Source organism: Cupriavidus neocaledonicus (assembly GCF_000372525.1).
GTDB lineage: Bacteria > Pseudomonadota > Gammaproteobacteria > Burkholderiales > Burkholderiaceae > Cupriavidus > Cupriavidus neocaledonicus.
This window is the reverse complement of sequence record NZ_AQUR01000064.1, coordinates 1-42,259: the sequence shown is the minus strand read 5'-3', so window position 1 is coordinate 42,259 and position 42,259 is coordinate 1. Positions and strand designations below refer to the sequence as shown.

The window sequence follows — 42,259 nt, the reverse complement described above, 5'->3', positions numbered from 1 at the left end:
CGGCNNNGGCATCGCNGCCGAAGCCGCCCAGGATCACGTTGAAGAACGAGCGGTTCATCGCCTTGCACATGATGTACGAGAGGATGGCACCGGACGAACCCACCAGCGAGCCCGCGATGATCAGCATCGGGTTGTTCAGCGAGAAGCCGATGCCGGCCGCAGCCCAGCCCGAGTACGAGTTCAGCATCGACACCACCACCGGCATGTCGGCGCCGCCGATCGGGATGATGATCAGCACGCCCAGCACGAAGGCGATCGCCAGCATCACCAGGAACGGCAGCCATTCCTGCGTCATGAAGAAGGCAATGCCGAAGCCAACCATGGCCACCGCCAGCGCCAGGTTCAGCATGTGCTGGCCGGCGAACACCACCGGTGCGCCCTGGAACAGGCGGAACTTGTAGCGCCCGGCCAGCTTGCCGAAGGCGATCACCGAGCCCGAGAACGTGATCGCGCCGACGAAGCAGCCGATAAAGAGCTCGATGCGGTTGCCCAGCGGGATCAGGTGCGAGCCGGCCGGACTGATGCCGAACGCCGCCGGCTCGGCCACCGCCGCCACCGCGATGAACACCGCCGCGAGACCGATCAGCGAGTGCATCGCCGCGACCAGTTCCGGCATCTTGGTCATCTGCACCTTGCGCGCGACGTAGGCACCGATGCCGCCGCCGACCACCAGCGCGGCGAAGATCAGCGCCAGGCCCGTGCCCACCGACGACTGGGCCGTGCCCGCCGCGAGGAATTCATTCTTCAGCTTGATGATCAGCACCAGCGTGGTGACCACCGCGATGGCCATGCCGATCATGCCGAAGGCATTGCCCTTGCGCGCCGAGGCCGGGTGCGACAGCCCCTTGAGCGCCTGGATNAAGCAGACCGAGGCCACCAGGTAGAGCAGGGTGACGAGGTTCATGCTGACAAGGCCCGCCATCACGCGCCCTCCTTGGCCAGTGCCGGCTTGCCCTCGGGCGCCTTGGCCTTCGGTTCNTTCTTCTTGAACATCTCCAGCATGCGCTGGGTCACCAGNAAGCCGCCGAACACNTTGACCGCGGCCAGTGCCACCGCCAGCGTGCCCATCACGCGCCCGACNCCGCCTTCGGTCAGGCCCGCGGCGAGCATGGCGCCGACGATGATGATGGCCGAGATCGCGTTGGTTACCGCCATCAGGGGCGTATGCAGGGCCGGCGTGACCGTCCAGACCACGTGGTAACCCACGTAGATCGCCAGCACGAAGATGATCAGGTTGATCACCGTGTGGTTCACCATTTCCATCATTGTTCTCCTGATCAGGCCACCGCCTGTTCGACCCGCCGCGTCATCAGGCAGGCGGCGACGATATCGTCTTCCTTGTTGATCACAAGCCTGCCTTCCTTGTCCAAAATTAGCTTGAGGAAGTCCAGCACGTTGCGGGCATAGAGCGCCGAGGCGTCGGCCGCCACCATGCTGGCCAGGTTGGTATGTCCGATCAGGACCACGCCGTTGTGGTTGACCACCTGGTCGGCCACCGTCAGCGGACAGTTGCCGCCCTGCGCGGCGGCCAGGTCGACCACCACCGAGCCGGGCTTCATCTGCGCCACGGTCGCTTCCTGCAGCAGCACCGGCGCCTTGCGCCCCGGAATCAGCGCGGTGGTGATGACGATGTCGGCCTGGATCGCGCGCTGGTGCACCAGCTCGGCCTGGCGCTTCATCCAGTCCGGCGGCATCGGGCGCGCGTAGCCGCCCACGCCCTGCGCGATTTCGCGCTCTTCGTCGGTCAGGAACGGCACGTCGAGGAACTTGGCGCCGAGCGATTCGATCTGCTCCTTGACCGCGGGGCGCACGTCGGAGGCTTCGATTACCGCGCCCAGGCGCTTGGCGGTGGCGATGGCCTGCAGGCCGGCCACGCCGGCGCCCAGGATCAGCACGCGCGCCGCCTTGACGGTGCCGGCGGCGGTCATCAGCATCGGCATGAAGCGCCGGTAGTGGTGCGCGGCCACCAGTACGGCCTTGTAGCCCGCGATATTGGCCTGCGACGACAGCACGTCCATGCTCTGCGCGCGCGTGGTGCGCGGCGCGGCTTCGAGCGCGAACGCGGTGATGTTCGCGGCCGCCATGCGCGCGTTGTTCTCGGCATCGAAGGGATTGAGCATGCCTACCAGTACCGCGCCGGGCTTCATCTGCGCCAGCTCGGCGGGCTCGGGTGCGCGCACCTTGAGCACCAGCTGCGCGCCGAGCGCGTCGGCGGCGCTGCCGATGGTGGCGCCGACCGCCTCATACGCGCTGTCGGGCTGGCTGGCGTTCAGGCCGGCACCGGCCTGCACCACCACCTTGTGGCCCTGGGCGACGTATTTCTTGACGGTCTCCGGGGTGGCGGCGACGCGAGTCTCGCCGCGGAGTGTTTCCCGTGGAATACCAATTTGCATATTCGATTCCCTTGTGTCAGGCCAGCGTCAGCCCGCCGTCGACAAGCAGCGTCTCACCAACCATGTAGGAGGCCAACGGCGAGGCCAGGAAAACGGCGACTCCGGCGATCTCGTGTGGCAAGCCCATGCGGCCCAGGGGCACGCGCGAAAGCGTTGCATCGAGCCGCGCCGGCGAAGCCGTGGTGACCTTGGTGAGCTTGGTATCGACCAGTCCCGGGGCAATGCCGTTGACGCGAATACCTTCGGCTGCCCAGGCTTCGCCCAGCGTGCGGGTCAGACCCACCACGCCTGACTTGGATGCGGCGTAGGCAGGGTTTCCGCGCACGGACCGGAAGCCCGCAATCGAGCTCAGCGTAACCAGGGAACCCTGGCTCTCGCGGAGCATTGGCCGGAACTTGACCGCGCACGCCATCACGCTGGACAGGTTAACGCTCAGGACCCGATCAAAGGCTTCCATTTCGAACTCGGCCCGCTTGTACAGGATGGTGCCCTGTGACAGCACCAGCGCATCCAGGCGCTGAAAGGCAGGCTGCACGGCGTGGATGGCGGCCTGGTCGGAGACATCTACCTGCGCATAATGCAGACCGGAGAGATCAGAGCCCTCGTCGGCGCTGTAGTCCGCCGCGCGGGCACGCGTGCCCCATGCGTGGACCTCTGCGCCGAGTTGCCGGAATGCCTGGGCAATGCCGTTGCCGATGCCGCTGGAGCCTCCCACCACCAGCACCGTCTTGCCGGTGAAGTCCAGGAATCCGGCAAGGCCGGGCTGCGCGATAGGGGTCGGTGTTGAATTCGCCATGATGCTGTGATGTTGGAAGAAGTGCCGGTCAGCGCGAATGCATTTGCAGATGCTTCCAGGCCATTGCCGCGACCGGCCTGGCCAGTTTCCCGGTTTCGAGCGCACGCGTGGAAGTCGCGGTGCCATCCGACGCCCGCTTCATGATGCCTTGCAGGATGCCCGCGGTGCGAAACATGCTGAAGGCGAGGTAGAAGTGCCAGTCCTGCGCAATCTTGTGTCCGGTACGTTGCTCATAGGCACGCCGATAGGCCGCCTCGTCCGGGATACCCAGGCTGGCGGCGTGAACGCCTGCCATGCCCCGGAGTGGGCCCGGTTCGATATGCCAGCTCATGCAGTGATAGCTGAAGTCCGCCATCGGATGGCCGAGGGTCGAGAGTTCCCAGTCGAGCAGCGCAAGGACACGAGGCTCGGTCGGATGGAAGATGAGGTTGTCGAGCCGGTAATCACCGTGAACGATGCAGACCTGCTCCTCCGCTTCGTGCGGAATGTGCTGGGGCAGGCATGACATCAGCGCATCCATCGCCGGAATGGATTCGGTCTGGGAAGACTTGTACTGCCTGCTCCACCGCTCGATCTGTCGCGAAAAATAGTTGCCAGGCTTGCCATAATCGCCCAGGCCAACAGCCTTGCAGTCGACGCTGTGCAGCGCCGCGATGACCCGATTCATCTCGTCGTAGATGGCCGCGCGCTCGTGCGGGGCCATGCCCGGCAGCGACGGGTCCCACAGCACGCGCCCTTCGACATGCTCCATGATGTAGAAGGCGCGGCCGATCACTGCCTCGTCCTCGCACATGGCATAGGTCCTCGCAACCGGCACGTCGGTACCGGCAAGCGCGGCCATCACGCGGAACTCGCGCTCGATGGCATGCGCCGATGGCAGCAGCCTTGCCCGCGGCCCGGGCTTGGCACGCATGACATAGGTCTGACCCGGCGTGACCAGCTTGAAGGTGGGATTGGACTGGCCGCCGTTGAACTGCTCGATGGCCAGCGGGCCGGCGAACCCCTCCACGTGCTGCGTCATCCAGTCGTGCAGTGCAGCGGGATCGAAGCCGATGGCTTCGGTCACCGGGCGCGTGCCGGCGAACGCGGAGAAGTCCGTGCCCATGGGAGTCGCCGGGTTCATCGGGCCGCCAGCATCGACGACAGCGATGCCTCGTTCTTCTCCGCGCGCTCCAGCGCACCATAGGCGTAATACATCACGACGCACATCAGCGACCACGCCAGGCACGCGAGCACATAGAAGAGGGCCTGCTCGTCATCGCCGGGGATCTTGTAAAAGTCGTAGATGGTGGCGATGGCCTGAGACGTCAGCAGGACTACGAGCACGCCGAGTGCAAGCAGACCTTCCCCGGCGCTCAGCAATCTCCAGGCAAAGTAGGCGAGGTACACCGAGAATGCGGACCACATCGCTACGTAGAAGTACGGCCGGGGCTGCGCCATGAAGTCGGCCGACACCAGGACCGCCGTTGCCGCGATAGCGGCGGCAAAGAACAGGACATCCGACAGGATGGACGGCTTGTAGCGATGCGTGACGGCCATCAGTCCGGCAGTGGCGATCACCGGAATACCGAAGCCCCGGGAGAACGCATCCAGGAAGTAAGAGATGCGATAGGAGAATTCCACACCGCCCAGGAAATAGAGCAGGAAGTTCGATGCCGAGAACGTCACGACCAGCCACTCGAACCCGAGCAGATAGTTGCGCTTGCCCAGAAACTTCAGGCCGAAGATCAAGGACGTTGCCACCAGAGTGGCGATCGAAAGGCAGAGAATGTAGAAGCTGAGTTCCATTACGACTCCAGGTATATGTTTTCGGGCAGCTTCGTCACTTCTGCGGGGCGAGGCTGGCGAGGTAGCTCGCCATCGCCTTGCGGTCCTGCGCTGAAGCCGCCATGGCAATGCGTTTCATCATTCCGGTCGGATCGCTGCGCGTGCCGTCGGCGAACGCGTCGAACTGCGCGAGCAGGTAGTCATAACCCTGGCCGGCAAGGCGCGGAAACTGGTCACGCCCCATCAACTGGCCGCCGTGGCAAGCGATGCAGTTGCCCGATGCCACCAGTTGCCTGCCCCGCTCCCGCAACACGGCATCCGGCGTGAAAGTCCGGTTGGCCACGGCCGGTTGCCTGGCAAAGTGATCGGCCAGATGGTTGATCTCGGTCTCGCTCATGGTCATCGCCAGCGGGCCCATGGTAGGGTTGTGCCGCTCGCCGCTCGCGAACTTGTGGAGCTGGTCCGCCACGTACGGGGCCGGCTGGCTTGCCAGGCTCGGATAACCCTGATGCATCGAATTGCCCCTGACGCCGTGGCACGCGATGCAAGCGTCCGTCACGTGAGGCCAGGGTCCGCTATTGGTCTCGTAGGCCGCCGCGGACGCAGAGATGTAGCGGTCAAGCCGATAGAGTCCGAGGAGGTCGGGCCCCAACCAGGCCAGCAATCCGCCAACGATGGCGCCGGCGGCGCCCAGCAAAATCCGTTTCTTCATCTCAGCCTCCTACGCCCGACGCAGCGCGTTGAGCGCCTGGAGCGCGGCGTGGTGACCCGATCGCACGGCGCCGTCCATGTAGCCGGCCCAGATCTCGGCCGTCTCGGTGCCGGACCAGATCAGCTTCCCGCACGGTGGGCGCAAGGCCTCGCCGTGGGTGCTCCAGAAGCCCGGCGGGATCGCGGAGACGCAGGTGATCGTCCATGGATCAGCGCGGCCCCAGTCGTGGTCGTGATATGACACCGGGGACAGCGCTTCGCGGCCAAAGGCACGGGCGTACAACGCCGTCAGGAATTGCTGCGCGGCCTTGGGTTCAGACGGGACCTGCGCGTTCGAGATAAAGGCGTTGATGACGCCGATCTCCCCCCCTGGCGGAGAGTTGTCGAAAGCCCACAGGATGGGCCCGTTCACCTGGAAGATATGTCCGTTCAAGCCCTTGTCGCGCCAGAACGGCCGGGAATAGACCATGGCCGTCTTCCGCGCCGGCGAGTGGGCGGGCCAGGCACGCTGCAGGGCGGCACGCTTTGCCGGCAGCGGGGGATCGAACTGGATCTGCTGGCACAAGGGTGGGCTCAGGGCCATGATGACCTGCCGGGCGCGCATCTCGCCATGGTCCGTGTGCAGCGTGACGACGTCGCGGTCCCATCCGGAGATTCGTCGCACCGGGCTCGACAGTCGCACCTTCCCGCCTAACGCCTGCGCCATCCGGTTGCTCAGTACCTGCGACCCGCCGACGAAACGCGTTTCCTGCGCGCTATGCTTGATGCTGTCGAGTTGCATATAGTCGCAGGCAGCCGAATTGATCATCGAGAGGAAATGCAGCAGCCCCATCTTGGCCGGCATCACGCCGCCGGTGAGCGCGAGGCTCGCATTCCAGCCGGTGCGGTCCTCCGGCTTGATGTTCTGTCGCGCCAGCCAGTCGCCGACCGAGAGCTTGTCCAGTTCGGCTGCCTTCGGTGACTTCCATGGCGCGCCGGCGGGAACTTCGCGCGAGAGCCCGCTGAGCTTGCTCCCGATCGCCTCGTCGCTGCCGAACGTGCCCCTGAGGTCTATCTCCAGGCGGCCGTCGCCGCCGAGAATGACGGTGTTGCCCTTGTAGAAGCTCGGGAACGTGCCGACGTCCAGTTCACGCGCAAGGTCGGCCACGGCGGTCTGGCCAGGGCCGATCCACTGGCCGCCGACCTCGGACACGTGCCCGGAACCCACGTCGTAGTTCAGCGTCCGCCCGCCGACGCGATCACGCGCTTCGAGCACGACCAATGACTCGCAGCCGGCATGGCTCAGGTCCCGTGCCGCCGTCAGGCCCGCCAGGCCCGCGCCGACAATGACGACGTCGAGGACGTCCGCTGGCTTGCCGGCATGCGCCGGCCCAGGGCTCAGGCTGCCCATACTGCCTACCGCAGTCGAGATGCCAGCCAGCTTGAGCAGCTGCCTGCGCTGCGTGTTGATTGAAGGCTTCACCATGTTGTTTCGCAATTTCATTGCCTCACTGCGGGTCGAGCGCGAACCTGCGCGCGCCCTTCCCGCTTCTCATGCTTCTGTGCCGGACAGCCCAGACCAGTCCGCGCAGCGCCTGCTGGTCAGCCTGTTGCACGGCGGCCGTACATTGCTCCAGGATCTCCGGTTCCGGGAACAACATCAGTTCTGCCGCGCTCCCGAGCACCAGCGCGATCTCGAACGGCGAGCCCGCCGCGAGCGCGTGGCGCAGGAGGGTCGACAAGAGGCGTTCGATGCCGGCACCGTTTGCCGCATCCACGCGAATGCGCGCCACCGAGGCGCGGATCCGGTGGAGCAGTTCGCTGGAGCCGGGCTGCTGCCCCCATGCGGCTGCGCTCGCGCTGGAACATGTCGTCATGACTGCTTCTCACTGCAAAGGGCTGCTTTGTCCGTTGCGCTGCGCCGGCCGCCGCGACGGCCGGTGTCTGGCGCATGGCCGGACGCATGCCGATACGCTTACTCGCGCGCCCAACCATTCTGGTAAAGCCGCCCGGCCAGCACCCCCAGGCGCGAGGCGAGCACGTAGTTCTCGCCGTCCTCGATCAGTGCGGAGCGCACATCGCGGAAGAGCTTCTCGATCGGGAACTCGCGCGTGGTGCCGTTGGCACCGAAGAGCTGGAAGGCCTCATGCGTGATCTTCATCGCCTCTTCGGTCACGCTGACCTTGGCTTGCGCGGTCGCATAGGGATGGCTCTGCGGCGACAAGCGCGCGAATGCCAGGCTGCGGCGCGCGATGGCGCGCGCCATCTCCAGCCGGCGCAGCATCTCGCCGACGCGCAAGTGGGTCATCTGGTGGTCCATCAGCAGCGCCCCACCCTGCTTGCGTTCGTGACAATAGGCCAGCGCCAGCTCGAAGGCCGCACGCGCCACGCCGACGAAGACCTGGCACATGTGGGTGCCTGCGAACGACCAGGTCGAGGCCAGGTTGCCAAGGTAGTCGTCCTTCAGCGCAATGGCGAAGCGCCTCGGCACCCTGACGTTGTCGAAATAGATCTCTCCCTGGGGCAGGGAACGCTGGCCGATCTTGTCCAGCGGCTTGCCGCGCGAGATGCCTGGCAGGTCGAGCGGCAGGATCAGGCCGATGCCGTTGGTGAACCCGCCCTGCTCCCCAGTGCCATGGAAGCCGTCGCCGTAGTCCGCCGCCATGTAGGCCAGCGCGACCTGCGCCACCGATCCGTTCGACACCCAGGCCGAGCTCTGGCCGTTGATGACGATCTCATCGGCACCGACCTTTGCGGTGACGTTGCCCACCGGCTGCTTGCCGCCGGCGCTCAGTTCCTCGCGGTACAGGATCGCGGCATCGGAACCGCGGTCGGGCTGTGTATTCATCCAGCAACCGACCTTGCCCGCACACATCTCGACCAGTTCCTGGTTGCCGAGCGATTGCGCCATCGTCAGCGGCATGGTCGCGGCGCCCAGCGAGACGGCCAGGCCGGCATCGCCCCACCCGAACTCCTCACCGATCAGCGATTCGATGCGAACGGCAACCTCAGGCGGAAACTGCGCGATCAGCTGCGGGTCGAGCCCCAGCTTCGCGCTTTCCATCATCGCCGCCCAATACGGCGACCCCGGGGCGATGACCTCCTCCGGCGTCATGCGGTCAAGCTCGCGGCCAACCGGCCGCAGTACCTCGCGAGCAAAACGATGAACGGTCTGCTGGATCGCGTTTTCCTCTTCGCTCAACGGCGTCTCGAATCCGGTCAGGCCGACTGCGGGCAGGGCCGTGGTCTTGTTCAGGCGAATCATCTCTGTCTCCATTGTTCGTGGACAAACCGGGCGGCTGTCGGGACCAGTCGCTCATTTATTAGAACACTATACAAAACATAGGTCATGTTGCCAAACATACAAGCATAAAAAAAGACAGGGTTATCCCTGTCTTTCCGCATCCGGTCACCGACGTTGTGACGCCTAGCCGGCCTCTTCGGTCGACCGCTCGCCCAGCACGAGATGATTGACGGTGGCACGAAAGGCCTTGTTGAGGCCGCCGTGGTACGCACGCTTGCGTCGTCCCGCACCGAGCTGCAGGGCGAGTCCATCGGCCATGGCGATCAGCAGCGAGGCGACATGCAGACTTTCTGCCGTCTTCAGTTCAGGATTCACGGCTCGCGCCAGTTCAGCAATGCCGCGCGTGAGCGTGTCATACCACTCGTCGAACATGCGCGCACACTCGGGATCGGTGGAGGCCAGCGAAACGAAGTGCCACCACAACGCCGACTCCTTGTGGCTGCTGGCGTCTGTGAGCGCCTTATCCAGCAGCGTGTCGAGCGCCTCCCGCGGTGCCATGCGGCTGTCCAGCGCGCGCTTCAGGTCTTCGAGGTAGGCGTCGATGATCGGCGCCATGATGGCGCGCAGCACGGCCTGCCTGGTCGGGAAGTAGTACTGGAGGTTGCTGATGCTGATACCGGCGCCAAGGGCCACGGCGCGCAGCGAGAATTCCAGGCTGCCGCCTTCGAGCAGCAGCTTCCGCGCGACGCGGATGATGGCATTGCGCGTGCGCAGGCCCTGGGCCCGCAGCCCTTCGGGGTCTGCTCCGGTGGACGCTGCGGTCGCGGTGCGCCGCTTCCTGGTGGTGCGCGGTTCCGTAGGCACGGTCATCTCTTCTGCCTTGAATCAGGGCCTTTCGGCACTGGGGAAAGGATCGCGCCAGCGGGTCGCTGGGCGGGCGTCATTATAGCTGACGCCCGTCGGCGCGCATGGCGCCAGAGTCGCTTCGGCGGCGGGTCCCTCCTTGAAGATAGCAGTGAAATGGCATGCTGCCGCACCTTACCGGCGCGCGGCGTCCCTCGCCTTGCGGTTCACCCGGTGGTCCAGCCTGTTGGCCACGCCCAGCGCGGCATTGACCGCGCACCACTGCAGCGGTTCGGGCAGCGTCAGCGGCGTGTTGTGGCGCAACGCCGCAAGCAGCGGATTTTCCGCGCCGCAGATCCGCTCGGCCAGCAGCAGCCCCATCAGCGACTGGGTGCCGACGCCATGCCCCGAACAACCGGCGGCATAGAGGACGTTGCGCTGTGCGCCGGCTTCGCCGACCACGGGCAGCGCGTCGTAGGCGAAACTGATATAGCCGCTCCAGCATGACCGGATGGCCAGGTCCCCCAGCATCGGGAAGCGCTGGTGCAGCCCGTTCGCCAGCGCCCGATAGGCTGCCTCGTCCGGCACATTCGGCGTCTGCCTGCCGTAGACGTAGTGCAGCCGCTTCGTCGTTGTCACGAGCGTGTTACGCGCGGTCAGGCGATGGCTTTCCATGGTCCAGTGCGCCGTCACGATGCCTTCGCGCCGTGGCCAGCCGAGCGACGCCAGTTGTGCCGCGGACAGCGGCTCGGTCTCGAGCGCCGACACCCGCAGCGGGATCACCTTGTTGCCTAGCAGGCCAAGCTGCGGCGTATAGGCATTGGTGGCAAGCACCAGGAATGGCGCATGCGCGCGGCCCCGTTCGGTCTGCACCGTGACGGTGGGGCCGTCGGCCCAGGACAGCACCTTCGTGTTCTCGCAGATCCTCACCCCGGCACGCAGCGCCGCGCGCCGCAAGCCCATGACATATTTGCCCGGATCGAGCGTACCACCGCCTGGCAGGTAGCAACCGAACAGGAATGCCGGCGGTATGCCGCGCGCGCGCATCGCGGCGTAGTCAAGGAACTTCCCCGGCGAGCCGAGTGCCACGCCGGTCCGCAGGCTCTTGCGCAGCTTCTTCTCCTGCGAAGGATGAACCCCCGCACGGATAATGCCCGAGGCGTTGTAGTCGCAATCGATCCCGAGCTCGGCAAGCTTTCGCTCCACGTAATCCACGCCCTCATCGTAGAAGCGGATGATCTGCTTCGCCTGCGCGTGACCCACGCGCCGGAGGAACAAATCGTACTCAAGCCCTTGCCCGCCCGCGAGATAGCCCGCGTTGCGACCGCTCGCGCCAAATCCGGCGAACTCGCGCTCGAGGACGATCACCTTTGCGCCGCGCGCGGCCAACTCCAGCGCGGTGGACAGCCCGGCAAAGCCGGCGCCGACAACGATCACGTCCGCGGCCGCCTCGCCCTCCAGTTCCGGCTGCGGGTCATCCGGCGCCTCCACCCAGCCGCCGAGCGGGCGATACACCGGCCTGCCCTGCCTGTCGAACCCAGTCATGCCTGTCTCCTTCAGTCCTTGCTCAGGATATGGATGGCGAGCGCCGCTTCTTCCACGCCCTGCAAGCCTCCGCCGTTCTCCTGGATCGCGTGACGCGCGCCCTGCACCTGCCGCACGCCGGCTTCCCCGCGCAACTGGGTGACCAGTTCATAGAGCTGGCCAATGCCGGTCGCGCCCAAGGGATGACCCTTGGATTCGAGCCCGCCCGAGGTGTTGATGGGGATCCGTCCGCCCAGCGTGAACTCGCCGCGCTCGGCAGCCGGCCCGCCCTCGCCGAAAGGCACCAGGTCGAGGTTCTCGGCCTGGATGATTTCACCCATCGCCGAGGCGTCATGGACTTCCGCGACGTGCATGTCCTGCGGGCCCAGGCCGGCCTGTTCATACGCCTGGCGCGCGGCCAGGTAGCCGATGTTGCGTTCCGGCGCATCGATGGGCCGGTGCGTGAAGCTGCGGATCACGCTCGCCGCAACCCGGATGCATCGGCCGCGGTCCGCGCCGATGCGCCGCAGGCCTGCCTCGGTGCAAAGAATGGCGGCCGCCGCGCCGTCCGAGACCGGCGCGCACATCGGCAGCGTGATCGGATACGTGATCGGCGGCGCGGCAAGCACCTCGTCGATCGTGAACGGCCGGCGGAACTGCGAGTGCGGGTTATGCACCGAATGCCCGTGGTTCTTCGCCGACACAGCCGCGATCTGGCGCTGCGTGGTGCCGTAGGTCTTCATGTGATACCGGCACAGCGCAGCATAGATCTTCATGAAACGGCTGTAGGGCTTGTCTGACTCCGAGCCGGGCGGTGGCTCGATACCTTCGCCCAGCCGTGCCAGCGTCGCGAAATTCTCCTCGACCCTGGACACGTCCCACCCCCCTTCGAACAGCGCAAATGACCTGGCCTTGTCCGGAACGTTCATCTTCTCGGCGCCGATGGCCAGCGCCACGTCGCACGCTCCGGCCCTGAGGTGCTGCACCGCCAGGTGAACGGCGGTGCTGCCCGAGGCGCAGGCGTTCTCGACGTTGAACACCGGAATGCCCTCGACCCCGGTCTTGCTGAAGACAACTTGTCCGGGGACCGACAACTGGCCCTGCAGCGCGCCGTTGGTGATGCCGGAGTAGAACGCCGCGCCAATGGCGCCGGCGGTGCAGCCGGCGTCCGCCAGCGCGCCGCGCAGCGCCTCACCGGCAAGGTCCTCGATGCTGCGCTCGGGATGCCGGCCGAATACGGTCATGGCGATGCCGGCGATGTAGATATTGCTCATAGCTTGTCGTTCCCCGAAAACCCGATCAGATCTTGCGTTGCAGGCCTTGCCAGTATTGCTCGCGCAGGTCTTTCTTCAGGACTTTGCCGACCGGGCTGCGCGGCAGCGCGGCGACGAAGTCCACGCTCTTGGGCGCCTTCACCGAGCCTAGCTTCTGCTTGCACAGGCCGACCAGTTCGTCCGCACTGACGCTATGGCCCGCGTTCAGTTCCACCACCGCCTTCACCGCCTCGCCCCACGTCTCGTCGGGCACCCCGATCACCGCGCAGTCCTGCACCGCCGGATGCGCCCAGATGACCTGTTCGACTTCGCTGGGGTACACGTTGAAGCCACCGCTGATGATCATGTCCTTCTTGCGGTCGGTGATATGCAGATAGCCGTCCGCGTCGAGATGGCCGATGTCGCCGGTGTGCAGCCAGCCGTCGACAATGGTCTCGGCCGTCTTCTCGGGCGCCTTGTAGTAACCCTTCATGACGAGGTCCCCGCGCACGCAGATCTCGCCGCTCTCGCCCTGGGGCAGCACCTCGCCACGGTCGTTCAGGATCTCCACGCGAATCAGCGGGTTCGGCCGGCCAACCGAGGACAGCCGCTCGTCCGATGCCAGCCGTCCGCCGACGAAATGCTCGGCCGGCGTCAGGTAGGAGATCGACGCCGGCGCCTCGGTCTGGCCGTAGCCGCCCGCCATGACCGGGCCAAACACCTCGATCGCGCGCTTCAGCTTCTCGACCGACATCGGCGCGGCGCCATAAAGGAAGCACTTGAGCGAGGAGAAGTCCTGCTTCGAGATGCCGGGGATGTCGAGCAGACGATAGATGACCGTGGGCGGCAGGAAGAACTCCGTCACCCGGTGCCGCGCAATCGCGCCCAGCACGGCCGCGGGATCGGGCTTGGGCAGGACCACCACGGTGCCGCCCCGCGCGGTGCAAGGCAGCGACAGCATCCCGGCCGTATGCGTCATCGGCGCGGCGGCGAGGTTCACGGGGCGCTCCTCGCCCTGGTAGGGGAACGCCGTCATGAACTGCGCGAAATAGGTCTGGTAGGCGCGGTGCGTGTTCATCACGCCCTTGGGCCGGCCCGTGGTGCCGCCAGTGGCCGACAGGGTCACGACCTCGTCCATGTCGTAGTCGATCACCGGTGCGCTCGACGGCTGGCTCGCGCTCCACGTCGCAAGCGACGGCGCCCACGGCAGGTCGGCGTCGATGCACACCCAGAGCTTCACCTTCGGCAGCCCGCCACGCAACGCATCGATCACCGGCGCGAACGCCTGCTGGAAGAACAGCACCTCGCAGTCGAAGGCGTCGAGGATGAACTGGTTCTCGTCGGGCGCATTGCGCCCGTTGACGGGGATATACGCCATCCCCGCGCGCCATAGCCCCAGCGCACAGCCCCAGGCCGTGACATCGTTGTCCGCCCAGACCGCGCCCTTGGTCTCCCTGGCTAGCCCTTCAGCGAGCAGCCCGTTGGCGATGCGGCACGACAGTTCGCCGATCTCCCGGAACGTAAAGCTGCGCTCGTCCTGGATATAGGCGATGCCGTGCGGATTGATGCGCAGGCCGCGGTCAAAAAAATCAATGATTGCCATGTCAGGCTTTCCTCACTCTCTGCGTGTTCTGACGAATTCTGTGAAGCTATTTTTTTTGAAGCCATTCCCTGCCCTGAGGCGGGCAAGGAATAGCCGAACCGGCAAGTTACAGGTTGGACACCGTCGCGCGGGCCAGCCCGCGCTGCTCGAGGAAGCCGAGCAGGTACCGATGGCCGAAGGCCTTCGAGCCCGACGCAAAGCCGACGCGTGCCGTGTCGCCGTCAAGCAGCTTGATGACCTCGGCCGCCTGGATCGCGCCCGTGGCGATGTAGGGCGTGATGCCGTGCACGGTCGCGCGAACCGAGGCGAGCTGCCCGCGACCGATGGCAAAGTCCACCGTGCGCTGCAGCGTGGTGCGTTCGCGCGGCGGCATGGCCGGCGTGGTTGAATCGACCAGTTGCTTGAGCACCGCATCCTGCTGCTCGGGCGGCAGGTGCTTGTATTCGGACTCCCACTTCTGGCCGATCGCATGCACCATGCGCATGGCGTTGTTGTCGTAGAAGCCCACGCACGAGGTACAGCTACGCACGCGCGGATCGTTCTCGAAATAGACCGGCAGCGAGGTGCCGCCCCACGGCAGGCAGAACACCGGCTGCATGAACGCCGGGTCGACAATGTTGAACGACGCGTCCGGCGCATGGCGCTCCAGCTTCTTTTCCCACAGGAAGCACGCTTCCTGGCGGTAGCCTTCGAAGATGGTCGCGGTCGAGCCGACGCTGACGCCGGCGCCGCCGCGCGGACCGCGGCACAGCGCAGCGGTCTCGAGCGCGTCAACGCCCGGCGTCTCCAGCGCGAGTTCCGCCGCGATCTCCGAGAACGTATACATGTACGCATTCGACGGGGACACCAGCAGCCCGGCCTGGCGATACTGCTCGCCGAACTCGTCGCGGACCCGGCGGATGTAGTGCTGCTCGCCGGCCGGGTCGAGGTAGTGGCATCCGGCCTTGAGCGCCGCCTCGACGGCTACCATGCCGAAGCGGAAGAACGGCCCGACGGTGCTGCACACAACCCTGGCGCCGCGGAAGGCCTTGGTGAGCGAGTCGACGTCGTGCTCCGCCTCGATGATCTCGTACTCCGCCGCTTCGAGGCGGACGACGCGTTGCGCCATCATTTCCCTGGTCCGGCCCGCATTGCGCGCAACGGCGGTGAAGGGAATGTTCTGGTCGATCAGCCAGTCCATGATCAGCATGCCGGTGTAGCCGCTTGCGCCATAGATGACGACGGGGTGTTTTGCCATGATTGTCTCCTTGAGGGTATGGGTGGGCAGGTTGGTTCTGCTCGGTGAATGAAGGTGTTGCAGTGCCGCTTGTGCGCGAAGGTCTATCGCTGCGCCGGGCCGGACACCTGCAACGGGCCGGTCATCGACACCGGCAGCGCGCGCGCGCCGTCGGCAAGCACCGCTGTCAGCGCCTCGTGCCCGGCGCGCTCCGAGCGCGCGAAGGTCTTGCCGTGGTCCGTGCTCCCGAGCACGGTGCCGCCCATGCCGACGATGGTCACGCTGCCGTCGGCGAGCTCCGCGATGCCGGTCAGCGACTGGGTGGTATGCGCGTCGACGGCTTGCCACGTCTTGCCGTCGTCGCTGCTGCGATAGAGGTGGCCGCGCATGCCGCAGACGAGCAGCGTGCCGTCCGAAAGCGCAAGGCCGTGCCAGAGCGAGCCCTTGCCTGCGGTGGTCGTCGCTTCCCATGACTTGCCCCGGTCGGTTGAGCGGTGAATCGTCCCGCCCTCGCCGACGACGAACAGCGAGCCGCGGGCGGTGGCGAACATGTGCAGCAGATGCCGGTCGGCGCTTTCGCCTGACGCGATCGCCAGGTCGGTCCAGGTCCGGCCTGCATCGTGTGTCTCGATCGCCCAACCGTACAGGCCTACGGCGATGCCATGCTTGAGGCTGTCGAAGTGCATCGCCAGAATCGGCTGCTCGACGCCGGGCGTGGCGCGCAGCAAGGTCCAGGTCTCGCCGCCGTCCTGCGTGGCCAGCACCACGCCATCGTGGCCCGCCGCGTAGCCGTGGCGGGCGTCGATGAACTGGACCGTGGTCAGCAGCGTACGGACCGGAACGGCTTTCGCCTGCCGGAAGCTGACGCCGTCATCGGACAGCAGGATCACGCCGTGGTCGCCGACAGCGACGACGCGCTTCCCGGCGCGCGCAGCCGCCAGCAGTGGCGCGGCGGCTGCATTCGAAACCTGGCGGGCCGGTTCCATGGTCGGCCAGTGCGCGGCCGTGGTTCCGGCGGCGGTCGCGGGCAACGACAGGCACGCCATCAGCGCAGCAAAGGGCAGGTATCGGAGCGGGCTCTTAGAAAGTTGGCTCATCGTTGCGTCCTAGTGCTTCAGAATTTCCGGCATGTACACCGGTCCCCGCCGCGGGAAGAACTTCTCGAGCATCGCCGCGAAGGCGGGCAGCAGCGTGATGGCCATCACCATGTTCACGATGAACATGAAGGTCAGCAGCGCGCCCATGTCGGCCTGGAACTTGAGACTGGAGAACGTCCACGTGGCCACGCCGACCGACAGCGTGATGGCGGTGAATACGGTGGCAAGCCCGGTCTCCTTCATCGCCAGCTCGAGTGCCCGGGTGAACTCCAGACCGTGCGCAAGCTGCACCTGCAGGCGGTTGTAGATGTAGAAGGCGTAGTCCACGCCGACGCCGACCGCGAGCACCATCACCGGCAGCGTGGCCACGGTCAGCCCGATCTCCAGCTGCTTCATGAACCAGTAGCCGATCCACGTCGCGACGGTCAGCGGCAGGCAGCAGGCAATCATCGCGCGCCAGTCGCGGTAGACCAGGAACACCAGGATCAGGATGGCGGCGTAGACGTAGAGCATCATCGGCAGCTCGCTTGCCTCCAGCACCTCGTTGGTGGCGGCCTGCACGCCGGCGTTGCCGCTCGCCAGCCGCACGTGCACCCCGTCGATCCGGTTGGCGTCGCGGAAGTCCTTCACCGCCTCCACCACGCCCTTGATGGTCGGGGCGCGGTGGTCCGGCAGGTAGAGGTTGACGCCCTGCACGCGGCAGTCGATCGACGACAGGCCGGCGATGCGGTTGTTCACGCCCTGGAACTGCGAGCCGAGGCCGCGCGGGTCGCGCGTCACGGTCGCCATCTTGGGGCTGCCTTCGTTCATGCCGACGTTGTAGAGCTTGAGCTGCGCGGCCAGCGAGTCGGTCGACACGACACCAGGCACGCTGCCCATGCGCCAGGCAAAATCGTCGATGAACAGCAGCTCGTCGGCGCGGGAACAGACTTCGCCCTTGTGCTCCGGTCTCGCCTCGAACACGACGGTCAGCCAGTCCAGGCCCACGGCGAAGCGGTCGACGATCGCCGCCACGTCGAGGTTGTAGCGCGAGTCCGCGCTCAGTTCCGGCGCGCCCGCCTGCAGGCTGCCGATGTGGCGCCCCTGGCTCTGCCATACCGCCAGGCCGAAGATCACCGCGCCGGCAAGCGTCACCAGCGCGGCGTTGCGCGGCCGCGCGATGCGGGCGATGGCTTCCAGCCACAAGTTATGGCGTTCACGCCGGGCCAGGGACCGGCGCGCGAACTCCGGCGAAAAGCGGAAGTACGACGCGGCCACCGGCAGCATCATCAGGTTAGTGACGATCTTGTAGCCCACGCCGATCGCCGCGGTCAGCGCCAGCTCGCGGATCATCGGAATCGGAATCAGCAGCAGCGTGACGAAGCTGACCAGCGCGGTGATCAGCGCGAGCGAGCCGGGAATCAGCAGGCCCGTGAAGCTGCGCCGCGCGGCCATGGCGGAATCGGTTCCCTGCGCCACTTCACGCACGATGAAGTTGATCTGCTGGATACCGTGCGAGACGCCGATGGCGAACACCAGGAATGGCACCAGGATCGCCAGCGGATCAAGCCCGTATCCGAGCAGGCGCAGCGTGCCGAACTGCCACACCAGCGACACCAGCGAGCACGCCAGCGGCAGCAGCGTCAGGCGGAGCGAGCGGCAGTACCAGTACACGGCGAGCCCGGTGAGCAGGAAGGCGATGGCGAAGAAGCGCGCCACGTCCGCCGCGCGGTCGGCGATGTCGCCGGTCTGCTTGGCAAACCCGATGATCTGGATCTCGACCTTGTCATTCTCGAACGGGCGCCGGATCTTCTCCTCCAGCAAGCGGTTGAACTGGATATAGTCCAGCTTCCTGCCCGTGGCCGGGTCGACATCACCAAGCTCGGCGGTGATCAGCGCGCTGGTCTGGTCGCGCGCGACCAGAGTGCCGATATGGCCCCCGGCGGTGGCACGCTGGCGGACCATGCCGATCACCTCGGCCGAGAGCTTCTCCGGCACGACGTCTCCGCCGGTCACCGCCTCGGCGCGGAAGCCGTCTTCGGTGATCTCGGTGAAGAAGACGTTCGGCGTCCACAGCGAAGTCACGCTCGCCCGGTCCACGCCGGGCAGGTAGGTGACGGCTTCGGTTACCTTGAGCACCTGGGTCAGCGCCTGCGCGTTCCAGATGTCGCCGTCGCGGGCATGGACGGCGATGGTCAGCCGGTTGGCGCCGAACAGCTGGTGGCGGTACTGCTCGAAGGTCTTGATGTACTCATGGCCCTGCGGCAGCTGCTTTTCGAAGCCGGCTTCGAGCTCGAGCTTCGCCCCCAGCACGCCCATGACGGCCGTGACGCCCGCCAGCAGCAGCAGGAATGGAAGGCGATGCCCGAACAGGGCAGCTTCTAGACGGGTTAACAGGCGTGCAAGCATCAGAATGCGGTGGTCATGCTGAGGGAAAAGAAGTCGCGGTCGCGCAGCAGGTTGCTGCCGCTACCGCCCCAGTTGTGGGTGTAGTCCAGGCGCAGCCTGGTTTCCGGCTTGGTCTTGAAGTCGATGGTCGCGCCGATCACCGCGGCGCCCGCGCCCTGGATGAAGCCCGGCAGCGCCGTTGCCGAATAGCCGCCGATGCCCTGCATCACGGCGATATCCGGCGACAGCGACGCCCTTGTGCCGAAGATATTGGGATAGGTCACCGACGCCGCCAGCACCATGCCCGCCGACAGCTTCGTCGGCAGCTGGTAGTCGGCGGTGACCGCATACGGGATGCCGGCGTTGAGCTTCAGCTTCGGGTAGTACGCCAGCGCACCCTCGGCGGTGAGCGTGCCCTCGCTGGCGCCCAGCGCGCGCAGCAGCCAGCCGAACGATCCCGATGGCGACATGATGTGGATGCCGGTCAGGTGCAGCTGGTAGTGCTGCGTGTCGACCCAGCCCTTGCAGCTGCTGCCGACCGGCTTCACGGTGAAATCGGCCAGCGCATTGCAGTAGTACGGATTGCCCGGATCGATCACCGTGGTGGGGTCGATCGCGACGCCATCGCGCGGCCGATAGGAAAGCTCCGTGCCGATCACCCACTCGCCCGCCTGGAAGTTGTACGACAGGCCGAACAGGTCGCGGTTCTTGCCATAGTCGAGCGACGCCTGCCAGCCGAACGGATTGGCCGTGGTGTTGCCCACCTGGTAGCTGACGAACGGCACCTTGTCGCTGTAATGCTGGTAGTAGAAGCCGAGCTCGTTGCCGCTATCGGGGAACTTGTAGCGCAACGCTAGCCCGCCCTGCCCGGCATTGGTCGGCTTGTTGTCCGGGCCGCGCGGGATGAACGTGCCGGCGCCAAGCAGCGGCCCCACCGGGTTGGCGCCAGGATCAGCCAGTTCGCCGGCGCTCAGGCGGCTGTTGTAGGGCAACCCGGTGGCGGGATTGATTCCAACGATCCGGGTGCCGTTGTCGCCGATGGTGGCGCGCGGAAACGGCGGCAAGCCTGCGGCGCCCAGCGCCGCATTGACCGTCGAGGTCGGGATATAGAGGCCGCGCCCACCACTGCCGACGAAGTCGCTGGTCGAAAAGAACGTCCCGGGCGCATCGAACACAAAGCTGTTCCACTTCCACTGGTAGAAGGCTTCGATGCCCAGGTCCGGACCCAGCGACGAACTGGCCGAGACCATCGGCGACGGGATGAACAGGTTCTTCAGCGGCGTGCCGGGCTGGTGCGCCGACGGCAGGTAGATCGGGTTGATCGAGTTCACGCCGCCCGGGATGTAGAGGTTTTCACCCCAGCTCAGCACCTGGTTGCCGACGCGCACGCGCGCCTGCTGGTCGCCGACCTCGAACTCCTTGGTCACGTAGGCGTCGAGCAGGCGCGGGTTGCTGGTGGCAAAGTTGCGCGCCGACGGGTCGAGGTCGCTGCGCCGGGTGTGGTCGACCGCGAAGTCGTAGTTGACCACGCCGCGCAGCAGCCCGCTCCAGCCGTCGGACGCCTTGAGGTACAGGTCGCTGGTCCACTGCGCATTGGCGGACACCGGCTGCCAGCGCTTGTAGTTCAGGTTGCCGTCGTCCTGGTTCACGCGCAGCACGTCCAGGCTCGACGAGAACACGGCCGGGTTGCTCTGCTGCAGCGGCGTCGGGGCGTCGCCGACGCAACCGCCGTTGTCATTGCCGACGAAGCTGCAGTTCGTCTTCGACGTGCGCACCGCCACGCCGAACGACACCGTCGAGTCGAAGGCCACCTGCCAGCCGTTGTCGAGCGTCCATTGCGCGGCGCGGGCCGCTCCTGCATTGGCCCCGGCCAGCACGCCGACGATCGCGGTGCAGACCAGCTTCCGGTCCAGTTTCCTTGCGCTTGCACATGCATTCGCACTCGCCCTGCCGATCGCCCCGGCGACCGGTCCCGCGTGATCACGCAGTTTCATGATGGCCTCTCGGTACCCGTGTGATCGCTTAGCGCGTGGTGAATCGGCGCAGGCCGTCCGGCTCGAAGGTCTTCTCTTTCAGGCGTCCTTCGCGCGTGGCCAGCCAGTCCGGCTCCTTGCGGCCCGCGACCACGCGGTCGAGCACCGCGCGCCGGGTCTGGTGGTCATAGCTGGTGTTGGCCGCCCACACGCAGGCCGGGATTTCCCAGGCCATGTAGGGGCCCATCTCGGTCGTGCGCCAGACCTTGCCCTGCGCGTCGTACATGTCTTCCACCAGGATGGTCCAGGTGTCCTCGTCGAGATAGAACACGCGCTTGGGGAAGGTATGGCGCATGCCGGACTTGAGCGTGGCCTCCACCACCCACATGCGGTGCAGCTCGTAGCGCGTGTGGTCGCGGCTGAGGAACTTCGGCTTGACGACATCCTCGACCTTGTTCGCGGAAGAGTTGAGGCGATAGGTGTTGTACGGGACGTACATCTCCTTCTTGCCGACCAGCTTCCAGTCGTAGCGGTCCAGCGGGCCGTTGAACTGCATATACTGGTCGACCGTCAGCAAGTTCTCCGTATTGAGCTGCGGCGCGTCGTACTGGTACGTCGGCGCCCGGCGTACACGGCGCTGGCTGGCGAAGTACAGCCAGACGTCGTTGGCCTCGGCGAACTTGTACTGCGTGAGCGTGGCATCCCCGGCGATCGACGGCGGGCTGGTGAAGGTGTTGAGGTACAGGCTTTCGATGCCGCGCGCGTCGGCGACGCCCTTGTTCGACGGCGACCACATCGGCGACGTCTGCCATTCCTCCTGGCCGAGCGGCTCGCCGATGCTGTCGCCGCCTTTGGGCGGGATATAGCCGGCGTAGCTCATCTGGAAGCCCTCGCCCTTCCAGTGCAGCTTGTGGTTCCACATCGCTTCGACGCCGCTCTGCGGGATCGGGAACGGCACGCCGGCGCCGAGTGCCTCGGCCAGGTTCCGGCCGTTGTCGGCAAGCCTGGCGCTCGCCGCATTCTTCTTCGTGCGCTCGTAGTAGAAGTCGGGGAAGCCACAGGATCGGCGCGTCGTGTAGACGTCCATGCGGTAGCCCGGGATCGTCTTCACCATCTCGACCTGCCCGGGGGCGAGCTTGTCCTTGTATCGGTCGACATTGGACGCGTCGATCGACAGCAGGCGCTTGTCGTTCGCATAGGGATCGGGGCGCGGCGTGCCGGGCTTCCAGCCGCCTGGCGCCTTCATGTCGCCACCGGTCCATTCCGGAATGGACCCGTCCTTGTTGCCGGCACGCTCGGCCCCCACCGGGGTAAGGTCCTTGCCGAGCCGGCCCATGTCCTGCTCGGGAGCGGCGGCGTAAGCTGCGCCGCCAAGCGCAACGGTCGCGCTGATCAACCACGTCGTGTATTTCATCTGTGTCTCCTGCCACCAGGTTCAACCGGTTACTGTGCCGGCTTTGTATTCTTTAAACAGAGTGCCTAACATAGGACACTATGACAAACATAGGCGCAAAAAAATGACGGTTGTTGCCCGCGAGCGACCTGGCTCAGGTTTCGCCGCTGCCCACTACCGCAACCGCCTGGATCTCGATGCACAGCCCCGGCAGCGCCAGCTCGGTCACGCCGACCGCAGTCCAGGAGGGATAGCGGTTGGGGATGTACTCGTCCTTCACCTTGGTGAATTCGGCGAGCTCGCTGCGAAAGCGGGTGTGGTAGGTCGTCAGTTCGACCACGTCGGCAAGGCTGGCACCGGCGGCCGCCAGGACGCCTTTCAGCGCTTCGAAGGCGAGCCGCGCCTGCGCCTCCATGCCCTCTGCCGGGGTCATGGTGGCGTCGATGCCAACCTGCCCGGAAACCCAGATGGTGTCGCCAACGCGGGTCGCGGGAGAAAAATGGAGGGCGTCGTACAGCGCCTCGGTGCCGGGCGGAATGATGGACTGTCGGTTCATGGCGGGAGTCGTCATGTCAGGGAGGGACTTGGCTTATAGGATTTGACGGAAGCAGGAAGCCCGGAACGGGTCGCCCGCCTTCAGCGATGCCAGTTCTTCGACAAACAGGACGCCCGCCGGCGTGAAACCCGCATCGCTGTGTTCCGGCAGCGGACTGAAGACCGCATCGTCGCCGAAGAAGCGCATCACCAGCGTGTGGCGATCCGGGAAGTCGGCATCGACGGCGCCGCCCCCGTGCAGCACGCCGGGATGCAGCAGCAGCACGTCGCCGGGCCGGGTCGCCCAGGAGACGATGTCGTACGCATCGGGATTGGCGCGGCGCTCGGCCTCGATATTCGGCAACCGCGGCCAGGCGTCACCACCGTGCAAGGGTTCGGTGGGATCGTCCGGGTTCTGGAAGGTGCTGCCGTCGTGACGCGTACCGAGATGCGAGCCGCGGACGATCTCCAGCGCGTTGCGTTTGGGTACCGCTTCGAAGCTGATCCAGGCGTTGGCAAAGTGCTTGCCGGCCCAGGGCAGATAGGAAGTGTCCTGGTGCCAGGGCGAGCGCCCTGCGTTGCCGCCGGCCTTCAGAAACAGTTCCTCGGCGAAGTACCAGACGTGCTCGGAGCCCCACAGGTCGGCAAACAACCTGCCAAAGGGCAGCGCCGCGGCCAGTTCATCCAGCCTGCCCTTGGCAAAGGGATTTGCGTTGTCGACATGCGACTTCTGCACCGAGCCGTCGAACAGGCTGTGCGCATTGGGACCGGGGTTCTCGATGCCCCAGTCGAACGCCTGCCGGCACAGCGCCAGCTGTTCCGCATTGAGACAGCCTTCGATAAGGACGGCCCCGTCCTCCGCGAAAGCCTTGCGCTTGGATTGATCCATGGGTGAACTCCTGTCGTTCCGCGGCCGACTCGTTAGTAGGCCAACACACCAAAGTTAGGTAACTATGGCAAAGAAAGAAAGAAGAAAAAAGACAGGGTATTCCCTGCCATGACATTGGCCTTCATGCGTTAAGCGATGTCGAAACAACCTACGCCATGGGCTTTTGACTTGTTTGTCTTTTCGTCCTATATTTGCCTCCATATACTATTTTTGGCTTTCACCGAACAATGAGCGAGCACACAAGGCGCCGGGATGGCGCGGCACAGGTCGAGGCGATACAGAACAGGACGCCCGGCTCCGGGCCGGACTCACACACGCGGCGCCGGCTGCTCGGCATTGCGGCAGCGGCGGCCGCCACATCGCTGGCGGTGGCCGCGGCACCGCATGCCGCCAACGCCGCACCACGGCGCGCGGGCGCTGCACGCGCGCAGCGCGACGTGCTGGACGTCGCCATCCTTGGCGCCGGCCTGGCCGGACTGACCGCCGCGCGCGACCTGCAGCGCGCCGGCTGCCAGGCCTTCGTGGTGCTGGAGGCGCGCAACCGCGTCGGTGGCCGTACCTATAACCACGACCTCGGCAACAGCGTGGTCTCCGAAGCGGGCGGCCAGTGGATCGGCCCCGGCCAGACCGCCATTGCCGACCTGGCGCGCGAGCTCGGCGTCGAAACCTTCGGCACCTATTACGCCGGCAAGACCGTATTCCTCGCCGACAACATCCGCGTGACCCAGGATCTGCATGGGGGCATCGGTGCCCAGGGACAGGTTGCCGCCAGGCTCAGCGAGATGGCGCGCGGCGTGCCCAGCGGCGCGCCATGGAAGGCGTCGAAAGCAGCGGAATACGACAAGCTGACGCTGGGCGACTGGCTGGCGCGGCAAGGCCTGAGCAACGAGGAGAAATTCTCCTTCAGCATGGCCGCGACCCTGTCGCTCGGCGCGCCTCCCGCACAACTCGGGCTGTTGCACTACCTGTCGGTGATCAACAGCGCGAACAGTGACTACGACACGCTCGAGAAGATCAAGGACGGCGCGCAGGAGACCCGCTTCGTCGGCGGCTCGCAGATTCTCAGCGTCCGGATGGCGCAAGACCTCGGCGACAAGGTCCGGCTGTCCTGCCCGGTGCGCAAGATCGTCGGCTGGGACCGCGAGATCGTCGAACTGCATACCGACGGGGGCGTGGTGCGGGCGCGTCACGTCATTGCCGCGCTGAACCCGGCGCTGTGCCAGCAGATCGTGTTCGATCCCCCCCTGCCTCCCGGCCGGGCACAGTTGCACCGCGCCTGGCCTGCACATGCGCCCATGCGCAAGGCCGCACATGTCTACCCACAGCCGTTCTGGCGCGAGAAAGGCTTCAACGGCCAGGTGGTGCCGCTCGACGGCCCGCTGATCTGGTCGGTCGACAACTCGCCGCCGGACGGCTCGGTCGGTGTGCTCAGCGCCTTCGTCAAACCCGGCTACCTGCCGGCCGAGCCGAGCGCCGCCGAGCCCATCCTCTCCGCCGTCTATGCCAGGGCTTTCGGAGACCAGGCGCTGAAGCCCACGCAATACCACGACCTTGACTGGGGCAAGGTCGACCCTTGGTCGATGAGCTGCATCAACCCGATGCCCGCCGGTTTCTGGACGAAGCTGGGCCAGCACCTGCATCCACCACTGGGCCGGCTGATCTGGTCGGGGACCGAGACGGCCGACATCTGGGCCGGCGCCATGGACGGCGCCGTGCGCTCGGGACACCGTGCCGCCCTGCAGGCACTCGGCGCGCTGCAAGCGCCGCTGCCCTCTCCCGTCGCGGAGGCATAAATGAAGATGAAGCGCATGATGTTCGCGACGGCTGCGGTAGTGGCGGCAGCGGCCGCATTCCTCGTTCCCGAACTGGTGGGCTACCACCGGTTCGGCTCGGCACTGGACAATCAGGCCCGGGCAAGCCAGGCCAATGGCGGCCCCTGGCCGCAATTTGCGGAGACCTGCTTCGCCTGCCATGGTCCGCAAGGGCAATCCCGGAACGCGGAGTACCCGGCCCTGGCCGGGCAGCCGGCAGCGTATCTCGAGGCGCAGCTGCGCGCGTTCGCCAGCGGGCAGCGCGACAACCCGACCATGGGGCCACTTGCCAGGAGCCTGACCGACGAGCAGATCCGGTCACTGGCAGCCTACTACGCAAGGCAGGCACCGGCCGACAGCACGGACGCGATGGAGAGCGCCGCGCTCGAGGCGCGCGGCAAGGCCGTGGTCCAGGCGCGCAGCTGCCAGGCCTGCCATGGGGAAGCACTGACGGGCAAGGAGCTGGCACCGCGTCTCGCCGGCCAGGGAGAGCATTACCTCGCGCACCAGCTTGCGGCGTACAAGAGCGGCAAGCGCCATGACGCGACCGGCGTGATGGACGGCATTGCCGCCACCTTGTCGAACGAAGACATCCCGGCCGTGGCCCGCTATCTCGCCAGGATGTAGTGCATCCAGCCTCGGTTGAGCTGCCTGGAGTGGTGCACTATCGACTTATGAGTTGACCAGCCACGTCACCGCGCCGGCCGGTTTGCACCGGCAGTGGCTGGGCGTATTCTTTCCCTGAGACGCGGATTCCGGCCGGCCTGCCATCGCCGCTTGCATGCCAGGCGCCCGCCCGCGGACTGCGGGGGTAGATCATGCGCAGGCAGACTCACGGCAGAGCGGGAAAGGATCGCCTTTCCGCCCACGACTTCAGGCAGCTCGAGCCGCACTTCAGGCTGCTCGCCGATGGCATTCCTCACATGATCATGACCGCCGATGCGGATGGTCAGATCGATTACTGCAACCAGCGGTGGACCAGCTATACCGGCCTTGGCCTCGACCAGACCCGGTCCGGCGCCTGGAAATCGGCCGTCCACCCCGAGGACATCGCGCGCAATCTCGGCCGCTGGGCAGACGCGGTGACGCAGGGCCGCGAATACGAGATCGAATATCGCCTGAAACGGGCATCCGATGGCGCCTACCGGTGGCACCTCGAACGCGGGTCGCCATTGAAGGATGCCGACGGCAAGATCGTGAAATGGCTCGCATCCAGCACCGATATCGAAGCGCTGAAGCAAGCCCAGGCGTCCGCTGAAAGCGCCAACCATGCCAAGACGGAATTCCTGTCGAACATGAGCCATGAGTTGCGCAATCCGCTGAACGCCATCCTTGGCTTCGCGCAGGTGATGGCCTCCGAGTCTCCGCCTCCGACTGCGTCGCAGCAGGCCAGCATCGACCAGATCCTGAAAGCGGGCTGGCATTTGCTGGAGCTCATCAATGAAGTGCTTGACTTGGCCAGAATAGAAGCCGGCCAGGCGTCGCTGTCCCCCGAGCCGGTTTCGGTCATCGACACCTTGCACGAGTGCCAGGCAATGCTTGAGCAGCAAGCAGTGAAACGCGCGGTCCGCATGCGGTTTCCCGCGGCCACGCCACCCTGCTTCGTCCGTGCCGACCGGACCCGCCTGAAGCAGATCCTTCTAAACCTGCTTTCCAATGCCATCAAGTACAACCGGGACCGGGGCTCGGTCGATGTGCAGGTGACGACGACGGGACATCGCGTATGCGTCAGCGTGCGCGACACCGGCACGGGGTTGACACCGGAACGGCTCGCCCAGCTATTCCAGCCGTTCAACCGCCTCGGACATGAGGCGGGCCCCGTGGAGGGCACCGGCATCGGGCTCGTGGTAGCCAGGCGACTGGCCGAGCTGATGGGTGGGACCATCGACGTTGAAAGCACGCCCGGCGTGGGCAGCGTGTTTCGGGTCGGGCTGCCTGCCGCCGCCCCTCCGGCAATCTCTGGCGAAAGCACGGACACCGCCGCGCCCGTCCGGGCGCGTGTCGAATCCTCGAGCACGGTGCATACCTTGCTGTATGTGGAAGACAATCCGGCGAACCTCAAGCTCGTCGAGCAACTTGTCGCGCGCCGGGCAGATGTGCGTTTGTTGTCCGCGGCCACGGGGACGCTCGGCGTCGAACTTGCGCGCACTGCCCTGCCCGAGGTGATCGTGATGGACATCCATTTGCCCGACATCAACGGCATCGACGCACTGGAGCGCCTGCGCCACGACCCAGTGACGCGGCATATCCCGGTCATCGCCCTCAGTGCCAACGCGATGCCGCGCGACATCGAGCGTGGCGTGAAGGCAGGATTCTTTCGATACCTGACCAAGCCGATCAGGATTCAGGAGTTCATGGACGCACTGAACGCAGCGCTGGAACCGCCGCGAACCAGCTTGCCATGATCGACACGGCGGATATCCTCGCTGCAAGAATCCTCGTCGTCGACGATCTCGAGGCCAACGTCCTGCTGCTCGAGGCCATGCTGCATGGGGCCGGCTACACCCGTGTCGAGGCAACCACCGATCCACGCAGGGTCGGCGAGCTTCACCGCAGGAATCACTATGACCTGATTGTGCTGGATCTCCAGATGCCGGGCATGGATGGCTTTGAAGTCATGGCGCACCTCCAGGCCGTACAGCCGGAAAGCTACCTGCCGGTGATCGTCATCACCGCCCAGCCCGATCACAAGCTGCGAGCACTTCGGGCCGGAGCGAGAGATTTCGTGAGCAAGCCGTTCGACCTCGGCGAGGTGCTGATGCGGGTAAGGAACATGTTGGAAGTGCGCCTGCTCCACTGTGAGTCCCTGCGGTACGGCGAGGAACTCGAGCGCAAGGTATGTGAACTGGAAGCGAGCAGGGAAACGATCGTTCACCAAAGCGATGAACTCAGGCAGCTCTACGAAAAGCTTGTTCGCGAGCAACAGGTCGCCGAACGACTGCTCCTTAATGTACTGCCGGCGCCCGTTGCCGAACGGTTGAAGCTGCGATTCGATCTCATCGCCCCCGGTCCGCCCGAAATCATTGCCGACAGGTTCGAGGAAGTGTCGGTGCTGTTTGCCGACCTCGTCCAGTTCACCTGCTTCTCTCCTGCCCTGAGCCCCGAAGGCCTGGTAGCCGTACTAAACGAGATCTTCGCTGAGTTTGACGATATCGCGGAGAACCGCGGGCTGGAGAAGATCAAAACGATCGGCGACGCCTATATGGCAGCGGCCGGCCTTCCCGTCCCTGCTGACGACCACGCAGCCCGGGCCGCTCACATGGCACTGGACATGCTGGATTTCCTGACCCGGTTTAACCAGCAAAGCGGCTTCAGCTTGCAACTGCGGGTCGGTATCCACAGCGGCGCGGTCGTTGCCGGCGTGATCGGCCGACGAAAATTCATCTATGACTTGTGGGGCGAAACCGTCAATATTGCCAGCCGGATGGAGTCCCACGGTATTGCCGGCCGTGTTCAGATATCGGAAGCCACCAAGGAACAGCTGGGGGAATCCTTCCTGCTGGAAGCGCGCGGAACCATCAACGCGAAGGGAATCGGCGAGCTACAGACATGGTATGTAGCTGGACGAACCACTGACGGCTCTCGGTAATCGCCCGCTGGCCGCGACGCCGTATGGTTCCACCATTGATTTCAGGCCGCCTTAACACAGGCTCGAGCCCATTCACCGCTCACGCTCGATTCGTCCTTCGCCCGGAGCGTCGCCTGAAGTCGGTGCTGTACCCGCGCTAGCGCGCCCACTCAATTTTCGACGCCTTTCCCTGATCCTCCTTCGTGAGGAAGACGCCAGATCCCTCCATCGATTGCAGTGGATGAACTGGTCGCTTACTGTACACCGCTGCAACTAAGATCATTCTGGATGGCCGTTAAAGATTGCTTACCGGCCCTAATTGCAATTAGGCCGGCTGACCGAGAAGGGTCGAGAGGCGTCTCTGGCGCAAGCCGCCCGCCACAGGAAGTCTTCGTGACTCCAAATGAATCGAAGCGCGTCGTCGTACGAGGGAGCCTGCCTTTGCGGGCAAGTGGAATTTGAATTTCCTGCTGTCCCTCTAACCTTCCCCTTTGATGATTGCTTTACGGGCTTGGATGGCGAACACCGCTATCCACGGCAGGTGCCCGGCGATGTGCGCGCGTGCCAGCGTAGAACGATGCGACACTGAGCAGGGCGAAAGCCCAAGCCCCGAGCGCCCCGTACAGCATCACGAACCCGAAGCCGTGTACGAGAGCCTCCTGAAGGATCACGCCGTTCGCGTCGATAGCCGCGATCTCAGCGCCGCTCTGCGTGAGAGGCACGATATTGCCCCCGGCTACCTGTGCTGCGAGCAAACGAAGCGACGAGGTTTCTGGAACACTCGAAAGTGCGCCGATGAGATAAGCATGCACGCCCTCCAGAAGAATCAGGCCCATCAGCGCGATATTGACGGCCAGGCTGATCAGTCTCCCGCTCATATCAATACCCGACGCCATGCCAGCGCGATTTGGCGAAACTGAACCCATGGCTGTATTGGTGACCGGTGTATTGGTCAGGCCCAGCCCCGTTCCGCACAACAGGCAACCCGGCAGCATTGTGAGCCAACTCGCGTGCTCCGCGCCAGCGCCAAACATCAGCAGCAGGAAGCCAAGGCCGATGGTGAACATGCCGAGCGGAATGACCCTGCGCGCTTCAAACCTGAGTGCAAGTCGCTCTGCAACCGGTGGCACGATAAGCGTCGGTACCGTATAGGCGAGCAGCGACAGTCCGGCGGACACGCTGGTGTAGCCAAGGGCACCCTGAAAATAGATCGGCAGGTAGATCATGAACGGCCAGTAGCTGAAGTTCATGCCGATTGATCCGAACAGCGCGCCTGAGAACGAGCGGATCTGGAACACCGAAAAATCGAACATGGGTCGAGGGCTGCGCTTCTCGACAAAGATAAATGCAATGAAGCTCAATACCGTCGCCGCGATGAGACCGAATGCAGTGGGACTGGCATATCCGAGATCCGAGCCTTGCGTGATGAAGTAGACGAGCCCGAAACACGACGCGGAAAGAGTGAGGATGCCGGGAGCGTCCAGATGTTGCGCATTCGGGTCCCGGGATTCCTGTACGCCGGCCAAGACCAGAGCCAGTGCAACGATAGCGACCGGCGAATGAACCAGGAAGACCCACTGCCAGTTGGCAACCGCGACGATTAGGCCGCCGATAATCGGACCAAAGCCGAGGCCGATGCCAAAGATGATTCCCCAGGCGCCGAATGCCTTACTGCGTTCCCGCCCTTCCGGAAATTGATGCGACAGCACTGCCACTTGACAGATCAGCATGGCGCCGCCAGCGATTCCCTGAAGAAACCGACTGGCGATCAGCACGGGTGCGCTTTGAGCGAGCCCGCAGCCCAGGGACGTGAGCCCGAACAGCACAATGCTTGCCAGATAAATGCGCTTGCGTCCGAAGTGGTCCGCCAGCGCCCCAGTCGCCATCAGCACCGTGGTGCAGGCAAGTGTATAGGCGTTCATGATCCATTGCATCTGGTTGAAATCGGCGTTCAGCACATGCTCAATGGTCGAGAGGACCGTCGGGACACTGGATATTTCGAGACCGAACATCAGCGAGGTCAGGCAGACCGCAGCTAGCGCAAGCACGTTTTTTGGAAGGCGGACGAGGACCATGGAATATGTGGATCAAAGGGGCAGTCGCATGTTCACATCGGATGTAGACGATGCAGAGGCCCAAGGAACCGCACGGACGCCTCTACTCCGTTTGTCTGATCCGTCTGCTGGATAGCTTACAAAACGTCTTCAGCTCTTGCGCGCCGTTTCCGGCCATCTCCATTCCAGGCCGAGTGGCAAAAAACGGGGGTGACCTCAAGTTGGTCGCAACCACATCAACAGCAACTGCCAAGTCGCAGCCTGAGATGGAGTCGCCATGACACCCGGCCTTCACGGCGCTGCCAGCGCCCTGCTGACACGCCGCATGCCGCGTTCCCGTCCACCGCGCATGTTGCAGAACACCGCGCAGGCTTTCGGTTCGGGCCGCTGCAATGGGATTACTGATTGATGGTCGCGCAAGCAAAGGCCCGTCGCGCTGGCACGGGCCAGGAGCTGCAGAGCCTGCAGTGATGGGGTGGCATGGATAGGAAGATGGCCAGCGATGGCCATTTTTTCAGGAAGCCTGTGCCCAGATGAGCAGCTGGCTGAGACTGGCCAGGAACGGTCGGCTACAGACGCCGCGCGCATGGCTGCCCAGCGTGGGGTTCGCGTCTATACCGTAGGCTACGGTACCCCGCAAGCGGAGTCGAGCCAGTCCTCCTTCACACAACTGGATAAGCCGACTTTGCGCGCGGTCGCGACGCTGACTGCTGGCGAGTACTTCCTAGCCGGCTCGGCCGCGGATCTGACACGGGTATATCGGCAGCTTAGTGCCCGTTTGGCGCTCGAACGCAGGCAGACCGAAATAAGTTCTTTGCTGGCCGGGACCTCAGTTGTGCTGATCGCTGCTTGTAGCCTGTCATTGCTGTGGTTCCGACGGTGACCATAACGAAAATCAGTCGTCGCACGTATTTTTGGAGCGGCGCGACCGCCGGACGCGGAACTCTATAAATGCTACCCGTAGTGGTCGTCGGATCAGTCGGTCGCATCGGCTTTAACGCCTGCTCGGTCGACGACCTGGTGGAGGCAACGGCGTCGTTGCATCGAGGCAGTCTGTACAAGGCATTCGGTTCCAAGCGCGGTCTATTCGAAAAGGTGCTGGACCGAGTCCTTGTCGGCGACTGGTACCGCTATCGCCGCTTGTTCTCCTGTCTCATCGGGCCGCCGCTCGTAGCGCTGCCATGAAGTGGAGCATGGCCTCCGACGGCAACTCATTCTTGCGGGTGACGATGCCATAGCTCGACATGGCGCGCCGGATGGGCACCGACACCCGCGCCAGCATGCCTTCGGCGACGAAACGTTCGACCACGGCGCGGGGCTGCAGCGAAAGCATATCCGTCACCTGCAGCAGTTCAAGCGTGGAGAAAATGGACGGTGTTTCCACCATGCCGACCACGCCCTGGATGCCTGCCGCCGCAATGGTTTCGTCGAACAACTGCCGGATAGCAGTCAGCTGTGGGTAGAGGATCCACGGCCATTCACCGAGGTCGGCAATTTCCACCCTGGTCCTTTCCAGCAAAGGATGTCCCGGTCGGCACACGACCCACACCGGCTCGGGTGATAGGGCTTCAAAATCGAAGATGGCCTGGTGCCTCGGCTCGGTTAGGCGCCCTACCATGATGTCCAGCTTGCGGTCCTCCAGCCATACGGCGAGTTGATCGCTGCTCTGCTCGATCAGCTTGACGATCAGCCGCGGGCGCTGCTGCAGGAGCTCGCGGATGGCCGTGGTTACCACTTGAGCCGCCGACGCTGAAATCGCGCCCACGGTGAGGTGGCCGTGGCCTCCCGCCCGCAGCGCTTCCAGTTCACTCACAAACTTGCCCAGTTCGGCCAGGGCCGTCGACGCGTAGCGCAGGGCAAATTCGCCCAGTTCAGTCGGGCGCATGTCTCTTGGCAGGCGATCGAACAGCCTGGCCTGCAAGGTGTCTTCGATGTCGCCCAGTATCTTGGTGGCAGCTGGCTGGGTGATGTGCAGTTGCTCCGCCGTGATGCGTAAATTGCGGCTGCGACCCAGCACGTCAAGGAGTTGCAGATGCCGGAAGCGCAGCTTGGCGAGCACGGCGGTAGGGGCGGAAGCGGTTTGTCGGGCCATGAAAGGGGTAAACCCGGTTGAATCGATAACCAAATGGAATCGATTCTACCCAACAATCGATTGGATGTTTATCAGAGTGCCACGTAGAGTTTCACCCAACGCTGCAGTCGCGGCGCTCACGACAACAACATCAGGTGGAGACAATCGATGGCATCGCCGCTCACCCTCAGCGCAACACAAACGCTTCCTGCCGACGGCCTGGCAGGGACGCTGGTCGGCCGCGCATGGATCCCGGCAGGTAATGGCGTGCCGGCCGGCCCGGGCGTCGTGGTCGTACGGCCAGATGGTGTCTTCGACATTTCGGATGTCGCCCCGACCATGAGCACCCTGCTGGAACAAGACGACCCGCTCCCGGTGGTGCACCATGCGCCCGGGCGCTGGATCGGCAAGCTCGACGACCTGCTGGTCAACACGGCCGATCCCCGTGGCGGCGACGGTTTGGCCCGCTTGCTGGCACCATGTGACCTGCAGGTGATCAAGGCGGCAGGCGTGACCTTTGCCGGCAGCCTGCTCGAGCGCGTTATCGAGGAGCAGACCAAGGGCGACCCTCTAGGCGCCGCCGAGGTCCGCAGCAGGATCCAGGCGCTGGTGGGCGAGCGCCTGTCCCGGATCCGGCCGGGTTCCCGCGAGGCAGGCGAACTCAAGGCCGTGCTGATCGAGCATGGCATGTGGTCCCAATACCTCGAAGTGGGCATCGGCCCGGACGCCGAGATCTTCACCAAGGCGCCGCTGCTTTCGGCGCTGGGCACCGGTACGGAAATCGGCCTGCATCCCGGCTCCGCGTGGAACAATCCGGAACCCGAGATCGTGCTGGCCATCAACAGCCGTGGCGAGGTGCTCGGTGCCACGCTGGGCAACGACGTCAACCTTCGTGATTTCGAAGGCCGCAGTGCGCTGCTGTTGGGCAAGGCCAAGGACAATAACGGCTCCTGTGCGATCGGTCCGTTCCTGCGACTGTTCGACCAGACCTTCTCGCTGGATGACGTGAGGCGAGCGACGGTGCACCTGCGCGTCGAAGGCGCGGACGGCTTCGTCTTGTCTGGCACCAGTTCGATGGACCAGATCACACGCGATCCACTGGAACTGGCCGGGCAGGCAATAGGGGCGACCCACCAGTATCCCGATGGCGCCATGTTGTTCCTCGGTACTTTATTTGCGCCAGTGGAAGACCGCGACACCGCGGGCGGCGGTTTCACACACAAGGACGGCGATCTCGTCCTCATCTCCAGCCGCCAGCTTGGCAGCCTGGTCAACCGCGTGGGCCGAAGCGACCGTATCGCTCCTTGGACGTTTGGCGTACGCGCCCTGATGACCAACCTGGCCGCACGCGGCCACACCACTTTTTGAACAGCGATTGCTGAATGGGCGCCATGGCGCCCCGCCCTGAAACCGCAGCCACCCTCGCGCAAGCAAAAGACGGGGATGCCGCAATCCATGACGTCAGGCCGCGACGCGCGGCCTGTTACCGGAGACAACCCATGCAGACTCAAGCTGCCAACCACGATCCGCTCGCAAGCGCGGTAAACAAGGCACGCCTGCGCCTCGCGCCTTTCCTTGCCCTGATGTTCGCGCTATCGATGCTCGACCGCTCCAACGTCGGCTTCGTCAAGCAGGCCCTGATGGTCGATTCCAATATCGGCAACGCGGCCTATGCGCTTGGGGCCGGCATTTTCTTCATTGGCTATGCTGTCTTCGAAATCCCCAGCAACCTGATCCTGCACCGGGTCGGCGCCAAGGTCTGGCTCAGCCGCATCATGGTCACCTGGGGGCTGGCGTCGGCGGCCATGATGTTCGCGCACGACGAGACCTCGTTCTACGTGCTGCGCTTTATCCTTGGCGTCGCCGAAGCGGGCTTCTCGCCGGGCGTGATCCTGTATTCCACCTACTGGTTCCCAGCCAGCCAGCGCGGCAAGGCACTCGGCGTCTACTACTTCGGCTTGCCGGTGGCACTGGTGCTGGGCGGGCCGGTCTCGGGGCTGCTGCTCGATGTGATGGGTGGCCAGCTGGGCCTGCGCAACTGGCAATGGATGTTCGTCATCGAAGGCCTGGCGGCGTCGGTGGTGGGCGTGATCGCCTTCTTTTACCTGGTCAGCAAGCCGCGCGATGCGAAGTGGTTGAACGCCGAAGAGAAGACTGCGCTTGAAGCCGCCATCGCCGCGGAAGACAACCGGAAGACCGCGCACGGCCCGGCCACCGCACTGAGCGCGCTGCGCAACTGGCAGGTACTGCGTTTCGTCGCGATCTACTTCGCCATTCAGGTCAGCGTCTATGGCGTCATCTTCTACCTGCCGACACGCATTTCCGAGCTGACCGGCACGGCCATTGGCGCCAAGGTCGGCCTGCTTACCGCGATTCCATGGCTGTGCGCGCTGATAGCCCTGCGCCTGATCACCGGCATCGCCGACGCCAGGGGCAAGCAACGGGAATTCGCCATGGCCATGCTCGCCATGGCTGCCATCGGCATCGCACTGTCGACGCTGGGGCATGAACTGGTGCCCGTGCTGATGGCTTTCTGCCTGGCTACCGTCGGCTTTGTCGTGGTCCAGCCGCTGTTCTGGACGCTGCCCACCGCGTACCTGAGTGGCACCGCCGCGGCCAGCGGCATCGCCCTGATCGGCGCGCTCGGCAATCTCGGTGGCTTTATCGCACCGACGCTGAAGACTGCGGTCGAATCCGCCTTCCATAGCCAGCAAGCGGGCATGCTGGCCCTGGCAATCGCCGGCGTAGTCGGCGTGCTGCTGCTGAGCACCGTCGGCGCACGGGCCCGCCGCGCCTCGACGTTGCGGCTTGGCTCCTCCGAGGCTGCCTGACTGCTTCCCGTATTCCTTGCACAAAAGCAACCTGACATGACCATCCTCGGACTTCACTACATCGGCGGCGAACGCCACGCCGCCGGCACCCTGCTGTACAGCAGCGACGCCGTGACAGGCGAACGGTACCCGGTCAGCTTCCACGAAGCCACCGAAGCCGAAGGTGCAGCAGCCGTGCTGGCCGCGCACCGGGCCTTTCCCGTGTTCCGTGCCACCAGCCCGGCCGATCGCGCCGCTCTGCTGGAGACCATCGCCGATGAAATCGATGCGCTGGACCAGGCGTTCATCGCGGCGGCCAGCCGCGAGACCGCCCTGCCGCCGGCCCGGCTGGAAGGCGAGCGCAAGCGCACCACCAGTCAGCTGCGCATGTTTGCAACCACGGTACGGCGCGGCGACTTCCTCGATGTCCGCATCGACCGTGCGCAGCCTGCACGCCAGCCGCTACCGCGGCCCGATCTGCGGCAGTACCGCGTCGGCGTGGGTCCGGTGGCGGTCTTCGGCGCCGGCAATTTCCCGCTTGCATTCTCGGTGGCCGGCGGCGACACGGCTTCCGCGCTGGCAGCGGGCTGCCCGGTGGTGGTGAAGGCGCATCCGGGCCACATGGTCACATCTGAATACGTCGCCAGCGCGATCGAACGCGCGATCGCGCGCACCAATGCACCGGCGGGCGTATTCAACATGGTGTTCGGCACCGCTTCCGCCGGGGCGGCACTGGTACGGGCGCCGCACATCAAGGCAGTGGGCTTTACCGGATCATTGGCGGTCGGCCGGGCTTTGTTTGACATGGCGCAAGCCAGGCCGGATCCGATTCCGGTGTTTGCGGAGATGTCGAGCGTGAACCCTGTGTTCCTGATGCCCTCGGCACTGTCCTCTCGCGGCGCACAGATTGCGCGCGAACTGGCAGCTTCGGTCACCTTCGGCTGCGGCCAGCTCTGCACCAACCCAGGGTTGGTGCTTGGCATTCGCTCACCGGCATTCGATGCGTTCGTCGCCGAACTCAGCAAGGCCCTTGCGCTGGCCGAGCCGCTGCCCATGCTAGGCGCAGGTATCCGGGACAATTTCCAGCGCGGGCTGGCCGGCTTGCGCGACATCCCCGGCGTGGAAGCCCTGGTGTCAAAGCAAGCGGACGGCCGCATCGGTGGGCATCTGCTGAAGGCCGATCGCAGCGCCCTGTTTGCGGAGGAGCGTGCGCTAGAGGAGGAAGTATTCGGTCCGTCGACGGTGATCGTCGCGCTGGATTCCGAAGACGACTTCCTGGCCTTTGCGGAAAGGATGCGCGGCCAGCTTACGGCAACGCTGATGGCCGATGACGGTGACCTCCGTCACCATGCCGCGCTGGTCGAGCGATTGGAAGGCAAGGTCGGCCGGCTGCTCTTCAACGGTTACCCGACCGGCGTGGAAGTCAGTGATGCCATCGTGCATGGCGGCCCCTACCCGGCTACCACCGATGCGCGCGGTACCTCCGTGGGCAGCGCCGCAATGGAGCGCTTCCTACGCCCCGTGTGCTACCAGAACTATCCCGATCCCCTGCTCCCGCCGGCCTTGCGCGAGCGTAACCCATGGCAGCTGCCGCGCCTGATCGACGGCGTGCCGACACGCGCCGCGCAGCAAGACGCGCACGACCTGGAGGCCGCAGCATGAGCGCCGTCCTGGAACAAGATGCGGCAGCCGCCGCCGAACCCGTCATCCGGCTGCATCCGGATGACGATGTCGTCATCGCGCGTGCGCAGCTGGTAGCAGGCGCGCACCTCGGCGCAGGCCTGGTGGTACGCGGCCTGGTGCCCGCCGGGCACAAGCTGGCAGTTCGCGCACTCAAGGCCGGCGCGCCGGTGCGCCGCTATGGACAGGTCATCGGCTTCGCCACGCGCCCGGTCGCGCCGGGCGAGCACGTCCACACCCACAACCTGTCCATCGGCCAGTTCGAGCGCGACTACGCGTTTGGCGAGGACAAGCGCCCTGCCGCGCCGGCCGCACAGCGCGCGCAATTCATGGGCATCGTCCGCGCCGACGGGCGGGTCGGCACGCGCAACTACATCGGCATCCTTACGTCCGTCAATTGCTCTGCCACCGCGGCACGCGCCATCGCCGAGCATTTCCGGCGGGAGGTCAATCCGCAGGCGCTCGCCGACTATCCGAACGTGGATGGCGTAGTGGCCCTGACGCACGGGCAAGGCTGCGCGGTGGATGGCGAAGGCGAAGGCCTGGCGCTGCTGCGGCGCACGTTGGCGGGCTACGCGCGCCATCCCAACTTTGCCGCCGTGCTGATCGTCGGGCTTGGTTGTGAAACCAACCAGATCGACGGCCTGCTCGACAGCGGGGGACTGGCACGCGGTGCCGCGCTGAAAACCATGACCATCCAGGCCACCGGTGGCACGGCCCGTACGGTGGCGGCAGGCATTGAGCAGATCAAGGCGATGCTGCCCGACGCGAACCGGGTGCAACGCGAGCCCGTCGCTGCCAGCCACCTCGTAGTAGGACTGCAATGCGGCGGCTCCGACGGCTATTCCGGCATCAGTGCCAATCCTGCGCTCGGCGCCGCGGTGGACCGGCTAGTGGCGCATGGTGGTACAGCCATCCTGTCCGAGACGCCGGAGATCTATGGCGCCGAGCACTTGCTGACGCGCCGCGCCGCATCTGCCGAAGTCGGCCACAAGCTGCTCGATCGGATCCGCTGGTGGGAAGACTACTGTGCCCGCATGAACGCCAGCCTGGACAACAACCCTTCCGCTGGTAACAAAGCCGGGGGCCTCACCACTATCCTGGAGAAATCGCTCGGTGCCGTAGCAAAGGGCGGCACCACCAACCTGGTCGACGTCTACGGCTATGCGGAGCAGGTGCAGGCAGCTGGCCTGGTGTTCATGGACACCCCGGGCTATGATCCGGTCTCCGCAACGGGACAGGTGGCCGGCGGGGCCAACCTCATTTGCTTTACCACCGGGCGCGGCTCCGCCTATGGCTGTGCTCCGGCCCCGACCCTCAAGCTCGGCACCAATACTGCCCTGTGGCAGCGCCAGCAGGAGGATATCGACATCAACTGCGGTACCCTAATCGATGGCTTGCAGACGATCGACCAGCTTGGCGAAGAGATCTTCCAGCTGATGCTGGCGGCAGCGTCGGGACACCGCTCAAAAAGCGAAGTGCACGGCTATGGCCAGAACGAATTCGTTCCCTGGCAGGTTGGCGCCATCACCTGAGCCGACGTCGGGGTGACCGCGCTCATTCGCCACGCGCGTTCCCATCCGACCCCGCGCTGAGCCACTTGTTCAAGCCAGCCAGGATCATCACGCTGGGTAGCAAAGACGTCGGACCGCGCCGGGGATCCGGCGAGCATATTACTCAGGCTTGACGTTTCGACCAGGTCCGTGTGATTAGTCTCATATCACGAGACGCCGTCAGTCTTAATATGCTGCTTCCAAAAACCAAAACCCTAGACGATCTCATCGAGGAACTGACTGCCTTGCGCGAGGCGCTGGGGGGCGACACACCCTGCTATATATTCGACTATGAGGACGCCTGCAATAAGGCGCTGAAATTGCACATTACCCAAGCGTTCTATACGGAAGATGGTGGCACTGAACTCCCGCTCCAGGTCTCCCCTCTTGCCAAGTGTCCCGCAACCCAGGAAGTCGAGGAATACGGATCACGCATGACGAGAATTGGCGACATGCGCGAAGTGCAGTGCAACGCGGTCAATTCCTGTGCAATTAGCGAATCCGGCTTCTTGGACAGCACCGTGCGCTCGTACAGCATCGAGTCAATGCGCTCGCGCAGCGTCCGCACACTCCAGCGTTCCGCGCTAGCCATCTGTACGTAGTAGTTGCGCAGGAGCGAGTCTTTCATTGGTAGGAACACCACGAAATACGACGAGCTCAATTGCCGTGACAGCGTCAAGACAATCGGCTCGTCCGGAAACGCGATGGCGAATTGCACCATTCTGCACAAGTTCTTGTCCGCAAAGCTACCTCCATAGTCACGGATAAGGTGTGCCGCCAAGGTTGGCAGGGTTTGCTCGCCGTAGCCGACCCCCTGGCCGGACAGAACATCAGCATGATTTCGAGGACCGATGCGCCAGAACAGCCGACGTCATTGGTCTGCGCTTTTGCGGCATCAACAATGCTTTTGGTCAGCTTGATCTTCGCCAGGTAGTGCTCCGGACGGGCCTCGACTCCGAGGGCAGGCCAAGAGCCAAGCGAAAGAGAACCGGGGCGATTTTCATCGTGCACCGGGATATGATCCAAGACGTTGAATCCGCCGAGAACCGCCACAGCAAGCTGCATCCAAGCCGGAATGCCTACCGGTGCGGAACCCATCATATGTTTTACAATCTCGCCGGCTGCAACCTGAAGCCCCGCGGTACCGGCGGCCGGTACGAAACCTGCTTACGCGGACCAACGACATCGAGGAGCATGACCGAATGACAAACTGGCTGCATGAGCGGCAGCGGTGCCGCGCGCGGAGGCCCTGACATGGCCGGTTCGAGCTTGCTGGTATTGATCGACGACATCGCCACCATCCTGGACGATGTCGCGGTCATGAGCAAAATGGCGGCCAAGAAGACCGCGGGCGTGCTGGGCGATGACCTGGCATTGAACGCGCAGCAGGTCAGCGGCGTCAGGGCGGAGCGTGAGCTGCCGGTGGTATGGGCGGTTGCGCTGGGGTCGATCCGCAACAAAGTGATCCTGGTGCCGGCGGCGCTGGCCATCAGCGCCTGGGCTCCCTGGGCCGTGGTGCCGTTGCTGATGGTGGGCGGCACGTTTCTTTGCTATGAAGGCTTTGAAAAACTGGCGCACCGGTTCCTGCACAGCAAGGCCGAGGACGCCGCACACCACGTGCGCGAAGTCCAGGCGGTCTCGGACCCCGCCGTCGACATGGTGGCCTTCGAGAAAGAGAAGATCAAGGGCGCGGTCCGCACCGATTTCATCCTGTCGGCGGAGATCATCGTGATCTCGCTGGGCACTGTCGCCAATGCGCCGTTCGGCCAGCGGCTCGCCGTCCTGTGCGCGATCGCGGTCATCATGACGGTCGGCGTCTATGGCCTGGTGGCCGGCATCGTAAAGCTCGACGACGCGGGCCTGTACCTGAGCAAGCAGACGTCGGCGGGACTCCGCCGGCTGGGGCAAGGTCTGCTGCGGCTGGCACCGTTGCTGATGAAGACCTTGTCGTTTGCCGGAACGGCGGCAATGTTCCTGGTGGGCGGCGGCATCCTGATGCACGGCATTCCGGCGATGCACCACGTGACCGAAGCCGTGGCACTGGCGGCGGCGGAGGTGCCGGCAATCGGCGGCGTGCTGGCGGTGCTGGCGCCGGTGCTGCTGGACGGCATTGCCGGCATCGTCGCCGGCGGGCTGGTGCTGGCGGCGGTCAGCGTGGTGAAGGCCGGCATGCGGGCGTTGCGGCCTTCGGCACGCTAGGCGCGGCAAGGCGGGGTTGGGTCGGCACGCTCATTGCCGGAACTAGCGGTGATAGCGATGGAACCCGGGTGTCCCGGGGGGCGGGACGCCCGCCCCGCCGCGGGTATGACCTGCGGGCGGGGGCCGTGTGTGGAATACGGCCGCGGCGCCTACTCCCGCTTGCGTTCGAGGCGCGCGGACAGCTCGCCCATCACGCCACGGCGGAAAGTCAGCACGCAGACGACGAAGATAGCTCCGATCACCATGGTGACGGACTCGCCGAGCGTATCGAACCAGCCCACCCCCGTGGCCGAGGCGAGGAAGGCGCCGATGTCGCCCAGCTTGTTCTCGAGCGCGACGATCACGATCGCGCCGACGATCGGGCCCGACAGCGTGCCCAGGCCGCCGACCAGCGTCATCAGGATCACCGAGCCCGACATCGACCAGTGCACGTCGGTCAGGGTCTCGAAGCCCAGCACCAGCGCCTTGATCGAGCCGGCCAGCCCCGACAGCGCCGCCGACAGCACGAACGCGGTCAGCTTGAAGCGGTCGACGTCATAGCCCAGCGACACCGCGCGCGGCTCGTTCTCCTTGATCGCCTTCAGGATCTGGCCGAACGGCGAATGCACCGTGCGCACGATCAGCGCGAACGCCGCGACGATGATCACCAGCGCCACGTAGTACAGCGTCAGGTCATCCGACAACGACAGCACGCCGAACAGCTTGCCGCGCGGAATGCCCTGCAGCCCGTCCTCGCCGCCGGTGAACGGNGCCTGCAGGCAGATGAAGAACAGCATCTGCGCCAGCGCCAGCGTGATCATCGAGAAATAGATGCCCTGGCGCCGGATCGCCAGCGAGCCCACCACGTAGCCGATCAGCGCGCCCGTGCCGGTGCCCAGGATCAGGCCGATCTCCGGCGTCACGCCCCACACCTTCATGGCATGGCCGGCGG

General features: G+C 65.1%; 34 protein-coding genes and 2 pseudogenes (1 of these 36 cut by a window edge). 11 read left to right on the top strand and 25 right to left on the bottom strand.

The window, feature by feature from the left end:
- From A3AG_RS0102350 to A3AG_RS0102250, 21 genes and pseudogenes are all read right to left on the bottom strand, one after another.
- A pseudogene (locus A3AG_RS0102350) lies at positions 1-922 on the bottom strand (NAD(P)(+) transhydrogenase (Re/Si-specific) subunit beta); its annotated part reaches 382 nt to the left of the window's first position; the annotation flags it as partial.
- Positions 922-1,263, bottom strand: coding sequence for an NAD(P) transhydrogenase subunit alpha part 2 (locus A3AG_RS0102345; RefSeq protein ID WP_018003925.1), 342 nt, complete (start codon positions 1,261-1,263; stop codon positions 922-924). The gene A3AG_RS0102345 and the pseudogene A3AG_RS0102350, both read right to left, overlap by 1 nt.
- A gap of 14 nt (positions 1,264-1,277) precedes the next feature.
- On the bottom strand, positions 1,278-2,393 hold the full coding sequence (locus tag A3AG_RS0102340; protein WP_018003924.1) for a Re/Si-specific NAD(P)(+) transhydrogenase subunit alpha: 1,116 nt from the start codon (positions 2,391-2,393) through the stop codon (positions 1,278-1,280).
- Between the two features lie 16 nt (positions 2,394-2,409).
- A complete protein-coding gene (locus A3AG_RS0102335; RefSeq protein WP_018003923.1) occupies positions 2,410-3,189 on the bottom strand; it encodes an SDR family NAD(P)-dependent oxidoreductase in 780 nt (259 codons plus the stop codon).
- 28 nt (positions 3,190-3,217) lie between these two features.
- Positions 3,218-4,294 carry a phosphotransferase gene (locus A3AG_RS0102330; RefSeq protein WP_018003922.1) on the bottom strand — a complete coding sequence of 359 codons (1,077 nt, stop codon included), beginning with the start codon at positions 4,292-4,294 and terminating at the stop codon, positions 3,218-3,220.
- Between the two features lie 14 nt (positions 4,295-4,308).
- Positions 4,309-4,977 carry a hypothetical protein gene (locus tag A3AG_RS0102325; RefSeq protein WP_018003921.1) on the bottom strand — a complete coding sequence of 223 codons (669 nt, stop codon included), beginning with the start codon at positions 4,975-4,977 and terminating at the stop codon, positions 4,309-4,311.
- 34 nt (positions 4,978-5,011) lie between these two features.
- Positions 5,012-5,668: a c-type cytochrome gene (locus A3AG_RS0102320; RefSeq protein ID WP_018003920.1), complete on the bottom strand. Its 657-nt coding sequence runs from the start codon at positions 5,666-5,668 to the stop codon at positions 5,012-5,014.
- Positions 5,669-5,677: 9 nt separating this feature from the next.
- Positions 5,678-7,150: a flavin monoamine oxidase family protein gene (locus A3AG_RS0102315; RefSeq protein WP_035847653.1), complete on the bottom strand. Its 1,473-nt coding sequence runs from the start codon at positions 7,148-7,150 to the stop codon at positions 5,678-5,680.
- A gap of 4 nt (positions 7,151-7,154) precedes the next feature.
- Positions 7,155-7,523 (bottom strand): hypothetical protein, encoded by a 369-nt coding sequence (locus A3AG_RS0102310; RefSeq protein WP_018003918.1) that lies wholly within the window; start codon positions 7,521-7,523, stop codon positions 7,155-7,157.
- Positions 7,524-7,621: 98 nt separating this feature from the next.
- The gene (locus A3AG_RS0102305; protein WP_018003917.1) at positions 7,622-8,911 is read right to left on the bottom strand and encodes an acyl-CoA dehydrogenase family protein; all 1,290 of its coding nucleotides are present in this window, start codon (positions 8,909-8,911) and stop codon (positions 7,622-7,624) included.
- 162 nt (positions 8,912-9,073) lie between these two features.
- Complete coding sequence (locus tag A3AG_RS0102300) at positions 9,074-9,760, bottom strand: TetR/AcrR family transcriptional regulator (RefSeq protein ID WP_018003916.1); 687 nt, start codon at positions 9,758-9,760, stop codon at positions 9,074-9,076.
- A gap of 168 nt (positions 9,761-9,928) precedes the next feature.
- On the bottom strand, positions 9,929-11,278 hold the full coding sequence (locus tag A3AG_RS0102295; protein ID WP_018003915.1) for an NAD(P)/FAD-dependent oxidoreductase: 1,350 nt from the start codon (positions 11,276-11,278) through the stop codon (positions 9,929-9,931).
- Positions 11,279-11,289: 11 nt separating this feature from the next.
- Positions 11,290-12,531 (bottom strand): thiolase family protein, encoded by a 1,242-nt coding sequence (locus A3AG_RS0102290; protein ID WP_018003914.1) that lies wholly within the window; start codon positions 12,529-12,531, stop codon positions 11,290-11,292.
- Between the two features lie 25 nt (positions 12,532-12,556).
- The gene (locus tag A3AG_RS0102285; protein ID WP_018003913.1) at positions 12,557-14,113 is read right to left on the bottom strand and encodes an AMP-binding protein; all 1,557 of its coding nucleotides are present in this window, start codon (positions 14,111-14,113) and stop codon (positions 12,557-12,559) included.
- 106 nt (positions 14,114-14,219) lie between these two features.
- Positions 14,220-15,350 carry a saccharopine dehydrogenase family protein gene (locus A3AG_RS0102280; protein WP_018003912.1) on the bottom strand — a complete coding sequence of 377 codons (1,131 nt, stop codon included), beginning with the start codon at positions 15,348-15,350 and terminating at the stop codon, positions 14,220-14,222.
- A gap of 83 nt (positions 15,351-15,433) precedes the next feature.
- The gene (locus A3AG_RS0102275) at positions 15,434-16,426 is read right to left on the bottom strand and encodes a WD40/YVTN/BNR-like repeat-containing protein (protein WP_240619776.1); all 993 of its coding nucleotides are present in this window, start codon (positions 16,424-16,426) and stop codon (positions 15,434-15,436) included.
- 9 nt (positions 16,427-16,435) lie between these two features.
- The gene (locus tag A3AG_RS0102270) at positions 16,436-18,814 is read right to left on the bottom strand and encodes an efflux RND transporter permease subunit (RefSeq protein WP_051073460.1); all 2,379 of its coding nucleotides are present in this window, start codon (positions 18,812-18,814) and stop codon (positions 16,436-16,438) included.
- Positions 18,814-20,787 (bottom strand): DUF1302 domain-containing protein, encoded by a 1,974-nt coding sequence (locus A3AG_RS0102265; RefSeq protein WP_081610670.1) that lies wholly within the window; start codon positions 20,785-20,787, stop codon positions 18,814-18,816. The genes A3AG_RS0102270 and A3AG_RS0102265 overlap by 1 nt, the downstream gene beginning before the upstream one ends.
- Positions 20,788-20,815: 28 nt before the next feature.
- Positions 20,816-22,180 carry a DUF1329 domain-containing protein gene (locus A3AG_RS0102260; protein WP_018003908.1) on the bottom strand — a complete coding sequence of 455 codons (1,365 nt, stop codon included), beginning with the start codon at positions 22,178-22,180 and terminating at the stop codon, positions 20,816-20,818.
- A 133-nt stretch (positions 22,181-22,313) separates the two neighbouring features.
- The gene (locus tag A3AG_RS0102255) at positions 22,314-22,715 is read right to left on the bottom strand and encodes a RidA family protein (protein WP_018003907.1); all 402 of its coding nucleotides are present in this window, start codon (positions 22,713-22,715) and stop codon (positions 22,314-22,316) included.
- A gap of 33 nt (positions 22,716-22,748) precedes the next feature.
- On the bottom strand, positions 22,749-23,582 hold the full coding sequence (locus A3AG_RS0102250) for a phytanoyl-CoA dioxygenase family protein (protein WP_018003906.1): 834 nt from the start codon (positions 23,580-23,582) through the stop codon (positions 22,749-22,751).
- 227 nt (positions 23,583-23,809) lie between these two features.
- Here A3AG_RS0102250 and A3AG_RS0102245 point away from each other — a divergent pair, with 227 nt between their 5' ends.
- The 4 genes from A3AG_RS0102245 (at position 23,810) to A3AG_RS0102230 (ending at position 28,982) form a co-directional block, all read left to right on the top strand.
- Complete coding sequence (locus tag A3AG_RS0102245) at positions 23,810-25,375, top strand: flavin monoamine oxidase family protein (RefSeq protein WP_081610669.1); 1,566 nt, start codon at positions 23,810-23,812, stop codon at positions 25,373-25,375.
- Positions 25,376-25,381: 6 nt separating this feature from the next.
- On the top strand, positions 25,382-26,020 hold the full coding sequence (locus tag A3AG_RS0102240; protein ID WP_026163869.1) for a c-type cytochrome: 639 nt from the start codon (positions 25,382-25,384) through the stop codon (positions 26,018-26,020).
- Between the two features lie 191 nt (positions 26,021-26,211).
- Positions 26,212-27,798: a PAS domain-containing hybrid sensor histidine kinase/response regulator gene (locus tag A3AG_RS0102235; RefSeq protein ID WP_018003904.1), complete on the top strand. Its 1,587-nt coding sequence runs from the start codon at positions 26,212-26,214 to the stop codon at positions 27,796-27,798.
- A complete protein-coding gene (locus A3AG_RS0102230) occupies positions 27,795-28,982 on the top strand; it encodes an adenylate/guanylate cyclase domain-containing protein (RefSeq protein ID WP_018003903.1) in 1,188 nt (395 codons plus the stop codon). The genes A3AG_RS0102235 and A3AG_RS0102230 overlap by 4 nt, the downstream gene beginning before the upstream one ends.
- Before the next feature lie 482 nt (positions 28,983-29,464).
- On the opposite strand, the gene A3AG_RS0102225 is transcribed toward A3AG_RS0102230, so the two are convergent.
- Positions 29,465-31,036, bottom strand: a complete 1,572-nt coding sequence (locus A3AG_RS0102225) for an MFS transporter (protein WP_018003902.1) — start codon at positions 31,034-31,036, stop codon at positions 29,465-29,467.
- 553 nt (positions 31,037-31,589) lie between these two features.
- Here A3AG_RS0102225 and A3AG_RS34465 point away from each other — a divergent pair.
- Both A3AG_RS34465 and A3AG_RS33025 read left to right on the top strand, forming a co-directional pair.
- Positions 31,590-31,898 (top strand): annotated as a pseudogene (locus tag A3AG_RS34465) (VWA domain-containing protein); the annotation flags it as partial.
- Between the two features lie 68 nt (positions 31,899-31,966).
- Positions 31,967-32,200: a TetR/AcrR family transcriptional regulator gene (locus A3AG_RS33025; RefSeq protein WP_240619774.1), complete on the top strand. Its 234-nt coding sequence runs from the start codon at positions 31,967-31,969 to the stop codon at positions 32,198-32,200.
- Here the strand turns inward: A3AG_RS33025 and A3AG_RS0102215 are convergent.
- Complete coding sequence (locus A3AG_RS0102215; protein ID WP_020384424.1) at positions 32,169-33,107, bottom strand: LysR substrate-binding domain-containing protein; 939 nt, start codon at positions 33,105-33,107, stop codon at positions 32,169-32,171. The genes A3AG_RS33025 and A3AG_RS0102215 overlap by 32 nt on opposite strands.
- A 147-nt stretch (positions 33,108-33,254) precedes the next feature.
- On the opposite strand from A3AG_RS0102215, the gene A3AG_RS0102210 reads away from it, so the two are divergent.
- The 4 genes from A3AG_RS0102210 to A3AG_RS0102195 all read left to right on the top strand — a co-directional run bounded on the left by A3AG_RS0102210 (position 33,255) and on the right by A3AG_RS0102195 (position 39,111).
- Positions 33,255-34,454: a fumarylacetoacetate hydrolase family protein gene (locus A3AG_RS0102210; RefSeq protein WP_018003899.1), complete on the top strand. Its 1,200-nt coding sequence runs from the start codon at positions 33,255-33,257 to the stop codon at positions 34,452-34,454.
- Between the two features lie 131 nt (positions 34,455-34,585).
- Positions 34,586-35,917 (top strand): MFS transporter, encoded by a 1,332-nt coding sequence (locus tag A3AG_RS0102205; RefSeq protein WP_018003898.1) that lies wholly within the window; start codon positions 34,586-34,588, stop codon positions 35,915-35,917.
- Positions 35,918-35,953: 36 nt separating this feature from the next.
- Entirely contained in the window at positions 35,954-37,558 is a 1,605-nt protein-coding gene (locus A3AG_RS0102200) for an aldehyde dehydrogenase (NADP(+)) (protein WP_018003897.1), read from the top strand.
- Positions 37,555-39,111, top strand: a complete 1,557-nt coding sequence (locus A3AG_RS0102195; RefSeq protein ID WP_018003896.1) for a UxaA family hydrolase — start codon at positions 37,555-37,557, stop codon at positions 39,109-39,111. Before A3AG_RS0102200 ends, A3AG_RS0102195 begins: the two co-directional genes overlap by 4 nt.
- Before the next feature lie 358 nt (positions 39,112-39,469).
- Here A3AG_RS0102195 and A3AG_RS33020 read toward each other — a convergent pair whose 3' ends face one another.
- Positions 39,470-39,955 carry a DUF1016 N-terminal domain-containing protein gene (locus A3AG_RS33020; protein ID WP_442342002.1) on the bottom strand — a complete coding sequence of 162 codons (486 nt, stop codon included), beginning with the start codon at positions 39,953-39,955 and terminating at the stop codon, positions 39,470-39,472.
- A gap of 428 nt (positions 39,956-40,383) precedes the next feature.
- On the opposite strand from A3AG_RS33020, the gene A3AG_RS0102185 reads away from it, so the two are divergent.
- Positions 40,384-41,328: a DUF808 domain-containing protein gene (locus A3AG_RS0102185; RefSeq protein ID WP_018003894.1), complete on the top strand. Its 945-nt coding sequence runs from the start codon at positions 40,384-40,386 to the stop codon at positions 41,326-41,328.
- 149 nt (positions 41,329-41,477) lie between these two features.
- Here the strand turns inward: A3AG_RS0102185 and A3AG_RS0102180 are convergent.
- Positions 41,478-42,259 (bottom strand): branched-chain amino acid ABC transporter permease (locus tag A3AG_RS0102180; protein WP_018003893.1); only part of this gene is annotated, 782 nt, incomplete at its 5' end.

Bases quoted from the DNA above. Each gene is read 5' to 3' on its own strand.
- A3AG_RS0102315 (WP_035847653.1), bottom strand. From the start codon at position 7,150: ATGAAATTGCGAAACAACATGGTGAAGCCTTCAATCAACACGCAGCGC.
- A3AG_RS33025 (WP_240619774.1), top strand. From the start codon at position 31,967: ATGCTACCCGTAGTGGTCGTCGGATCAGTCGGTCGCATCGGCTTTAAC.
- A3AG_RS0102310 (WP_018003918.1), bottom strand. From the start codon at position 7,523: ATGACGACATGTTCCAGCGCGAGCGCAGCCGCATGGGGGCAGCAGCCC.
- A3AG_RS0102265 (WP_081610670.1), bottom strand. From the start codon at position 20,787: ATGAAACTGCGTGATCACGCGGGACCGGTCGCCGGGGCGATCGGCAGG.
- A3AG_RS0102255 (WP_018003907.1), bottom strand. From the start codon at position 22,715: ATGAACCGACAGTCCATCATTCCGCCCGGCACCGAGGCGCTGTACGAC.
- A3AG_RS0102335 (WP_018003923.1), bottom strand. From the start codon at position 3,189: ATGGCGAATTCAACACCGACCCCTATCGCGCAGCCCGGCCTTGCCGGA.
- A3AG_RS0102340 (WP_018003924.1), bottom strand. From the start codon at position 2,393: ATGCAAATTGGTATTCCACGGGAAACACTCCGCGGCGAGACTCGCGTC.
- A3AG_RS0102250 (WP_018003906.1), bottom strand. From the start codon at position 23,582: ATGGATCAATCCAAGCGCAAGGCTTTCGCGGAGGACGGGGCCGTCCTT.
- A3AG_RS0102200 (WP_018003897.1), top strand. From the start codon at position 35,954: ATGACCATCCTCGGACTTCACTACATCGGCGGCGAACGCCACGCCGCC.
- A3AG_RS0102330 (WP_018003922.1), bottom strand. From the start codon at position 4,294: ATGGGCACGGACTTCTCCGCGTTCGCCGGCACGCGCCCGGTGACCGAA.
- A3AG_RS0102275 (WP_240619776.1), bottom strand. From the start codon at position 16,426: ATGAGCCAACTTTCTAAGAGCCCGCTCCGATACCTGCCCTTTGCTGCG.
- A3AG_RS0102240 (WP_026163869.1), top strand. From the start codon at position 25,382: ATGAAGCGCATGATGTTCGCGACGGCTGCGGTAGTGGCGGCAGCGGCC.
- A3AG_RS0102215 (WP_020384424.1), bottom strand. From the start codon at position 33,107: ATGGCCCGACAAACCGCTTCCGCCCCTACCGCCGTGCTCGCCAAGCTG.
- A3AG_RS0102260 (WP_018003908.1), bottom strand. From the start codon at position 22,180: ATGAAATACACGACGTGGTTGATCAGCGCGACCGTTGCGCTTGGCGGC.
- A3AG_RS0102305 (WP_018003917.1), bottom strand. From the start codon at position 8,911: ATGATTCGCCTGAACAAGACCACGGCCCTGCCCGCAGTCGGCCTGACC.
- A3AG_RS0102185 (WP_018003894.1), top strand. From the start codon at position 40,384: ATGGCCGGTTCGAGCTTGCTGGTATTGATCGACGACATCGCCACCATC.
- A3AG_RS0102290 (WP_018003914.1), bottom strand. From the start codon at position 12,531: ATGAGCAATATCTACATCGCCGGCATCGCCATGACCGTATTCGGCCGG.
- A3AG_RS0102270 (WP_051073460.1), bottom strand. From the start codon at position 18,814: ATGCTTGCACGCCTGTTAACCCGTCTAGAAGCTGCCCTGTTCGGGCAT.
- A3AG_RS0102295 (WP_018003915.1), bottom strand. From the start codon at position 11,278: ATGACTGGGTTCGACAGGCAGGGCAGGCCGGTGTATCGCCCGCTCGGC.
- A3AG_RS0102235 (WP_018003904.1), top strand. From the start codon at position 26,212: ATGCGCAGGCAGACTCACGGCAGAGCGGGAAAGGATCGCCTTTCCGCC.
- A3AG_RS0102280 (WP_018003912.1), bottom strand. From the start codon at position 15,350: ATGGCAAAACACCCCGTCGTCATCTATGGCGCAAGCGGCTACACCGGC.
- A3AG_RS0102320 (WP_018003920.1), bottom strand. From the start codon at position 5,668: ATGAAGAAACGGATTTTGCTGGGCGCCGCCGGCGCCATCGTTGGCGGA.
- A3AG_RS0102205 (WP_018003898.1), top strand. From the start codon at position 34,586: ATGCAGACTCAAGCTGCCAACCACGATCCGCTCGCAAGCGCGGTAAAC.
- A3AG_RS0102300 (WP_018003916.1), bottom strand. From the start codon at position 9,760: ATGACCGTGCCTACGGAACCGCGCACCACCAGGAAGCGGCGCACCGCG.
- A3AG_RS0102325 (WP_018003921.1), bottom strand. From the start codon at position 4,977: ATGGAACTCAGCTTCTACATTCTCTGCCTTTCGATCGCCACTCTGGTG.
- A3AG_RS0102285 (WP_018003913.1), bottom strand. From the start codon at position 14,113: ATGGCAATCATTGATTTTTTTGACCGCGGCCTGCGCATCAATCCGCAC.
- A3AG_RS0102245 (WP_081610669.1), top strand. From the start codon at position 23,810: ATGAGCGAGCACACAAGGCGCCGGGATGGCGCGGCACAGGTCGAGGCG.
- A3AG_RS0102210 (WP_018003899.1), top strand. From the start codon at position 33,255: ATGGCATCGCCGCTCACCCTCAGCGCAACACAAACGCTTCCTGCCGAC.
- A3AG_RS0102230 (WP_018003903.1), top strand. From the start codon at position 27,795: ATGATCGACACGGCGGATATCCTCGCTGCAAGAATCCTCGTCGTCGAC.
- A3AG_RS0102195 (WP_018003896.1), top strand. From the start codon at position 37,555: ATGAGCGCCGTCCTGGAACAAGATGCGGCAGCCGCCGCCGAACCCGTC.
- A3AG_RS0102225 (WP_018003902.1), bottom strand. From the start codon at position 31,036: ATGGTCCTCGTCCGCCTTCCAAAAAACGTGCTTGCGCTAGCTGCGGTC.